The organism is Bacteroides sp. AM44-19 (genome assembly GCF_003603395.1).
In the GTDB taxonomy this organism is placed as follows: Bacteria; Bacteroidota; Bacteroidia; order Bacteroidales; family Bacteroidaceae; genus Bacteroides; species Bacteroides uniformis.
Map to the genome: position 1 here is coordinate 1 of NZ_QTNB01000004.1, position 57,671 is coordinate 57,671.

The window sequence follows — 57,671 nt, forward strand, 5'->3', positions numbered from 1 at the left end:
ATATGCGTAATATCGGGGAGTCCAGAATCTATGTCGTTCCCGAACTTTCCACCAACAACGAACAGTGGATAAATCCCGACTTCAGCACTCCCGAACTGCGAACTCATTATGACAATATCAAGCAAATGGTCAAGGAAAAGACCGGACGTGCCATGCAGGAAAAGGAAAGGGAACGCAAGGGAAAGAATGGAAAAATTATCAAGGTGGCGGGATGTTCACCCATCCGTGAAGGAGTATTGCTCATTAGACCGGATACCACACTGGCTGATGTACACAAATTCGGTGAAGAGTGTCAAAGGCGCTGGGGCATCACTCCACTACAAATTTTCCTGCACAAAGACGAAGGGCATTGGCTGAACGGTCAGCCGGAAGCGGAAGACAAAGAAAGCTTTCAAATTGAAGGCAGATGGTTCAAGCCGAACTATCATGCTCATATCGTATTCGACTGGATGAACCACGAAACTGGAAAGAGCCGAAAGCTCAATGATGAGGATATGGCAACCATGCAGACCTTGGCTTCCAATATACTTCTGATGGAACGTGGGCAGGCAAAAGCTGTCACTGGTAAGGAGCACTTGGAGCGAAACGATTTCATCATAAAAAAACAGAAAGCCGAACTGCAACGTATAGAGGAAACCAAACGACACAAGGAGCAACAGGTAAGCCTTGCCGAACAAGAACTCAAACAAGTAAAAGCAGAGATACGCACGGACAAACTCAAAAGTGCAGCTACCGATGTAGCCACTGCCATAACCAGTGGTGTAGGTTCTCTTTTCGGAAGTGGTAAATTAAAAGATTTGGAACACGCCAACGAAAGTTTACGCTATGAAATTTCCAAGCGTGACAAAAGCATTGATGACTTAAAAGTTCAGATGCAACAAATACAGGAGCAGCATGGCAGACAAATTCGTAATCTTCAAGGAATACATAATCAAGAACTTGAAGCCAAAGACAAGGAAATTTCACGATTGAGTACCATTCTCGAAAAAGCATTCTGCTGGTTCCCATTGCTCAAAGAAATGCTGAGAATGGAAAAATTATGTTATGTCATTGGCTTTACCAAGGGGATGGTTGATTCTCTTTTATACAAAAGGGAAGCAATCAGGTGCAGCGGAAAAATCTATTCCGAAGAACATAAACGAAGATTTGAAATCAAGAACGATATTTTCAAGATAGAGAAGAGTTCGGTTGATGAAAATAAATTAGTGCTAACTATAAACAGGCAGCCGATAGGTGAATGGTTCAAAGATCAATGGGAAAAATTAAGGCATGGTTTGCGACAATCAGCAGAAGAACCAAGAAAAAATAGAGGATTCAAATTATAACCAACAATAAGCAAAAAAGTGTAATTCAATGATGAATTACACTTTAATTCCCTATATTTACAAATCATTTAAAAAGTTAAGGCACATAAATCAACCACAATGGGCAAAAAATAAAAAATATATTAATTAGTCTAAGCATTTCGATGCTATCTTCTTCTTGTTCAACTATATTAGAAATAATAACAGGAAACAGAAAATGTGCATATCCTAATTGTACAGAACGAACAAGCAGTAACTCTGCTTATTGCCCATATCATAAACCTTACTAACTAAAACAACACCTCACCTATGTTTGTATTATCATATCAAAAAAATGACACCTATTTCAAAACCCCCTCAGGTATTTGAGGAAACTGTGTTATTTCTCCATGCAACAAATAGTTTGTGCCATCCTCTTGCATTTTCATGAAGGTAACAATACTTTCTGAACGCAAACTATGAGTTTTTGCCAACTCATCCCAATCAACTCCCAAAAACTTATTGATGGCGGTATAAGTCAATGCAGAAGAACCTATTAAATTGAATTTATGTTCCTTTGCAGGCACATTTTCATCAGTCAGAATATCATTCTCATCCGTCTTATACGTTAATGTTAAATATGGCAATGTTTCATACGATAGATTTGGATCACTATTTTTTTCTACTGAAAATGAATAAGAACCCTTGGTAATAAAATCGCTATATACTTCATGCTTTATATAATTATATGTAAAGAAATAACAATCCTTAGCTTCATTATTTATCAAATACATAATCGTTCCATTAGGCAAAGACGGGTGTTTACTCTCATCTACACTATAAACCAAATAGCTGTCTGTAACCTTTACAGATATTCTTTCCGTTTCATTTGTAACATCATCCTTAACTATCAGATTTATATTTCCCTTTTCAAGTCCTGTAATACGGAGTACAGCAGTAACTCCATCATTTCCTAAAGTAATACATGATACAGAAACAATCTCTTTGTCTTCAGTAGTAACACTCAGAATACCACTACCGTTTGTAATAGGAATATCATTCCATCCCATTAACATTACCTCATAAGATTTTTTATCCAAATGAAAAGGTAAAACTTCTAGCTTTTCTTCGTTGCAACTTGTCATACCAAGCACACTTAGTATAATGACAATAAAAATAATATTATTTACTATCCTCATAAACAAACATCTAATTAACTTATAATCAAATTGTTTTAAAATCAAAAACGTATAATAGAACCCACATAAAAAAAACAATAACCCTGAAGTTTGCTTGTTCAGCAGGGACAACAGGGTCTTACGTTTGCAAATATAGCTATTAATTTCTATTTTTGCAAGAAAAGTCTTGTTTTTAAACTTATACCAAATGAAATATGACGAATGTTTGCAGGTACTATCCCCGGCAAGATTAAATAAATACGCACAAGCAAGTGGTAATGAAAAAGCCAAAACCTTGCGCCTATACCAATATAACATCAAGTTGAGCCAACGTTTTTATGGAGTTATCGGTATGTTTGAGATAATGCTACGCAATGCCATAAACGCTCACTACAAACAATATTTCAATGATGATAATTGGATAATCAACCAAGCAAGACCCAATGGATTACTTGAACAGGAAGCTTCCGAAATAGTACGCATACAGCGCACTTATACCAATATGGGAGTGTACAATAACGATAAGATGGTAGCTTCCTTTACATTTGGCTTCTGGACTTATCTGTTTACAAGACGCAATTACCGCATAGGAGGAAAAACACTTCTTCAAATATTCCCCAACAAAGCGCATGGTTTAAAGCAAACAGACATCTACAAACAACTGACTGCCATCCGTGAATTTCGTAACAGAATAGCACATCATGAACCTATCTGCTTCAACGCTACACGTGCGATAGATACAAAATATGCCAAAGAGCATTATGAGTTAATACGAACCTATATAGAATATATGGGATTTGATTCGGATTCTGTATTGCGAATGGTAGAAAAGCCCGATTCTATACTAAAAGTAATAGATGGCATGAAGTAAATGCCCCATCTTTGGTGGGATACATAAGGATGATTGGGAACAATTTGGGAACATCTCCGATAAAAAGAAAAAGCTAAGTATCGAACTATCAATCACTTAGCTTTTATCTTTGTACCCAGACCCGGGGTCGAACCGGGATGGAAGTGAATCCACTGGTGTTTGAGACCAGCGCGTCTACCGATTCCGCCATCTGGGCATGTTTGACTTCTCAAATGCGGTGCAAAGATACAGCTTTTTTCTAAACCTGCAATACTTTTCCTAAAAAAAGGCGAAAAAAACGATAAAACCTGCTTGAATCATTCCTTGTTTGTAAAATATGCAGTACATTAGCAGAAACTTTTAAAATCAATAGCATGGTAACCAATAAGGATAATTTCTGTGTAATTATGGGCGGAGGAATCGGCAGCCGTTTCTGGCCATTCAGCCGCAAGACACTTCCAAAACAGTTTCTGGATTTCTTCGGTACAGGACGTTCCTTGCTGCAGCAAACCTTCGACCGCTTCAAGCAGGTAATCCCCATGGAAAATATACTTATCGTAACAAATGACTTGTATGCCGACCTTGTAAAAGAACAGCTTCCCGAACTTAAACCCGAACAGATTCTACTGGAGCCGACACGCAGGAATACAGCCCCCTGCATTGCGTGGGCTTCCTATCATATCCGCGCCTTGAATCCGAACGCCAATATAGTGGTAGCTCCTTCGGACCACTTAATCCTGAAGGAAGGCGAATTTCTGGCAGCTATCGAAAAAGGGCTGGACTTCGTTTCCCAATCGGACAATCTGCTGACACTCGGCATCAAGCCCAACCGTCCGGAAACCGGATATGGCTATATACAAATAGCCGAAGCCGCCGGTGATAATTTCTACAAGGTAAAAACCTTCACTGAAAAGCCCGAACTGGAACTGGCAAAAGTATTCGTGGAAAGTGGAGAATTCTATTGGAACTCTGGTCTGTTCATGTGGAACGTAAATACCATCATCAAGGCAAACGAAGCCCTGCTGCCCGAGCTGACTTCCAAACTGGCCCCCGGCAAAGATGTGTATGGAACAGTCCAAGAGAAACAATTCATTGATGAGAACTTCCCTGCTTGCCCCAATGTCTCCATAGACTTCGGCATCATGGAAAAGGCAGACAATGTATATGTGTCATTAGGCGATTTCGGCTGGTCTGATTTAGGAACCTGGGGGTCTTTGTATGATTTGTCTCCCAAAGATGAAGCAGGCAATGTAGCCTTAAAATGTAAATCCCTCATCTATAATAGCAAAGACAATATCGTGGTGCTGCCCGACAACAAACTTGCAGTTATCGACGGTTTGGAAGGTTATCTCATAGCCGAGTCGGACAATGTATTACTGATTTGCAAGAAAGATGAAGAACATACCATCCGCAAATATGTGAATGATGCCCAGATAAAACTGGGAGAGGAATACATTTAAATTAAAAATTAAAGGATAGGTGCCGAAGGCAAAAAAATAGCGGGAGCTGGATGAAGTCCAACTCCCGCTTCCGTTTATTTAGGGGAGGAAAATAAACCGATTAAAGCACTGCACGGATAGCTTCTGCCACAGCCTTGAATTCTTCGTCCGTCAGTTTCAGTTTGGGATTGGAGAAAAGCATATCTTTTTCGTTCTGCATAGGAATCAAATGTATGTGCGCATGAGGCACTTCCAGCCCCAATACCGCTTCTCCTACCTTTCTACACGGAAAGGCCTTGCCGATGGCAAGTGCCACTCTCTTGGCGAAAACATGCATCGCCGCCAAATCCTCATCGTTCAAATCGAAGATATAATCCACTTCCTGCTTGGGAATGACCAATGTATGACCTTTTACCAACGGATTGATGTCAAGGAACGCAAAGAATCTGTCATCCTCCGCCACCTTGTAGCAAGGTATTTCACCTGCGATAATTCTACTGAATATTGTTGCCATAGCTATAAATTATAAAATAAGGCAAGCCCGTATGCGGACCTGCCTTCCTTTAAAAGGATATGTTCACTACTTCCAGGTTAATCATGCCCTGCGGAACTTTAATTTCTGCGATGTCACCTACTTTCTTGCCAAGCAGACCTTGTGCAATCGGAGTATTGACGGAAATCTTTCCTTCCTTCAGATTGGCTTCACTTTCGGAAACGATAGTATAAACCATCTTCATGCCATTCTTCACGTTCTTAAGCTCTACCTTATTGAGAATCTGTACAGAATCGGTTTTCAACTTCGACTCATCAATAATCTTAGCGTCGGCAATGGTCAGCTTCAAGTTGTTAATTTTCATCTCAAGCATACCTTGAGCTTCCTTGGCAGCGTCATACTCTGCATTTTCCGACAAATCACCTTTGTCACGCGCTTCGGCAATGGCAGCCGATATTTTGGGACGTTCCACCGTCTCCAGGTGTTTCAATTCGGCCATCAATTTCTTGTAGCCGTCTTCTGACATATAAGCCATACTTTTTCCTCCTTAAATGTTATGTTAGTTTTTAATGGTACTATAAACAAAAAAGAATTCCAACATGGTCAGCATGCTGGAACCCTCTTTCCGATTTTCCTTTGCAAAGATAACCTTTTATACAATGCGTGTCAAGCATAAAAGGCTGCTTTGTAACATATTTAAACGAAAACTTCTTATTTATAACATGTTACAGCAATGCTTTCACTGCCGCCTCCAGGTCTTTAATGCTCTCTCCACGGGCACTCAACTCATTGTTCTTGTTGACCAGGAACACAGAAGGCACATTCTTCACATTATAAGAAGCCGCTATAGACGAATAAATTCCATTGCCGTCGCGCACACAAATCCAAGGCAGATTGTCGGCAGTTGTTTTCCAATAGTGCTCGTCTGCATCCAGAGAAACCTGATAGATTTCCAATCCCTGGGCGGCATACTTGTCGTACAAGTCGCGCAACATATAATTATGTGTAGCAGAAACGGCACTCTGATAAACAGTGAAGTCCACAATAACAGCCTTGCCCTTCAGTTCGCTCAACTTACGTGTATTGCCCTTCATGTCACGCAGGTTAATGTCGATGATGCCGGTTTCGGAAATTGCCTCTTCGGGGATTTCCACCACCTTCTGCTGCGGAGTACGGGTATTCTTCATTCCCTTTATCACAATATTGTAGAGGTTCTTGGAGCGGTCGGCATCCGGATAATAATTGTTCAGGCTGGTTGCCACGGCTGCAAAACACTTAATGTCTTCCTTATTGTTCAGAGGGTCGAAAATCAAATAATTATTCAACTTCTGGAACAAGGCGAAATAGGCAGCAGCCGTATTGGGAGCGGCAAAAATATAGCTGATTTTCACTTCATCCTTATAGTTCTTCAATAAAGAGGCAAGACTGTCCTCAAAAACATCGGCACCTATCTTATGTGCCTGCACCGACTGCAGCAATGCATTCACATTATCCTGAAGCTTCATCTGCTTCAGCGTCAAGTCCTTTATCTTCGAGCTATTCGGAGAACCTTCCACTGTATAGGCAGTGGCGAAATCGGTATAAGGTGCCTTTACCAAAACCGTTTCCGTCGAATCTACCGAGAAATTAATAACCTTGTCGTCTACCCGCAGACGGTAAAATTCCGGAGACACCGGACGTACCTGCTTGAAGTGGAAAGAGCCATCCCCTTCCAGCTTTACAGAATCCAAAGGAACAATACCTTCCAATGCCGAGGCTTCCAAATAAAGCATCTTGCCGTCGGCACCAGACACTTCACCCTCTACTTTGAATTTCGGTTCGGAATTACATGCACCCAATGCTATTGCAGCAAGTGCCATAAAAAAGATTTTCTTCATATCGTATCTTCAGTTTTGTTTTGCAAACGTGCCTGCAAATATACTTCTTTTCAAGTTCAGTCAAAGCATTTTCCCTCGTTCTTCCATATAGAAAACTGCAAAAAACAACTAAATACAAACTTTTTATCTCATTCCCACCATTTTACATGAATAAATTATGTATCTTTGCACGAATTTTGAAAGAAAATTAGATATAAAACATTTTTTATGATTAACCCAATTGTTAAGACGATCGAGCTTCCTGATGGCAGAACCATCACGCTCGAAACGGGAAAGCTGGCAAAACAGGCAGACGGTTCTGTAATGCTTCGTATGGGCAACACCATGCTTTTAGCTACTGTTTGTGCCGCCAAGGACGCAGTTCCCGGAACAGATTTCATGCCATTACAGGTAGAGTACAAAGAAAAATTCTCCGCATTCGGACGTTTCCCCGGCGGTTTCACAAAGCGCGAAGGACGCGCTTCTGACTACGAAATCCTCACTTGCCGCCTCGTTGACCGTGCTCTCCGCCCCTTATTCCCTGATAATTTCCATGCAGAGGTATACGTAAACATCATTCTTTTCTCAGCAGACGGCGTAGATATGCCCGACGCTCTGGCCGGACTCGCAGCTTCTGCCGCACTTGCAGTTTCAGATATCCCCTTCAACGGACCTATTTCCGAAGTACGCGTAGCACGCATCAACGGACAATTCGTCATCAACCCTACCTTCGAACAACTAGAACAAGCCGATATGGACTTGATGGTGGGCGCCACTTATGAAAACATCATGATGGTGGAAGGCGAAATGGACGAGGTTTCCGAGCAGGACTTGCTGGAAGCGATGAAGGCCGCACACGAAGCCATTAAGATTCAGTGCAAGGCACAGATGGAACTGGCAGAAGAAGTAGGCTCTACCGTGAAACGCGAATATTGCCACGAAGTGAACGACGAAGAACTCCGTAAGGCCGTTCACAACGCTTGCTACGACAAGGCTTATGCCATTGCCGCTTCCGGAAACAAGAACAAGCACGAACGCATGGATGCTTTCGATGCCATCCGCGAAGAATTCAAGGCACAGTTCTCCGAAGAAGAACTGGAAGAAAAGGCAGCCCTCATCGACCGTTACTATCACGATGTGGAAAAAGAGGCGATGCGCCGTTCCATTCTGGACGAAGGCAAGCGCCTTGACGGACGTAAGACGACCGAAATCCGTCCTATCTGGTGTGAGACCAGCTACCTGCCCGGCCCTCACGGTTCCGCTATCTTTACACGTGGCGAAACACAGTCTTTGTCTACTGTGACTTTAGGCACCAAGTTGGACGAGAAGATTATCGACGACGTATTGGAACACGGAAAAGAACGTTTCCTTCTGCACTACAACTTCCCTCCGTTCTCTACGGGCGAAGCCAAGGCACAGCGCGGTGTAGGCCGTCGTGAAATCGGCCACGGCCATCTGGCATGGCGTGCATTGAAGGGTCAGATTCCTGCAAACTATCCGTATGTAGTACGCGTGGTATCCGATATCCTCGAATCAAACGGTTCTTCTTCCATGGCTACCGTATGTGCCGGAACTCTGGCATTGATGGATGCAGGTGTGAAAATCAAGAAACCGGTATCAGGTATCGCCATGGGATTGATTAAGAATGCAGGCGAAGACAAATATGCCGTATTGTCCGATATCCTCGGTGATGAGGACCACTTGGGCGACATGGACTTCAAGGTGACCGGAACAAAAGACGGTATCACCGCCACTCAGATGGACATCAAAGTGGACGGTCTGTCATACGAAATCCTCGAAAAGGCATTGCTGCAGGCTAAAGAAGGCCGCGAATATATCTTGGGCAAAATCACCGAGTGCATTGCCGAGCCTCGCGAAGACCTGAAACCTCACGCTCCGCGTATCGAGACAATGACCATTCCCAAGGAATTCATCGGTGCTGTCATCGGCCCTGGTGGAAAGATTATCCAAGGTATGCAGGAAGAAACCGGTGCTACCATTACTATTGAAGAAGTGGACAACATCGGTAGAATCGAAATCGCCGGTACCAACAAGAAGAGCATCGATGATGCTATGCGTATCATCAAAGGGATTGTAGCTGTCCCCGAAGTAGGCGAAGTCTACAAAGGCAAGGTACGCTCCATTATGCCTTACGGTGCATTCGTTGAATTCCTGCCGGGTAAGGACGGCTTGCTCCATATCTCCGAAATCGACTGGAAACGTCTGGAAACAGTAGAAGAAGCCGGTATCAAGGAAGGTGATGAAATTGACGTAAAACTTCTCGACATCGACCCGAAGACCGGAAAATTTAAGCTGTCACGCAAAGTATTGCTTCCGAGACCGGAAAGACAAGAAAGACCGGAAAAGAAATAAGAAATCTCTTATTCTTTAAGTATATAAAGCCTGGTGGAACCCCATCAGGCTTTCTTTTTGTCAATACTGCCAGAAATGGCTCTGAAAAAACAAGGCATAATGCTTGCATATTCCAAAAAGATTATGTTTTTTTGCTATGTAAAGCCTTATATTCCATAAAGAACCTCAATTAATGTCCGGTTTAAGGAGCCTACATACTATGAATCTTTTCTCACGCTTTTTCCAGGAAAACCAAGAAAAGTTTTTGGCTTTTGCTTATTCTTATCTCAGGGATAAAGCAGAAGCGGAAGACGTTGTGATGGAATCCATGATTGCCTTATGGGAAAACCGAGACCGCTGGGAAGAAAACAGTAACCTGCATGCCCTGCTGCTGACCATCATAAAGAACAAAGCCCTGCACGTACTCGAGCACAAGCAGGTGCGTCTGCGAGCGGAAGAAACCATCAGCAGCCACAACCTGCGCGAACTGGACTTACGCATCTCCACCTTGAAAGCCTGCGAACCGGACCAGATATTCAACACGGAAATACAGCATATCGTAAATAAGACCTTACAGGAAATGCCCGAGCAAAGCCGGAAGATATTCATGTTGAGCCGATACCAGAACCTGGCAAACAAGCAGATTGCCGATAGTCTGGACATATCACTTAAAACCGTAGAGGCACACATCACCAAAGTGCTGCGGATTCTCCGGCTGAGACTGAAAGATTATCTTGTTACCATACTCATAATATTAATATCCTAAAAAATGCTTCTACGGAATAGGGTTACCGCCCACTTTCCGGTTATATATACAAAAGGTAAAAAGAGCACGTTTTAGAAAAGAAATAAATTATTGACAATGAACCAAGAGCTATTATATAAATATTTCAAAGGTATTACTTCCGTTGAAGAAGAAAAGATGATACTCGACTGGATAGACGCCTCGGATGAAAACCGGAACATCTTCCTGAAAGAGCGCATGATATACGACATTTCTTTGTTCTCGGACAAGCAGGGAAACAATGAAAAGAAAACGGTGCGCATCATGCCGATGCTCCGCTGGGCGGCCCGTATAGCCGCCGTCACCATTGTCGCCATTGCCGGTTATTTCATCACCTCCGACTTTTTATATAACAAGGAGGTGCAGTTGCAAACAGTCACTGTGCCTGCCGGACAACGGGCCCAAATTACCCTCGCCGATGGAACACGCGTATGGCTGAACTCCAAGTCCACCATGAAATATGCCGCCAACTTCGGACGCAACGAACGAAATGTGGAATTGGACGGAGAGGCCTACTTTGAAGTAGCCAAAAACAAGAATATCCCATTCTATGTACATACAGAAACGAACAAGGTAAAAGTTGTAGGAACGAGTTTCAACGTCTGTGCCTACAGTGGGAGCCATGAGTTCGGAACCACATTGGTGGAAGGTATCGTCGATATCTATCCGGCCAACAGCAGCCAGATAATCACCAGGTTGCAGAAAGACGAGGTATTTCTCAATGAAAACGGAAAATGTAGAAAGGCCGTCCTTCCTTCCTATGAATATCTACGCTGGAAAGAGGGACTATACTGTTTTGACGACGCTCCATTCAGCGGTATCCTCGGTAGACTGGAGAAATACTATAATGTAAAGATAACCGTTGCCAGTCCTCAACTGCTGAACTACGGCAGCTTTACCGGCAAGTTCAGAGAGCAGGACGGCATCGAACATATACTGCGGACCATCTCGAAAGACCATCCTTTCAAGTTCCGCATCAACGAAGAAAAGGATTCAATTGTTATATATGAGTAAGAAAAAAAGATCGGAAAGTACCCCCATACTTTCCGATCCGAAACAGTCAAAAATCGACCTTAATCAATTTATTAACTTAACACAGTGACAAAGATATGAGAAAAATTTTGTTGATGAGGCTTTTTTATCTAAAAAAATTAGATTTTAAGCAATTATTGCAAACCTATGAAAATCACATTATTCCTTCTCCTGCTTGTTATATTTCAGGTGTACAGCGGGAACTGCTACTCTCAGAATGCCAGGGTCAGCATTCAAAATGCCCGGCTGAGGGTAGGGCAAGTTCTCGAGCAAATTGAATCGCAAACAGAATACTTATTTGTATATAACAAACAGAACGTCGATGTACGCCGTACCGTCGACATCAATGCAAGCAACCAAACTGTTTCCGAAGTACTTGACCAAATGTTCAAAGGGACAGACATCAAGTATGTGATGGAAGGCAAAAACATCGTTTTAACCAAAAACAGCAGGAGTGCTGAGGATAAGACAGACACTCTGCAGGAAATGGCTATTGTAAGAGGAAAGGTGACGGACTCCAAAGGCGAACCGATTATCGGTGCCAACATTCTTGAAAAAGGGACCGCCAATGGTGTTATCACCAATACCGAAGGAGAATTTAGTATGAATATCCCTCCTTATGCCACTATTGTCGTATCCTACATCAGTTATGAGCCGCAAACCATTGCCCTGAACGGTAGAAATAATCTCCACATCCGGATGGAAGAAAAGAACCTCGCCCTGGAGCAAGTAGTGGTAACCGCCATGGGTATCCAGAAGAAAATGTCCTCATTGACCTATTCTACCCAACAGATAAGCAGCAATGAGCTGACCCGTGCCAAAGAGCCGAACATGATTAATACACTGGCAGGAAAGACGGCCGGAGTACAAATCAATAAAACCGCCAATTTAGGAGGTTCTGCCAAAGTCGTCATTCGCGGTGCACGCTCTGCATTTGCCAGCGGCAACAACCAGCCCTTGTACGTAATTGACGGTGTTCCTATGCTGAACAGCTCAACAGAATCCACCTCCACCGTAATCGGCGGTAACTACGATGGATTGAACCGTGATGCCGGTGACGGGATTTCCAACTTGAATCCGGACGACATAGAAAGCATCAACATCCTGAAAGGTTCTTCTGCCGCCGCGCTTTATGGTTCGCAGGCAGCTAATGGCGTCATTCTGATCACCACTAAAAAGGGAAAGGCCGGACTGCAGCGCGTTACATTCTCCTCCAACCTGACCGTAAGTCACGCCATCAGTACCCCCGAATTCCAAAATACATACGGCCGGAACGAAGATGGCGGTACGGCAAGCTGGGGTACAAAAGGCAATGTAACGGACTATGACAACATAGGCGAGTTCTTCAGCAATGGCATCACCACTTTCAATTCGCTGGCTATCACTACCGGAAATGAAAAGGTACAAACTTATTTCTCATACGCCAACACCACGGCTAAAGGAATTGTGGACAATAACAAACTACAGAAGAATAACCTGAACCTACACGAAACGGCCAGCCTCTTCAACAACAAGCTGAAACTGGACGGCATTGCAACACTAATGACCCAAACCGTCAAGAACTCCCCTGCTACCGGCGGCTATTATCTGAATCCGCTGGTCAGCTTGTACAGTTTCCCACGTGGCGTAGACATGAGCACTTACAGAGAAAACTTTGAAACGTGGAATGCCGACCGCAATATGATGACACAAAACTGGATTGAAAAGAATGGAGATGGTACCGTCAGTGAATGGGGACAGAATCCCTACTGGCTGAAAAACCGCGTGCTCAGTGGCTACAAGCGTTATCGCGCTGTGGCATCGGCCAAAGCCAATCTGCACATTACGGACTACTTCAGCCTGCAGGTACGGGGTAATGTGGATTATATCAGTGATAAATTCGACAATAAGATGTATGCCACTACAGCTCCCAACATCGCCGGCAAATACGAGGACAAGGAAAACGGACGTTACATCTGGTCGGACAGCCAGGAAATCCAAGTCTACGGTGACGCAATGGTCTTGTTCAACAAGGAATTTGATGACTTTTCCCTCAATACGGCACTGGGAGCCAGCATCAACATGAGTAAAGTCAATTCACTGACGATAGACTCAAGGCTTGCTTCCCTCTACAAACCGAATGTATTTACCGTCCCCAATGTAGTGATGGACTCCAAAGCAGCCGTAAATCAGAGCATCGACAGCAAACGCACGCTCCAATCAGTATTTGCCACCATGCAGTGGGGCTGGAAAGGACTACTATACTTGGACATTACCGCACGTAACGACTGGTCATCCACATTAGCCCACACAGACAGCAAGAATACCGGATTCTTCTATCCCTCCATAGGAGCTACCTGGATTCTTAACAAAACCTGCTCCCTGCCCAAATGGATAAGTTTTGCAAAAGTGCGCGCTTCATGGGCGGAAGTCGGTAATGACCTCCCGATAGGAATCACCAATCCGGTAGACATCATCATGGTAGGCGGCAGTATCAATGTAAATACCGTAGAACAGCGCGGTGACCTGAAACCGGAAATCAGCAGCTCCATCGAATTCGGTACAGAATGGCGCTTCTTCCATCACCGCTTCGGAATAGACTTCACTTGGTATCAGACCAATACCAAGAACCAGTTGTTGAGAATGGACAATCCTACGGGCTCCACCTATAAATACCGGTATGTCAATGCCGGAAAAATACGTAACCAGGGTTTTGAACTGACGGTAGACGCCACTCCGCTACTATACAGAAACTTTTCGTGGAAGAGTCTCATCAACATGTCCGCCAACAAGAACAAAGTAGTGACCCTGCATCCTGACTATCCGGAATTTTCCTACTACGAAGAAGGTTTCAACGCAGGCTATCAGATGCGCGTCAAAGAAGGAGGCAGCCTGGGGGATATTTATGGAAATGCTTTCTGCCGTAACGAGGATGGCAGCATCATGGTTGATGAAACCAGCAAAAGGCCTTTAGGAAATACCGGAAATAAGGATTTGCTTGGGAATGCCAATCCTGACTTCACGATGGGATGGAGCAACACACTTACCTACAAGAACCTGGAGCTCTATTTCCTGATAGATTTCCGCTTTGGCGGCGAAGTCATGTCACTGACACAGTCTGAGTTGGATGCCAACGGCGTGACCAAAGTCACCGAAGATGCCCGCACCCGGGGATATGTAGAATACCAGGGACAGAAGTTCAACGACCCGAGAGCATTTTACAGCGCAGTAGGCGGCAGAAATGCCATCTCCGAATATTATATGTACGACGCAACCTGCATCAGACTCCGTGAAGTATCACTGAGCTATTCTTTCCCGAAAACGATACTGGAAAACAGTAGATTCATAAAGGGAATCGACGTATCATTGGCAGCGCGCAACTTGTGTTTCTTAAAGAAGGAAGCACCGTTCGACCCCGATGCAGTAATGTCCGTAGGCAACAACAATCAAGGAGTAGACGTGTTTGGCATGCCTACTACCCGGAATATCGGCTTTAACCTAAGATTAACCTTTTAAAATGAATACCTTATGAAAAACAAGTGCATCATATTCCTTTTCTGCCATAGCATATTGCTGCTTGCAGCTTGCACCGGCGGTTTTGAGAACGACAACGAAATCAAGGGAGGTTTCTCGGACGACAAAAAGGAAATAGATTTCCAGAACCTGACTGCTCCATTCGAACCCATACAGTCGGGCATCTACTTCAATATAGGTTCTGTAGGCTTAAATTGGGTATGGCAGATGACACAATCCCTGAACCATGACATGTTCTCCGGCTACTTCATGGACCCTATTCCTAAATTCATGAAATCCAACGCCTGCTACAACCTGAACTCAGGCTGGACCAATGCCGCATGGCAATGTACTTACGGATATGTCTACACGGAGGTGCAGAAGGCAGAAAAGAACTTTTATGGCAATGACAACTTGAAAGGCTACCTCGGCATTACCGAAATTTTGAAAGTGGAACTGATGCACCGCATTGCCGATACATACGGTCCGCTGGTCTACCATCAACTGGGTGAGACACCCCGGGTTTACGGACTGCAAGAAGCCTATACACGCTTCTTTGCAGACCTGGACGAAGGGCAGCAATTGATAAGGGAATACCTGGACGAGGGCGGTGACAACAACAAATTCAAAGAGTATGATATGCTGACCAACGGCAAGACCTTGAAGGAGTGGTTAAAGTTTGCCAACTCACTACGTTTGCGCCTTGCCATGCGCATCTCCAATGTGGATGCAACACTTGCCAAAGACCAAGCAACCAAAGCACTGAATGACAATCAAGGTGTACTGGAAGGTGCAAGGGAAACCATCGCTGTAATGGGCAAGAACTATATCAATCCTTTGTGTGCCGTTGCCGGTTGGGGTGAAGTCTACATGAATGCCTCGATGGAATCCATTGTCAACGGTTATGAGGACCCGCGTGGCAAGAAATGGTATAACACCGCCCTTCTCGAAGGTTATCAAAAACAGTTGTTAGGCATTCCCATCGGGTTACCCATGAAAGACGGTGACGCCAACATTTACAGTTTTTGCTCTTCCCTCAACACAAGTACCATCGGCGAAAAGACCGGAGCCGTATTGATGAGTGCGGCAGAAGTCTGGCTGCTCAGGGCCGAAGCAGCCCTCCGTGGCTATACCAAAGAGAATCCCCGCACATGCTATGAATACGGGGTAAGTACTTCATTTACACAGTGGGACTGTGCTGGTGCCTCCGAATATCTGGAAAGCGACAAAACCCCTGCCGATTATAAAGATGTAGTCTCGGGCGGCAAGGTAGGCAAGGACATGAAAGCCTTGATTACCATATCCCCCAAATGGGAAGAAGATGCAGACATAGAGACGAAACTCGAAAAGATTATTACCCAGAAGTGGCTGGCATGCTGGCCCGAAAGTTATGAGGCATGGGCTGAGCAACGCCGTACCGGATACCCCAAACTTTTCAAGGTCCAAAACAACACCGGAAAAGTGATTGATACGGATATCATGATCCGCCGCCTTCCGTTCTCGACGGACGCCGCCACTGCCGACCCGGCACAATACGCCACCCTCACGGAAAAACTGGGTGGCGCAGATAACGGCGCCACCCGCCTTTGGTGGGATACGGGGAAAAACTCTTTCTAGAACAGACTCCACGCAACCGTAAGCCCTGCCATCACAATGGCTACCATGCTCATCAGCTTGATTAGGATATTCAAGCTCGGACCGGATGTGTCCTTGAACGGGTCTCCTACGGTGTCACCCACGACTGTAGCCTTGTGGACTTCACTGCCTTTGCCGCCAAAGTTGCCTTCTTCCACATACTTTTTGGCATTATCCCATGCACCACCGGCATTTGCCATGAAGATGGCAAGCACGAAACCACTGCTCAATCCGCCAATCAGCAGGCCGAGCACACCGGGAACACCGAAAATAAGTCCCGTCGCAATCGGAGCAATGATAGCTATCAGTGACGGAATCACCATCTCGCGTTGCGCCCCTTTCGTCGAGATTGCCACACAACGCTCATAATCAGGCTCCGTTTCTCCCGTAAGGATTCCCTTGATTTCGCGGAACTGGCGGCGCACTTCGTCTACCATATGGGCCGCTGCACGCCCTACCGCATTCATCGTCAATCCACAGAAAAGAAATGCCATCATCGAGCCCAGAAACATACCGGAAAGAACTTTCGGATTCATCAGCGTCACATCGTAGTGATGCATAAAGTCGAAGAAAGTGGCATCTTGAAGAGCCACGGCATCGCCATGAGGAAGCGACAGTTCGGTAGTCCCGAGGCGGGTCAGCCCGATACGGATTTCCTCGACATAAGAGGCCAGCAAAGCCAATCCCGTCAAAGCGGCGGAACCGATGGCAAAGCCTTTGCCCGTAGCGGCTGTAGTATTGCCCAAGGAGTCAAGCGCATCGGTACGCTTACGCACCTCTTCACCCAGACCGGACATTTCCGCATTGCCACCCGCGTTGTCAGCTATCGGTCCGTAAGCATCTGTAGCAAGCGTGATGCCCAATGTAGAAAGCATACCTACTGCGGCAATGCCAATACCATAGAGCCCCAGACCCACATTAGAGAAGTCGAAGCCCGAAGCAAAGAGATAAGAAGCAATGATACCTATCACCACGGCAATCACCGGAATAGCCGTAGAAAGCATTCCCAAGCCTATACCGGAAATTATGACTGTCGCCGGACCGGTCTTTCCGCTTTCACTCAGCTTTTGGGTAGGACGGTAGGATTGGGAAGTATAGTACTCCGTAGACCGCCCGATGATGATACCTACTATCAAACCCACTATCACGGAGCAGGAAATCCACAGCCAGTTGTCCAACTTCAGCAACCACAGGATAAAGAAAGTGGCGACAACTATCAAAATAGAGCTGAGATTAGTACCGAAAGCCAGTGAGTTCAGCAAGTCCTTCATCTTCGCATTCTCTTTGGTACGCACGGAGAAGATACCGATAATGGAAAGCAATATTCCGACGGCTGCAATCAGCATCGGAGCGATTACGGCCTTGAACTGCATCAGCGTATCACCCGAGTGGATAAAAGCCGCAGCACCGAGGGCAGCCGTAGCAAGGATAGAACCGCAATAACTTTCGTACAAATCAGCCCCCATACCTGCCACGTCGCCTACATTGTCGCCTACATTATCCGCAATCGTGGCAGGATTACGCGGGTCGTCTTCGGGAATACCGGCTTCCACCTTTCCCACAAGGTCGGCACCTACATCGGCAGCTTTTGTATAGATACCGCCACCTACGCGTGCAAACAATGCCTGCGTGGAAGCGCCCATACCGAAAGTCAGCATGGTAGTGGTAATGATGCAGAGTTTATGGGTGGGAGTCATTACATCTTCCGGAATTACAGCATTCAGCAACAGATACCAGAAAGATATATCAAGCAAGCCAAGGCCAACCACTACCAGTCCCATCACCGCACCGCTACGGAAAGCCACGCGTAGTCCGGCATTCAGCGATGTGCGTGCCGCATTGGCAGTGCGAGCCGATGCGTAGGTGGCCGTCTTCATACCCAAAAAGCCGGAAAGTCCGGAAAAGAATCCTCCGGTAAGGAAAGCAATCGGCACCCAGGAGTTCTGCACTCCGAAACCGTATGCCATAATGGAGAAAAGGATAACCAGCCCCAGAAATACCCAGCCCACAATCTTGTATTGTTGGCGAAGGTAAGACATAGCACCTTTGCGCACAGCAGCGGCAATCTTAATCATCTGAGGCGTACCCTCACTCTCTTTCATCATCTGACGATGGAAATACCAGGCAAAACAAAGTGCCATAATAGAAGCGGCTGGAACCAGCCAGAATAGGATTTGGTCCATAGCATTTATTCGTATTAAAAGGTTGAACGAAAGCCTAAAAATATTGATTTGAAACGAAATAAGCAAATGAAAAAGAAAAGAAATCCAAGCAAGCATGTATTTATACTGGCGAATAAAACAACAAGCAGTACCCTTTTTTACCTATTTTTTGTATTTAATGAGAAGAACAGAGCACATATAGATATATATTACAACTTTTATAGTACCTTTGCAACAAGTAAACAAGCTAAAAACAAAGGCATTATGAAACCAATCTATTCTAACCTGACATGCAAGATGCTGGCTTTGACATTATGCAGCATTATGCTGGCATTCCTATCCATAGGATGCGAACATGACGTCTACAATCCCGATAATGGAAAAGACGATGAGAAGACTCCCAACTCTTTTGATTTTTCTACGACATCTTCCATCCAAGTAAACGTAAAGTATGATGTCCCCGAAGGCTATAAAGTACTTTTTGAAATCTATCTTGAAGACCCGTTCACGATTGACAAAGATGGCCAGATTATAAAACGCACAGACCTGGAACCGGTCATCAGACGCATGACAGACGGTAACGGTGCATATAGCGGCAAGGAAATCATCAATTCGGACCATGGGGACGAAGCATATATCTATACTTCTTATATAGGGGTCCCCACCCTCTTCAAAACAGTTATTGCAGGAGATGCCATTACTGCCGACATCAAATGGGATTCCACCGATGATAATCCGCAAACACGGGCGGAGGGATGGCAGGCACCCAAAGGATACCATGTATTAGGAACATGGAGCTCCAAAGGATATCCTCATTATTTAGACACAGACAACAAAATCACAATTCCCGGTGATGTATTGACAATCATCAATACGACCTTGAAGGAAGGAGGCACATGCCCTAAGCAATACCGACAAGCCATAGATTTTGAAATCAATGATCCGGAAGGGCGCAATGCGGAAGTATCCATCCGGATAATTGGAGGAACCAGCGGTGCAGCGAGCGCCTTTGGCTATTATTGCTATAGGGCAGACGCATCTTTAAGTGAAATTAAAAAAGCCCCCAAATGCATTGTTTTTCCAAACACTCTGATGGATAATTATTATAATAAAAAGGCTTCCGGACTACAAGGCGGTGAAAGTGTAAAGCTTCATTACATAGACCCCGACGGAGTGGACCAAGGCACCGTATTTCCCAATGGAGTAAAAATCGGATGGTTCCTATTGAATGACAGCTTCTATGGCGGAAACAATAAGCCTTTCTACTCTACTACAAAGCTGAATGGGGACGGCCGTACACATACAGCCGCATTCCGCATCGATGATTTTGTCGTATTGTCCTTTGAAGATTGGACAGACCAAGACTATAATGATATACAATTCAACGTATGGTCCAACCCCATCGAAGCCATCATCAATCCGGATATTCCTGATATCAAACCTGACGGTGGCAACGAGGATAAGAAATACAGTCTGGAATACAAAGGAATCATCGCTTTCGAAGATAATTGGCCCAGAAAGGGTGACTATGACTTGAATGATGTTATTGTAAAATACCAGTCCGTATTGAACTTCAATGATGCCAATCAGGCCCTTTCTACAGAAGACACCTATGAGTTGCTTTGGTCCGGTGCCACTTTCAAAAATGGTTTCGCTTACCAACTGAATACAGAACGCAGCAATATGTCAACTGAAATATTGGAAGCCCCCACAAGTTTCAACGGACAAGGACTGGATACAGACCTTTCCAAAGCTACCGTCAATGTATTTCTAAGTGCGCTCGATGTAACAGAGAGAAATACAAAAACCGCTACATATAAGATAAAGAACACCTTCAAGACTCCACTATCACACGAAACGCTTGGAATTCCCCCTTATAATCCATTCATCATGGTACATGACGAATTGAAAGAATCACGCATCGAAGTGCATTTGGTCAACTATCCTCCTACTGAAAAGGCAGACATGGCTCTATTCCATACCGAAGAGGATTTGTCCTCTGTACCGACAAGCTATTATGTAGCCAATGGCAACTATCCTTTTGCCATTCATCTAAGTGGAGCCACAAACTTCAATACTCCTGAAACCCAGCCGATAGACAAGAGCTTTGAACATTTTATGGATTGGGTCAATTCCAATGGAACAGATTATAAGGATTGGTACAAATAACCGATAAAAGATACTCCTTATAAAGAAAATGGCAACCATTCACAGGGTTGCCATTTCTTATATCTTCCTATGTTGTAATATAGTAGAGCGAACTTATTCCACCGTTACAGCCGTACCGCATGCCGTAACCATCAACATGCTGCCACTGCCTCCTACCGTTTCATAGTCCAAGTCTACACCAATCACGGCATTGGCACCCATAGCACGGGCATGTTCTTGCATCTCGCGCAAGGCTATATCTTTAGCTTCGCGCAGCACTTCTTCATAAGAGCCACTTCGCCCACCCACCACGTCGCGGATGCTGGCAAAGAAATCGCGGAATACATTGGCACCGATAATCGTTTCACCGGAAACGATGCCATAATAGCGGGTGATACGTCCACCCTCAATAGTCGGGGTTGTTGTTACTAACATAATTCATTTTTTTAGTTGTTGACATATTAGACGCAAGGAATGAAAGAAAGGTTGCAAAGCTTTGCTTTGGTCAGAACATCCGGCTGACACGAACTATACCTGCCACCAGCACATCTATCTCCTCCCGGGTATTGTAAAGCCCGAAAGATGCACGCACTGTTCCTTCGATGCCAAGACGCTGCATCAATGGTTGGGCACAGTGATGTCCCGTGCGTACGGCAATGCCAAGACGGTCGAGCAATGTACCCATATCAAAATGATGGATATCACCTACCAGAAACGATATGACACTACCCTTGTCTTCTGCCTCGCCGAAGATACGCATACCGGGAATCTCTTTCAGCCGTTGCATGGCATACTGGGTCAATTCGTGTTCATAGGCGGCAATCTTGTCCATCCCAACCAGCGAAACGTAGTCCAAAGCTTTGGCAAGTCCGGTAGTACCGATATAATCCGGCGTACCGGCTTCAAACTTGAAGGGCAATTCATTGAAGGTAGTCTTTTCAAAAGATACATGCTGAATCATCTCTCCACCGCCCTGATAGGGAGGTATCCTATCCAGCCACCCCTCTTTACCATAAAGCACCCCTACCCCCGTAGGACCATACACCTTGTGCGCGGAGAAAACGAAGAAATCGGCATCCAGATCCTGCACATCTACCGGCATGTGGGGAATGGACTGGGCACCGTCCACAAGCACCGGAACACCCTGCTCATGGGCAAAAGCAATCATCTCCTTGACGGGATTGACCGTACCCAGCACATTGGAAACATGCGCCACACTGACAATCCTGGTACGTTCGGAGAACAACTGCCTATATTCGTCCAATAAGAGTTCGCCCTTGTCATTCATCGGAATCACCTTGATGGTAATTCCACGCTTGGCGGCAAGCAGCTGCCAGGGAACAATGTTGCTATGGTGTTCCATCACAGAAAGAATCACCTCATCCCCCTCCTGCATAAATTCCTCACCAAAGCTGGAGACAAGCAGGTTGATACTCTCCGTCGTACCACGGGTGAAGACAATCTCATTCGTGCTGCGAGCATTGATGAAACGTCTCACCGTCTCACGCGAGGCCTCGTGCAGCTCTGTAGCCTGCTGCGACAGGAAGTGCACTCCGCGATGCACATTGGCATTCACCGAATAATATTCGTCCGTAATGGCATTTACTACCTGGCGAGGTTTCTGCGTAGTCGCGCCGTTGTCCAGATAGACCAACGGCTTGCCATATACCTCACGGGAAAGGATAGGGAAATCAGCTCGAAGCCTCTCCCCCAGCCCCTCTCCCATAGGGAGGGGAGCCAAGATACTACTCTTATTTATATCGTTGTTCATAATGAATCGAAATTATAAGCTATCACTTGCAGATGGCGCACCCCTGGCATTTGTTCAGTTCCCCCCGGAAACGCTTCTCTACCAGCAGATGCAGACGGTCTTTCAAAGCATCCAAACGGATGGTGTCGATAACTTCGTTGACAAAAGCGAACATCAGCAGCAGGCGCGCCTCGCGCACCGGGATACCACGCTGCCGCATATAGAAGAGAGCGCTTTCATCGAGCTGCCCCACCGTAGCGCCGTGACTGCACTTCACGTCATCTGCATAAATCTCCAGCTGAGGCTGGGTGTACATATGTGCATCTCGGGTGGCACAAAGATTGCGGTTGGTCTGTTGCGAACTGGTGTGCTGTGCGTCAGGGCGCACTAAAACCAGACCGGCAAAGGCACCTACAGCCTGCTCGTCAAGGACATACTTATAAAGCTCATTGCTGGTACAGTTGGGCACGGCATGGTCGATTGTCGTATGATTGTCCACATGCTGATTCTTGTCTGCAATGGCCATACCGCACAGATTCAGCTCCGCATGTTCACCGGCAAGCGTCACACGGGTTGTATTCCGTGTAGTTCCGTTGTGCAAGGTCATACCATTCAGCAATACATTGCTATTGGCTTCCTGCCTTACATACATATTGCTGATACGTACCGTACTGGTGTGTGTCTCTTCGAGTTCATAAAAATCGAAAATGGCATTCTCACCGGCAAAGATTTCTATCACCTGCGTTGCCAGGAAGTTCACGCCGTCCATCGCATGGTCACACACCAACAAGCGGGCTTGTGCGCCCTCCTCCAGAATAATCATCACACGGCGGTTCACCATAAAATTGACGTCACCACGCAGGATATTCACCAGCTGAACAGGTTTCTCTACCACCACGTTCTTAGGAACATAAAACAGAACACCGTCTTGTGCAAAAGCGGTGTTGAACGCCGTCACCCCATCCTTTGCCGTATCAGCCAACTTGCCATAATATTTCTTCACCAAATCGGGATGTTTCTCGGCCACCTCCTTCAGGCTGCCGAAGATAACCCCTTCAGGCAGATGGGACTTGGGCAAAGCCCTGCCATAAAAAGCATCGTTCACCACAAAATAAAGAGCAGTGCTCATATTGGGAACATCGCACTTGAACACTTCATAAGGATTCACCGGAATTTCCAACCGGTTCAAGTTCAAGCCATAATCCGGCTCAAAGAACTTGCTGATATCCGTATATTTGTATTTCTCCTCCTTACGGGTGGGAAAGCCCAAGCGCTCAAAGTCAGCAAAAGCAGCGGCACGCGGCGCATTCAGCACCTCGGCACTATGCCGGCATATCATCGCCTCCGTTTGGGAGAAAAGGTCTATGTATTGTTGCTCTACACTCATGTTTTCAGATTATGAGTTTATAATTCACCTGCTTCTTTCCTTATCCAATCGAAGCCACGTGTTTCAATCTCCTTCGCCAATTCCGGTCCACCGGTCTTTACGATACGTCCACCCAGCAGTACATGTACCGTATCGGGTTTGATATAGTCCAACAACCGCTGGTAGTGGGTAATGACCATAGCACTGGTTTCCGCAGTCTTGAGTTTGTTGAAACCGTCGGCCACAATACGCAAAGCATCCACATCCAATCCGGAATCCGTCTCGTCCAAAATAGCAAAAGTCGGTTCCAACATCGCCATCTGGAATATCTCGTTACGCTTCTTTTCACCGCCGCTGAAACCTTCGTTCACGCTGCGGTTGGCAAGCTTGTTATCCAGTTCCACAATGGCGCGCTTCTCGCGCATCAGCTTCAGGAACTCGCTGGCCGACAAAGCAGGCAAATGGCGGTACTTGCGTTGCTCATTCACAGCTGCACGCATGAAGTTCACCATCGAAACACCCGGAATCTCTACCGGAGTCTGGAAAGAAAGGAAAATTCCTTCATGCGCACGGTCTTCAGGGCTCATGGCAAGCAAGTCCTTGCCATTAAAGGTAATTGAGCCGCGCGTCACTTCGTAAGCAGGATGGCCTACCAACACATTACTCAACGTACTTTTACCGGCACCGTTCTGTCCCATCAGTGCATGTACTTCTCCATCACGTATGGTCAAGTTGATGCCTTTCAATATTTCTTTGCCATTGATGCTGGCATGCAGGTCTTTTATCTCTAACATCTTTATATTTACTATTTGACTATTTACAATTTACTATTTATAAATCACCCCACGCTTCCTTCCAGCGAAATGGCAAGCAATTTCTGCGCTTCTACGGCAAACTCCATCGGAAGTTTATTCAAAACCTCTTTGGCATAACCGTTCACAATCAGCCCCACGGCATCTTCCGTAGAAATACCGCGCTGATTGCAGTAGAATATCTGGTCCTCACTGATTTTGCTGGTAGTGGCCTCATGCTCCACGATGGCCGTTTCATTGTGAATATCCATGTAGGGGAAAGTATGCGCGCCGCATTTGTCACCAAGTAGCAAGGAGTCGCACTGGCTGTAATTACGAGCATTGTCCGCTTTCTGTGCCACGCGCACCAAGCCGCGGTAAGAATTTTCGCTCTTTCCGGCAGAAATGCCTTTGCTCACAATGGTGCTCCGGGTATTCTTGCCCAGATGAATCATCTTTGTTCCCGTGTCTGCCTGCTGATGGTTATTGGTTACTGCCACACTATAGAACTCCGCTGTCGAATTGTCGCCGGAAAGGATGCAAGACGGATACTTCCAGGTAATGGCCGAACCTGTTTCCACTTGTGTCCAAGACAGTTTACTGTCCACCCCTTTACAATGGCCACGCTTCGTCACAAAGTTATAGACACCACCCCGGCCCTCGGCATCACCGGGATACCAGTTCTGCACGGTGCTGTATTTCACTTCTGCACGGTCGTGCACCACAATTTCCACAATGGCCGCGTGCAACTGGTTCTCGTCACGCATCGGAGCCGTACACCCTTCCAGATAAGAAACGTACGAATCATCATCCGCCACAATCAAGGTTCTTTCGAACTGCCCCGTATTGCGGGCATTGATGCGGAAATAGGTGGACAACTCCATCGGACAACGTACCCCCTTCGGGATATAGACAAAAGAACCGTCGGAGAACACCGCCGAGTTCAGTGCCGCAAAGAAGTTGTCACGATAAGGCACCACCGAACCGAGATATTTCTGTACCAAGTCGGGATGCTCGCGTACAGCCTCGCTGAACGAGCAGAAGATGATTCCTTTCTCCATCAGCGTCTCCTTGAAGGTAGTCTTTACAGACACCGAGTCCATAACGGCATCCACAGCCATACCGCTTAACGCCATCTGTTCTTCCAGCGGAATGCCCAGCTTATTGAAAGTCTTTATCAACTCAGGGTCCACCTCATCCATGCTTTTCGGTCCTTCCTTCTTCTTCGTAGGGTCGGCATAGTAGGATATGGCCTGATAATCTATTTCGGGAATGCGGAGATGTGCCCATGTAGGCATCTCCAATGTCAGCCAGTGGCGATATGCCTTCAGGCGGAACTCCAGCAACCATTCCGGTTCTCCCTTCTTCTCAGAGATAAGCCGCACTACATCTTCATTCAGCCCGCGCTCAATGATGTCTGTATGCACGTCGGTCGTGAAACCGTACTTATACTTCTCCTGAGTGAGTTCCTTTACATATTTATTGGGTTCTTCTTGTTGCATCACTTCTATAATTACAAATTATGAATTACAAAATCACGGTTCACGGTATCAGTCAAAGTCTCCGTTTACAATCTGCTCCGTAACCGCCTTTGCCGCGGGAAAGAATATCCCGGCAAACTCTTCCATAGGATAATATAACACTGATTCTTTCTTTTTTGTTTTGCTAATCAGCGTATTGTCTCCGTCTATAAATTCGATGACACCAATCAGCAGGCTCGTCAGCAGGAGGTACTTCAAAGCTCCTAGACCAGCCCCCAACCAATGATTGAGCCAGCCCAGCGAGACGGCCTCCATTGCCCGGGTCAGCAGAGAAGCCACCAGGGAGAAGAGCAAGGGAACAGCCAGCCAGATGAGGACAAATGCCAGTACTTGCGCCACTGTCATAGAGTCTGTCAACGTGGGGCACAGCTTCACTGCCAATGAGGCATACAAAGCCTTTGCCGCCAGCAGACCGACAATCAGCCCCAGCAGAGAGGCCAATTGCTTCACAAAACCTTTCATGAAGCCGATGATTGCGCCCAAGCCGAAAGCAGCCAATATGATGATATCTATAATTGCCATAAAATTAATGTACCAATGTGACAATATGCTAATGTGCCAATATGCTAATGGGTCAATGAGCAAATAACTAATATGCAAAATGTGCCAATTGCCCTGCGGCATTTTCTGTACGCGCAGCCAATTGGCACATTAGCATATTTGCACATTATTCAATTATAATGTTTGCTTCACTTCTATTTCTTCGTAAGATTCGATAATATCGCCCACCTTGATGTCGTTGCAGTTTGTCAGGCTGATACCGCACTCGAAATTGGTACCTACCTCCTTCACGTCGTCCTTGAAGCGCTTCAGGGCATTGATGGCACCCGTAAAGATTACGATACCGTCGCGTATCAAGCGGGCCTTGTCGCTGCGTTTCACCTTTCCGGTCTTGACCATGGCACCTGCCACCAGTCCCACCTTCGTGATGTTGAACACTTCGCGCACCTCGATGGTTGCCGTTATCTGCTCCTTCAATGTCGGTGCCAGCATACCTTCCATGGCAGCCTTCACCTCTTCGATGGCATCGTAGATGACGGAGTACTTGCGGATATCCACACCCTCCTGCTCTGCCATCTTGGCGGCAGCACCCGAAGGACGTACCTGGAAACCGACGATAATCGCATCCGAAGCGGCAGCCAGCGAGACATCCGATTCGGAAATCTGACCGACACCCTTGTGGATTACGTTTACCTGCACCTGCTCCGTAGACAGCTTGATTAAAGAGTCGCTCAACGCTTCCACAGAACCGTCCACGTCACCCTTCACAATCACGTTCAGCTCATGGAAGTCACCCAGCGCCAGACGGCGGCCCACTTCGTCGAGCGTCAGCATCTTCTGCGTACGCAAACCTTGTTCACGCTGCAACTGTTCGCGTTTGTTGGCGATCTCGCGTGCTTCCTGCTCCGTTTCGATTACGTGGAACGTGTCGCCAGCAGCAGGTGCACCGTTCAAGCCCAATATCAGGGCAGGTGTAGAAGGACCAGCCTCCTGCATGCGTTGGTTACGCTCATTGAACATAGCCTTCACCTTACCGTAGCTGGTACCCGCCAGCACGATGTCGCCCATTTTCAAGGTACCGTTGGAAACGAGTACCGTAGCCACATAGCCACGACCCTTATCCAATGAGGACTCGATAATGGAACCGGTAGCACGGCGGTTCGGGTTTGCTTTCAGCTCTAGCATTTCTGCTTCGAGCAGCACTTTCTCCATCAACTCGGGTACACCGATACCCTTTTTGGCAGAGATATCTTGCGACTGATACTTACCGCCCCACTCTTCCACCAAGAAGTTCATGGCAGCCAGCTCTTCCTTAATCTTGTCGGGATTGGCAGTCGGTTTATCAATCTTATTGATTGCAAATACAATAGGAACACCCGCAGCCATGGCATGGTTGATGGCTTCCTTTGTCTGCGGCATCACGTTGTCGTCAGCAGCCACAATGATGATGGCAATATCCGTAGCTTTGGCACCACGGGCACGCATGGCGGTAAACGCCTCGTGGCCCGGAGTATCGAGGAATGTAATCTTACGTCCGTCGTCCAGCGACACGTGGTAGGCACCGATGTGCTGTGTGATACCACCCGCTTCACCGGCAATCACATTCGCCTTACGGATATAGTCGAGCAATGAAGTCTTACCGTGGTCTACGTGACCCATCACCGTTACAATCGGAGCGCGAGGTTCCAAATCTTCCTCATCATCCTCTTCCTCTACGATGGCCTGCGCCACTTCTGCACTTACATATTCTGTCTTGAAGCCGAATTCCTCAGCCACCAGGTTGATGGTCTCGGCATCCAGACGCTGGTTGATGGATACCATCATGCCAATGCTCATACAAGTGGCGATGACCTGAGTAACAGAAACATCCATCATGCTTGCCAACTCGTTGGCCGTCACGAATTCCGTAATCTTCAGTACCTTGCTTTCTGCCATTTCCATGTCTTCCAATTCCTGCATACGGCTGGAAGCCATGTCACGTTTTTCCTTACGATACTTGGCACCTTTGTTCTTTCCTTTGGAAGTGAGGCGTGCCAAAGTTTCCTTTACCTGCTTTGCTACATCTTCCTCGCTAACCTCCTGCTTGATGACCGGCTTCTTGAAGCGGTCCTTATTGCGGTTGCGGTTATTATTGGCATTGTTTCCACCAGGCTGGTTTCCACCTTGCGGGCGGGCCCCCTGACCTTGCTGGGCACCTGCGTGTCCACGGTCGTTGCCACCACGCTGGAAGTTGGAAGCATTGTTGATGTCCACTTTCTCCTTATTGATACGGACACGTTTCTTCTTGCCGTTGGCATCGCCGGCAGCGGTATCCTTCAACTTGCTGTCATCACGGCGGATTTCCTTGATGATAGCTTCCTTCATCTGCTTCTTCTGATCCTGGCGAATCTTTTCCTTCTCTTCACGCTCCTTGCGTTTCTCCTCTTTCGATTTCTTCTTCGGGCGTGTGGATTGGTTCAGAGCCGCCAAGTCTATCTGTCCGATGACATTAATCTTCGAAACAAACTCAGGCTGATGTATCTTGAAGATTTCTTCTCCTTCTTCTTTCCCCTCTTTTTCAACCGGTGCTTCTTCAGCCACCGGTACGGGAGCAGGCGCTTCTATCATTTCTTCCTTTTTAGATTCTTGTTGAGCCTCTACAACCGGAGCAGGCTCTTCCTTGACAACGGGTTGTGGCTGCGGTTCCGAAACGGGCTGCGGCTCGGACTCAGATGCCGGCTGTACCTCCGGTTGCGGCTGTGGTTCCGGTTGGGGAGCAGGAGCAGGTTCCGGTTTCGGCGTTTCTACAACTGCCGGTTCCTCCACCTTCTTCTCCTCTACCGCTTTTTCCGCTTCTTTCTCTTTTTCCTGAGCAGGAGCAGGTCTACGGTTCAGTTTGTCCAAATCAATCTTGCCTACCGGCTTGAACTTCGGACGTGCGTCTTCCGGAACAACCGTCTTAATCTCTTCGGGCTTCGCTTTCTCCTGCGTTTCCCTATAGCCGTCAATAGACACGGACGCCTTGTTGCGGTCCTTGCTCTGACGTTCCTGGCTGAAACGCTCCGACTTTATCTTAAGGTCCTTATCTGTACTAAACTCCTTTTTGAGCAGTTCGAACTGTTCATCCGTAATTTTTGTGTTCGGATTTGCCTCAACGGTAAATCCCTTCTTTTGCAGGAACTCGACAGCCGTCGTAATCCCTACATTTAAATCTCTTGTTACTTTGTTTAACCTTATCGTCATACTAATTTAATGAATTAATGTGCCAATATGCTAATGTGCTAATTGGCTGAGAAAAAAGGAGTGTGCACTTCATCCGATATGCTATCTGCATTGGCACATTAGCATATTACCCACATTACCACATTACTGCTCCTCCTCTTCAAACTCCTGTTTCAAAATGCGCAATACCTCGTCCACCGTCTCTTCTTCGAGGTCCGTCTTCTCAATCAACATCTCACGGGGAGCGTTCAACACAGCCTTAGCCGTATCGATACCGATAGCCTTGATGGCATCGATAACCCAACCGTCTATTTCATCACGGAATTCGTCCAAGTAGATGTCTTCATCCTCTATGGCCTCATCCAACTCACGGAACACGTCGATGGTGTACTCAGTCAACATACTGGCAAGCTTGATATTCAAACCGCCTTTACCGATAGCCAGCGACACCTCTTCGGGTTTCAAGAACACTTCAGCCTTGCGTTCTTCCTCGTTCAAGCGGATGGAAGAAATTTTGGCAGGGCTCAAGGCACGCTGTATAAACAACTGGATATTGGACGTATAGTTGATAACGTCGATATTCTCGTTGCGAAGCTCGCGGACAATACCATGAATACGGCTACCCTTCACACCCACGCAGGCACCTACCGGGTCGATACGGTCATCGTAGCTCTCAACGGCAATCTTGGCACGCTCGCCGGGGATGCGGGCAATCTTCTTGATGGTAATCAGTCCGTCATTGATTTCGGGTACTTCCATTTCGAACAGACGTTGCAGGAAGACGGGCGACGTACGGCTCAGGATAATCTTCGGATTATTATTCTTGTTGTCCACACGTGCCACTACGGCGCGGGCGGTCTCGCCCTTGCGGTAGAAGTCACTCGGTATCTGTTCGGTCTTGGGCAGCAACAGTTCGTTGCCTTCATCATCGAGCAGCAGCATCTCTTTCTTCCAAATCTGGTAGACTTCCGCATTGATGATGGTACCCACCTTATCAATGTATTTGTTGTAAATACTATCTTTCTCCAGTTCCAATATCTTGGAGGCCAACGTCTGGCGCAAGTTCAAGATGGCACGGCGACCAAAGTTCGCGAAGATAACTTCATCCGTCACTTCCTCGCCCACCTCATAAGAAGCATCAATCTTTTGTGCTTCGGACAATGCAATCTGCAGGTTCGGGTTTTCCAAATCCTCGTCTGCCACTACCTCACGGTTACGCCATATTTCGAAATCACCCTTGTCCGGGTTTACAATTACGTCGTAATTCTCATCGGTACCGAACATTTTCGCAATCACACTACGGAACGACTCCTCGAGTACGCTTACCATCGTGGTTCTGTCGATATTCTTCAGTTCCTTAAATTCCGAAAATGTATCTATCAAGCTGACAGTTTCTACTTTTTTGGCCATAGTCTTATTTAAAACTGATTAAGTATTTAGTGTATTTTATCTCTTCATACGTAAAGGTCAAGTCCTCGTCCACCAGCTTGGGACGCTTGGCACCTTCCTCTTTCACTTTCTTCTGAATGGTCACGACGAAATGCTGTTCGTCGGCTTCCTTCAACACGCCGCTGAGCTTGCGGCCGTCCTTTGTCAGCACTTCCACTTCCTTGCCGATGTGGTTAATGTACTGCTGCAGTACCTTGAAGGGCTGTCCGATGCCGGCCGAACCGACTTCCAACTCATAATCCTCATCCTCACGGTTCAACTTGGACTCGATGTAGCGGCTCAGCTCTACGCAGTCCTCAATCCAAACACCTTCTTTGTGGTCTATTTCCACCAAAATCTTGTCATCCGGGCTGATTGTCACCTCCACGAGGAAGTAGTCCTTTCCTGCCAGCCACTCGTCAACAATCTGACAAACAGTTTTCTTTTCTATCATAGATTAACCATTAGGAACAAAAAAGAGGAGCTTAATCGCCCCTCCACCTTTCATCCATTTTCGGTTGCAAAGATATAAATAATCTGTTCGACTACAAAATATTAGAGAAAAAAAGATTGATTTAACGGTTCAAACGGGAATTATATTACAGACAAGCCCTTTCAACACTTCAAGATAAGGGGTAAAACATATAATCTTATGAGACAGAAGCTTATACTTTATGAAATGAATTATCACGTTCCATACTACATGAGATGCACATGTCAAGCACAACGAGATGCACATCTCAAACAACATGAGATGTACATCTCATGCATACAATCTCTATTGTTTCAAGAAAAGAAGTAAGGAGGTACAAGCGGAAAGAAGATACTGTTGAAAGACAACGCGGAAAAATAAAAGGCCGATAGCTTGTTTCATGCTATCGGCCCTTTTACTATGGTTCTAAAGGTCTAAAAGACCTTGTCGTATCACTTATTCGGAGTCTCCCACTTCTTGGTATCCGTACAAACCACGTTCACTGTCTGGTCACCCGTCTGGATGCGGAAGTCACCTTTCTCCAGAATCCACTTGCCGTCATAGCCTACAAAAGCAAGGTCGGAGCCTTTCAGTTTCAGTGTCACGGTCTTTGTCTCGCCCGGTTTCAGTTCCACCTTTTCGAAAGCGCGAAGACGGCGGGTATCGGGAGTAAGGGAGGCAACGAGGTCGCTGCTGAAGAGCAGCACGCTTTCCTTACCAATGCGGTTGCCGGTATTCTTCACATCAACGGTGAAAGTAAGCACATCATCAGCGGTAAAGTCCGACTTATCCACCTTGAGGTTGCTGTATGCAAAAGTGGTATAGCTCAATCCATAACCGAACGCCCACTGTACGGACACTTGCGCATCGTAGTTATAAGCACCTTCCATCTGCTTGCCGATGTGTTCGCACGGTTTGTAGTCGTACGTAATCAGAGAGTTGATTTCCTTCGGATAAGTGAAAGGCATCTTTCCGCTGAAGTTGGCGTCACCGGCAATGAGGTTTGCCAACGCATCACCGCCGTAGTTGCCCGGAAGCATAGTATTGACAACAGCCTTAGCCAAAGGCTCGATGTCAGCAATCAGGCGAGGACGACCTTCGTTCAACACCAGAATGATGGGCTTCCCGGTCTTGGCAAGAGCCTTCACCAAATCGAGCTGGTTCTGGGAGAGGAAGAGGTTCGTCAGGTTACCCGGAGTCTCGCAGTAAGAGTTCTCACCGATGCAGGCAACGATGTAGTCGGCACCGGCAGCGGCAGCTACAGCTTTCTCTATCTCCGGAGTGTTTTCTTCCCACCAGTTGCCACCTTGCTTATAAGTGACACCGGCTTCGTAAATGATATTGTCCGCACCGAATTTATTGGTGAAGGCTTCAAGAATCGTATTGTATTGGCTTGCATGCTCGTCGGCCTTGTCGCCCTGCCATGAATAGGACCAGCCACCGTTGAGGCAACGCATGGAATTGGCATTCGGACCGGTAACCAGCAGTTTCTTGCCTTTTGCCAACGGCAATATACCGTCTGTATTCTTCAGGAGTACCAAAGACTCTTCGGCAGCCTGCAATGCAGCAGCGGCATGTTCCGCACTACCGAACAACGGGAAGTCTTTCAAGTCATAATAGGGCTTTTCAAATAGGTTGAGACGGTACTTCAAACGCAGCACACGACGTACAGCATCGTCTATACGGCTCATGGAAACTTCACCTTCTTCCACCAGCTCCTTCAAGAGTGTACAGAACTTCCAGTCGTACGGGTCCATAGACATGTCGATACCGGCATTGATGGCGAGCTTGATGGCTTCCTTCTTGTCCTTGGCAATGTGGTCGCGGCTATAAAGGTTGTTGATGTCCGCCCAGTCGGTCACGATCATACCGTCCCAGTTGAGGTCTTCTTTCAGCCACTTGGTCAGCAGCTCATAGTTGGCATGGAAAGGCAGGCCGTTGTTCATGGCGGAGTTCACCATCACGGAGAGGGCACCTGCCTTCACCATTTCCAGATAAGGAGCAAAATGCTTCTCACGCATATCCTGCTCGGTGATGGAAGACGGCGTACGGTCCTTACCGGAAACGGGGACACCATAACCCATATAATGCTTCATACAAGCGGCAACGTTGTTCCCGCCAATCAGGTTGGGGTTCTCTCCCTGGAAACCGATAACGGCTTCACGTCCCATTTCGGCATTGACGTAGGCGTCTTCACCATAGTTTTCCCACATACGCGGCCAGCGCGGGTCACGCCCGAGGTCGGTCACCGGGGCATACGTCCAGGGAATGCTTCCCGCCTTTGTTTCATAAGCGGAGATGCGTGCACCTTCACGTGTCAGTTCACGGTTGAAGGTAGCTCCCATATTGACGCCTTGCGGGAAGAAAGTACCACCCAGCGTATAGGTAGTTCCGTGTATCTGGTCTACACCGTACACACAAGGAATACCCATCACCTCCATGGATTTCTCCTGAATGCGTTTGATGATTTCCTGCCACTTCTCCACGCTCTGTGCCACACCGTTGGGCACGTTCAAGATGGAGCCTACTTTGTATTTTCCGATGACAGAGTCGAGCATCGCCTCATCCAACTGGAAGCCCTTGGCATTCTCAATGCCTTGGATACGCATATAGAGCTTCATCATCACATCCTGCGAAGGCATCTCCTTGCCCAGCTTGAATTCCTTTTCAAGCTTGTATCTCTTGATGATTTTTTGCAGGTCCTTCACCGTGATGTTCTTCGGGTCGAGGCCGGCAAAGGGATTGGCGCGTTTCTGCAGGAGGTCGATAGTGAGTTCGCACATCTGACCGACTTTCTCGTCAAGCGTCATCTTCTTCAGCAAAGTCTCAATCTGCTGTTCTATTTTCTCGTCTCTTGGAATGGCAGGCGCAACAGTGGTCTGCGCCGTAGCAGTAAGCACTAACCCTGATAGGGCTAAAGATAAGATTAACTTTTTATTCATGGTTGTGATATTGGTTTATAATAGTTGCACTATCTGTTTATACGAGGCACAAAGATAAGAACATCCTGCCATACCAAAGGGTACAACAGGATGTTTTTTAGGGTATGATTTGTTATCTTTTCAGACAATCCTACTCTCATCTCTTCAAGAGGCTCATCGGTTCCTGAAGTTTCAAGATGTTGTTCGTCTTCTGCGTTGCGGCAGCTACTTCAGCCTCCAGCGTAGCCTTGATGTCGCGTGAGGAAGCCCCGACGAGGAACTTGTAGTTTCCGGGAGTTACCACCCATGCCGATGCAGCCTCATCGTAGGAAGCCAGGTCATCAGCATTCACTTTCAGCGTCACCACAACCGCTTCGCCCGGTTTCAGCTCCTTGGTCTTGGCAAAAGCCTTCAGTTCCTTTTCGGGCTTGTTGGCAGCAACATCGGGAGCGGATACATAAAGCTGAACCACTTCCTTGCCTGCTACCTTACCGGTGTTCTTCACTTCTACAGACACGGTATAGACACCGTTGTCTGCCTTGACAGCAGCCTTGTCGTAAGCAAAAGTGGTATAGGAAAGACCGTAACCGAAAGGATAGGAAACCTGCTTGCCAAAGGTGTCGAAGTAACGGTAACCCACGTAAATGTCCTCTTCGTAATTGGTATAGTCCACGTTCTTCACGTCGTTCTTCTTCCCGCCTTTGTTCATGAGGTCGGTGCTCACACGCATGTCTATCGGGAAGTTGTCGGAAGAAGCGGCATCTTCAAACTTCACCGGGAAAGTCATTGTCAGCTTGCCCGAAGGAGAAGCCTTGCCACTCAGCACGTCAGCCACACTGTTTCCTCCCTCCTGGCCTGCCTGCCATGCACAAAGAATGGCATCGGGAGCAGATTTCCAAGAAGCGGTTTCAATCACACCACCGATATTGAGCACTACCACTACCTTCTTTCCGGCAGCGTGGAAAGCATCGGACACAGCTTTCAACATGTTCTGTTCCTCTTTGGTGAGGTTGAAGTCGGCTACCATACGGTCGAGAAACTCACCGGAGGTACGTCCCAGCGTCACCAGTGCCACATCGGCCTTGGCAACCTGCTCGCGGATAACTTGTGCGGACACAGCCATCTCAGCAGGACGCTCGTCGGGCATAAACCACTCTTTCTTATCTTTGGCCAGACGTTCTTTCTCTGCTTTCAGGTAAGCTTCATAGCTATTCTTCAGCGCTTCATCCACCACATAGCCGGCATTCTTCAAGCCGTCCAATAGCGAAACGGTATAAGCGCGGTTCACGTTGCCCGAGCCTGTACCTCCGGCAATGAAGTCATAGGAAGTGCAACCGAAGAGTGCCACGTTCTTCACGTCGGCAGCCAGCGGCAGAGCACCGTTATCGTTCTTCAGCAATACCATGCCTTCCGTTGCCGACTGGCGGGTTACGGCAGCATGCGCCTTCAAATCAGGCTTGTTGGAGTATTTATATCCCTTGAAGTGGGGAGTCTGGAGAATCATCTCCAGAATACGCTTCACATTCTGATTGAGGATGGCTTCGTCCAACGCTCCGTCCTGCACACCCTTCACGATGGCTTCGTACTGCTTGGGCAGACCGGGCTGCAACATGTCGTTGCCTGCCACCATCTGTGCCACGGCATCCTTGCCGCCAAACCAGTCGGTCATCACCATGCCCTTGAAGCCCCATTCGTCGCGCAACATCGTTGTCTGCAACTCCTTGTTTTCCGAAGTGTAGACACCGTTCAGGTAGTTGTATGAGGACATCACGGTCCAAGGAGCGGATTCCTTCACGGCAATCTCGAACCCTTTCAAGTAGATTTCGCGCAAAGCGCGTGGAGATACATGCGCATCCGTAGCCATACGGTTGGTTTCCTGGTTGTTCACAGCAAAGTGCTTGATACTGGTACCCACACCGTTGCTCTGCACACCACGTACGTAGGCGGCGGCAATCTTACCCGACACCAACGGGTCTTCGGAATAATACTCGAAGTTACGTCCGCAAAGCGGGTTACGGTGAATGTTCAGCGCCGGAGCCAACAGCACGTCCGCACCGTATTCCAGCACTTCGTTACCGATGGATTGACCTACACTTTCCACCAGTTCCTGGTCCCAGGTAGAGGCGAGCAAAGTTCCGATAGGGAAATGAGTACAATAGTACGTAGCCGAATCCCCCTCACGCTTGGGGTCGATACGCAGTCCGGCGGGACCATCGGCCAGCACCACGGCGGGAATGCCGAGACGCTCGATCGGGTAGGTGGTTCCTGCCGCGCCCGGCACCAGCTTTTTCGTCGCACCGATTACGGCACTGTCACCCGAGAAACCTGCCATACCAGTACCTACTACCAGATGAGCCTTTTCTTCCAAGGTCATGGCGCCAATCACCTCATCCAGAGAGGACTTTCCAAGCTGCGGCACACCCGGTCCGCAAGCTGACAAAACAGCCATTGCTGCTGCCATGGATATGATATTCTTCTTCATAATCTTATTTAAATATCTTCGGTGCGAATTCTGTCAGGTAAATACGCCAGTTCTTCCAGATATGACCTTCTCCGGTTTCATAATATTCATATTTGTAACCCTTCTCGTCCAACATCTTGCGGTAGTCGTTATTGGCCTGGAACAAGAAGTCTTTATTACCGATAGCGATGTAATAGAGTGACGGTTTCTTGGCAAACTGGGTTTTCAGTTTGGCTTCAAGGTTGTCATAAATCGGAGACTTCACATCTTTGTTGGGCATGATGGCAGCCGAGAACAGCCCTACATAGTCGAACATGTCCGGATATTGCTTGGAGATGTGCATGGAGTGGAAACCTCCCATAGAGAGACCAGCAATGGCACGCCCCTTCTTGTTGGCCTGTGTACGGTAAGTCTTATCAATGAATTTCACCACGTCGGGGAAAGCTGTTTCGAAAGAGCCTTCCATCGTCTTGGGCAGATTCATGTTGGGAGCGGCAAAGCCCAGTGAAGATTCACCCGGAGCTGCTTCCAATGCGGCGTTGCCGTTGGTCATCACTACAATCATCGGCTTGGCCTTGCCTTGGGCGATGAGGTTATCCAGAATCTGTGCCGTACGTCCCAGTTCGCTCCATGCGTTCTCGTCGCCACCCATGCCGTGCAGCAGGTAGAAGACGGGGTAGCGCTTGCCGCTTGTCTCATATCCGGCAGGCGTATAGACAGTCAGGCGGCGGTCCATACCCAGCGTGGGGCTGTTGTACCATACCTTAGATACCGTTCCGTGGGGAACCTTATTCACCTTGTAGAGGTCGATGCGCTCGTCACCGCCGATGATGAACACGTTCGTCACGCTTGCCACGTCGCGAATCATATAGACGTTGGCAGGGTCGTTAATCTTCAGTCCGTCTACCAGGAAAGTGTAGCTGTAGAGTTCTGGTTTCAGCGGTTCGGGAGTAGTGAATTCCCACACACCGTCCTTGTTCTCTTTCAAATCTGCCACACCCGGACCATCAAACTCACCAAAAGGAGTCTTGATTTTCTGCGTAGGCAGGAAGTCGCCGGTTACTTGCACCTTTACGGCTTTCGGCGCCTTCAAGCGGAAAGTTACTGTATTGTTGTCGTGTATCTCAGGTGATACCACGGGGGCACCGCCCCAGAGAGCTTGTTGCGCGAAAGTCATCGCACACATCAGCAACAGAGCTGATAAAATAGAAATTCTTTTCATGATACGTATGTTATTTTGTTATTAAATTAGTTATACCAAATCCTCTTATTTGAACAACTTCGGCGCGAACTCCGTCAGATAGATTCGCCAGTTCCTCCAGATATGTCCCTCGCCCGTTTCAAGATACTCGTACTTATAACCATTGTCGTCAAGCAACTTGCGAAAGTCGGCCACACCTTTATAAACAAAGTCCGTCTTGCCGCATGCGATGAAGTAAAGAGCCGGTTTCTTGGCAAACTGAGTCTTCAGCTTACCTTCGAAGTCGGTATAGACCGGACAAGTCGATTTATCGTTTCCGGTACTTGCACCGGAGAAAAGACCTACATAGTCGAACATGTCCGGGTAATACTTGGAAATATTGCAAGAGTGGAAACTACCCATAGAAAGCCCGGCAATAGCACGGTTCTTCTTATTGGCAAGAGTGCGGAAATTCTTCTCCACGAACTTCACAATTTCGGGAAACGAGAGTTCAAAAGCACCTTCCGCCACCTTCGCTCTTTCGTCGGGACGCATGGAGGGGGCAACAAAACCCTTGGGAGATTCACCTGCAGCAGCATCTTGCCAAGCATTGCCGTTAGTCATCACCACAATCATAGGTTTAGCCTTGCCTTGTGCAATGAGATTATCCAATATCTGCGAAGTACGGCCAAGAGCAATCCAAGCTTCCTCATCACCACCTGCACCATGAAGCAGATAAAATACCGGATAACGCTTGCCGCTGGTTTCATAACCAGCCGGAGTGTAAATCGTCAGACGGCGGTCCATTCCCAGCGAAGGACTATTGTACCACATGCGACTTACCGTTCCATGGGGTACCTTATTCACTTTATACAAATCGGCACGGTCACCACCGATGATAAATACATTGGTCACGGTAGCCACATCCCGAATCATGTAAACATTGCTCGGGTCCATCATTCTCAATCCATCCACAATAAAGGAGTATCCATAAAGTTCCGGCTTCAATGGTTCGGGAGTAGTAAATTCCCAAACGCCATCCTTCCCCTCTGTCAAATCGGCAATGCCCGGTGCATCATAATCGCCACGAGGAGTCTTAATAGTTTGTGGAGGCAGAAAATCACCAGTAATCTGCACCCTTACAGCCTTAGGAGCTTTCAAGCGAAAAGTAACCGTGTTGTCATCATGAATATCAGGAGAGACAACCGCCGCACCTCCCCAAAGAGCTTGCTGTGCAAAAAGGGTGACACAGCAGACCAGCAGCATCGCTGCCGAACTTAATAATCTTTTCATAATTTCTTATATTAAATGAATTAGCTTTTTGTTATTTAGCAAAGCTGCGACTTACAAAAGGCAGGCACATATAAAGTGCCGAATGCCAATATTCGCTGGTATGTCCGCCATCCCGCACACGGAACTGGCAAGGGATACCGGCATTACGCATCGCTTGGAAAAACTCTATATTACGGTCCAGCAGAAAGTCATCATCTCCGCAATCCACAAACCACTGTACTGTACGAAGCTGTGCCTTACGCGCATCATCTGCCTCAACCACATACCTGATGCAACTATGTTCCTGCACAGAACGCGTCAGCACAGCCATCTTGTTTGTGGGGTCGGGATCTTTTCCCACCTCCTCACCACTGACGGGGATGTTCATCAAAGCACTCATGGCATAGGCAGCACAATACATATCCGGATAGCGTTGTGCATAGCTCGTCGTTCCACCTCCGCCCATAGAAAGTCCGGCAATGGCACGATGCCGCTTATCACCTTTCACCCGGTAAGTCTTCTCTATATAAGGAAGGAACTCCTTATAGAAGAAATCTTCGTAAGCCCAGCCCGGCATGTTGAAGTAGCCGTTCCAGCAAGTAGCCGGATTGCCTCCTGCATTGGGGCTGACGATAATCATCTCGCAAGCCTCGCCCGATGCCACCAACTGGTCCATCACGTCCTTCACACGTTGGTCTGTAAACCAACTGGTATTCACCCCCGACATGCCGTGCAACAAATAGAGGATAGGATATTTCCTATCCGTTTCATTGCTATAGCTTTGCGGCAGATAGATGGTGTAGGCACGGTGTGCTTTCAATACCTGGCTGTAGATGCTGTCGGTCACTACCTTGCTTTGCGGTCCCCATGCAGGATTTTGTGCATTTGCCATCCACAGCAAGCAGACGGCTAAGAGAGAGAGTATCAATCTTTTCATGGTATCGATTTAAAAATGTACTACAAAATAAGCGTTTTCCATTCTAAAACTAATTGATATATATCAGTTTTTTCACGCATATCCCCCTCATCTCTTCACCATCGGATACACAGCCACAGGCACTTGCGCCCGCATGGCATCATGCACTTTCTGCTTGCGTGCCTTTGTCACCCTCTGTACCGCTGTGCAACGCACATCGGCCGAAGATGCGGCAACCATCCACTGATATTCACCCTTAGCCAACTCCCAAGAGCTGTTTTTCTCATTAAAGGAAGCCATGTCCATCACGTTCCAAGTCAGAATCAGTGTCTGGCTCTCGCCCGGCTGGAGCAAGGCAGTTTTGCCGAAGGCCTTCAACTCCTTGGCAGGCTTGTCAAGTCCCCCATTCGGAGCTTTCACATAGAGTTGTACAGCTTCACGCCCTGCCACCTTGCCGATGTTCTTCACGCTCACTTTCAACTCACAGCGGTCGGCATCCATTTTGGCGTTCTCTACCGCATAGTCAAAAGCAGTATAGCTCAAACCATGACCGAACGGATAGGAAACCTCTTTACCGAAAGTGTCGAAATAGCGATAACCCACATAGATTCCCTCTTCATAGTTGGTGAAATCCACATTTTTCTCCGGTTCCTTCGGTTTCTCCTCTTTCTTTTCGGACTTGAAGTTCATGCCGGTACCCATAGCAAACGACGGCATCTTGAACTCGTAATCAAAAGGGAAGTTAGCATCCGACGGCGCATCGCCATATTTCACGGCAAACGTCATGGGTAACTTGCCCGAAGGATTCACCTCTCCGGTCAGGATATCCGTGATACAATTGCCCACCTCTTGTCCCGGCTGGAAGGCACAAACCACTGCATCTGCCAGTCCCTTCCAAGAAGCAGTTTCCACCGGGCTGCAGATGTTGAGAACCACCACCAGTTTCTTGCCTGCAGCATGATAAGCGGCAGACACCTGCTTAATCAGAGCCAATTCGTTCTCCTTCAGAAGGAAATCTTCCACACGGCGGTCACAGCCCTCGCCACTGACACGCCCCAGCGTAAGCACGGCAATGTCGTTGGCTTTCACTTGTGCAGCCAGTTCCTCGGCAGTGGGCAGGAACTCCTCGGCACGGGGCAGCGGAGTAAAGGCGAAAGGTGGTTTTCCGTGAGGAAAAAGCCGTTTCTGCTCGTCGGCCATATGCTTCTTGTAGCGGTTCAGCAATTCTTTGTCCACGGTGTAGCCCGCATTGCGCAAACCTTCTACCATAGAAACCGTGTAATAACCGATGCCCGTACTGCCAAAGCCCATGCCGGCAGGAACCATGTCATAGGAAGTAGTTCCATAAAGGGCCACTTTTTTGATGCCGGCAGCCATGGGTAGCGCCTGCTTGTTATCCAGCAGCACGATACCTTCCGCACCTATCTCACGGTCTACTTGCGCATGAGCCTCCAAGTCGGTTTTATTGGGATACTCGTAGCCGGCAAAGGTATGGCTCTTGACCACAAACTCCAGCACACGCTTCACGCTGCGGTCGAGGAGTGCCAAATCCAGTGTACCACTCTCTACGGCTTTCAAAATAGCTTTATACTGGCGGTCCTGCCCCGGTTGAAGCATATCGTTTCCTGCTACGATGGAGGTCACGGCATCTTTTCCGGCATTCCAGTCGGACATCACCAGTCCCTTGAATCCCCATTCGTCGCGGAGGATGTCTTCTGTCAGTTCACGGTCCTCGCAGGTATATTTGCCGTTCACCTTATTGTAGGCGGTCATCACGCTCCAGGGCTGAGACTCTTTGACAGCAATCTCAAAGCACTTCAAATACAGCTCGCGCAAGGGGCGTTGTGTCAGGCGAGAGTCGTTGTTATTGCGGTTGGTCTCCTGGTTGTTTACGGCAAAGTGTTTCAGGCAGGTACCTGTCCCCCGGCTCTGGATTCCGTTGATATAAGCAGCAGCCATTTTGCCGGTCAGCACCGGATCTTCCGAATAATATTCATGGTTACGTCCGCAGAGCACATTTCGCATCAGGTTGACACCCGGTGCCAGCAACACATCCAAACCATAATCCTTCACCTCCGTACCCAAAGTACGTCCCACCTTGTGGGCTGCATCCGGATTGAAAGTTGCTGCCACCGTGGTGCTGGAAGGAAATTCCGTAGCATGATAAGTACGGCTGTCGAATTCCCGCTTGGCAGCCATCGCCAACCGGTGCGGTCCGTCGGCAAGATAGGCGGAAGGGATACCCAGTCGGGGAATGTCGTAAGTACGTCCCGCTGTTCCGGGAAACTTGGTATCACTTCCCATCGACATCCCACAACCGATGACGAGGTGTACCTTCTCTTCGAAGGTCATGGCACTGACTACTTCGTCGATATTATCGGCACGCAGTCTGACTGACTGATTCGAACCGGTCGTCTGTGCAGTCAAGGCAGATGCCAGACAGAGTGAAAATAAAGTAATTGACAATCTTCTCATATATATTATATTTAAAAAGCCACAAAAGAAGCCCCCGTACAATTAGATGATTTCCACGGGGGACTTCTTCTACAAACAATTAATCAGTTAGAAAAATCTAATTTTGTCTATCTGCATCAGATGACGAAGTTAGATTTTGATTCTTTATGCGCTTTACCAACCTGCATTTTGTTCCATATTCGGATTCAAGCGGATTTCCTTTGCCGGAATAGGCAACAAATAATGTCTTTCCTTGAAACCATAACGCGTTTTATCCTTGTTATACTGAATGTATTCTACCGCTACATTATCCGGCTCATCTTTTCCTGCCTTATTTGACAAGATAGGTGTTCTTTCACCCTGATCCTTAAGCAAAGCCTCCGCATCTTTCCAACGGATAATATCCTGATAACGGGTATATTCAGAACAGAGTTCCAGTCTCTTTTCCAATTTAATGGCATCCAAGGTAGCCGTCTTTGCATCCAATCTTGCACGCTGACGCACCTCATTCAAGCAAGCATCAGCTTCGGATTGATTGCCATCCTTCAGGTTTGCTTCAGCTGCCAGTAACAAGACTTCAGCATAACGCATCCAACGATAGTTATTATATGAACACCAGAACCCAGCAGGAGATTCTACATTCGAGAAGCGACGCTTCCACATGAAATAACCTTCATTAATCAAACTCTGCCCTTTGGCAACCTTGACACCCAATTGAGAAATTTGGTCATAGGTTTTCATTGTCTGATTCAACCGATAACCATCTACACCCTCTTCCTGAACAAATGCATCATACAACTTTTTCTGAGGAACCATAAATCCCCATCCGGTACCATTAAACTGATTGTTAGAGCCAGACATATCCAACTTATCAGTGCGCCAATGATTCATCACCTCAAAGAAACTGAACTCATCCATGGAATTACTTGCATCAAAAATACGGTTACTTTCGAGCATACTTTCACAATTATACTCAGCCTTGTAGGTCAAGATATCCTCATAATTTCCATCATAAAGTTTATACTTACCGCTAGCTCTAACTTCATTCAAGACAACAGCAGCTTCATGGAATTTTTCTTGCCATAAATAAGCTTTACCCAATATAGCTTGTGCCAACTGCTTGGTAACACGCCATGTCGTTTTATCATCTACACTCTTCTTTTCCTCCAAGAGTCCTGAGTTGATAGCTTCAGTCAGGTCCTGCTCTATCAACGCCCAAATATCAGCCTTAGGCGAACGAGCCAACTGATATTCGGATTTATCAAGCTCATGGTCTACCAATGGTACATCACCCCACATAGAAACTAAATCAAAATAAGCAAAAGCACGGAAAAACTTGGCTTCAGCACAAGCCTTCTTCTTCAAATCAGTATCAGGCTCAACACGTCCCAGAATCACATTCGCCTTATAAATAAGCTGATAGTAGCTTTCCCATACGCCTCCGATAAAACTTTGGTCTGAGCCAAATGAATATTCATTACAGCCTTCCAGCTCTGCATTGTCATTACGACCACCACCACCTGCCCAAACATCGTCCGAAAGGGCATTCTTCATCATCGTATAGTTATAGTATGTACCCTTGAGTTGTATATAAAGCGCATCAGCTGCTGCTTGAGCTTGTTCGTCAGTTTTATAATAAGTGGAAAAGTCCAATACACCTTTTTGAGGTATATCCAATTTGTCTTCACACGAAGTGCCAGCCAATATAAGGAGCGCTCCGAGCATTAAAGAATATCTTAATTTCATATGTTTTTCATTTTAATAAGTTCATAAAAATCAGAATGTCACACTCAAACCAAGAACAACCTTCTTTGAATTAGGATAACTACCTTTATCCACACCTAATGAATTTCCGACACCGGTAACTTCAGGGTCAAAACCAGGATAGTCTGTAAAAGTAAAGAAGTCCTCAAGTGAGCCATATATACGTAGATTTTCAATTGCTACCTTCTTAATCAGTTGCTTCGGGAAAGAATAACCTAACTGAATCTGTTTAATTTTAAAATAAGAACCGTCAAATACACAACCGGAAGAAGTCAGATACTTGGTATAATCTGTAGCGCCTGATGCAGGAGTCTTCCCATTGCGATTGCTTTCTGTCCAACGGTTTTTTGTAAAATAAGTCAGCTGATTCAAATTGTAATCCACACGGTTCAAGCCACAGAACACATCGTTACCTTGAGAACCCGTACCAAACAAGATAAAATCAAATCCCTTCCAAGCTGCATTCAAGGTAATACCATAAGTATAGTCGGCAATTCCCTTACCAATTTCTGTCTTATCATTATCCGTAATACCTTCTACACCATCAATATCTCTAAAGATTGGCTCACCGGTTTTTGAATCCACACCCATGAAATCATAACCATAAAAATACCACGCGGGCTTACCTACCTCAAAACGGGTAATGGCTCCATAAGTCACATAAGTAGCCCCATCAATACTTGATAAAGACTCATGCATCTTGGTCACTTTATTCTTCAATGTAGCAACGTTGGCACGGACACCATAAGCAAAGTCACCAATACGATCTTGCCATCCCAGTTCCAATTCAAACCCCTTGTTCGTAATATTACCGGCATTAACTGGCGAGAAACTGTTACCTACTACAGTTGAAGCCTTAATGCCCGAAACAATCAGGTCTTTTGTCTTTTTATGGAAATAATCGGCTGTAACAGTCAAACGGCTATTCAAGAAACGGGCATCAATACCTATATTGGTTTGTTCAGAAGTTTCCCATTTAAGTCCGTCATTACCGGTAGCAGAGGGAGCATAACCATTGATGTAAGAGAAATTATTATTATCACCTACAGCCAAATGCCCGGTAGCACCAATTGATACATTCCATTTATAACCGCCCAATGATGCAGTAGAACCATTCTGTCCCCAACTGGCACGGAGCTTTAATTGTGACAGCCAGTCTTCAGTTCCTTTCATAAAATTTTCCTCCGAAAGAACCCAACCCAAAGAAACTGCCGGGAAATAGCCCCAACGTTTGTTCTTTGGCAACACAGAGAGGTCAGCAGCATCGGCACGCAGTGAGAACTGAGCCATGTACTTTCCGGCATAGTCATAATTCAAACGTCCGAAGTAAGATAATTTACGAGTATAGGTAGGCTCACCACCACTTACATCCTTTACAGCATCAGATGTAGCATAGGCAAAGTAGAAGAAATTAGGATCATTCTGCAAGAAACCCAAATGCGAAACTCTGTTAATCACATTTCCCCACATATCTGTAGTATCTTCATTATATCCCTTCTTACTTCCGCTAACGCCATAAGAACGGCTCTGACTATAAGAAGTTCCCAACATCAATGTTGCGTTGTGTTTGCCAAAAGAACGGGTGTAGTTCAAAAAGTTCTCCCACTGATAATAGGTTGGGCTATAATCCGAAGCCGAAACCTCCACCCAATCACGTTTAGCCTTGTCAGTATAGTAATAAGATTGCCCCACGCCATAAGAGGAAGTTGAAGCCAAACGATAAGAAAGACGAGAAGTAACGGTAAGCCCCTTGATAGGCATAAAATTCAAATAAGTAGAACCATTGATATTAAAGCCTCTGTTCTTGGTATAAGAGTTGTCACGCATGGCAAAAGGATTGATAGCTTCGGCATTGCCAGTGAAAGCTGATACACCATAAAGGTTGCCGTTTCCATCGCCCAACATATTCTTATGATCCTTATAGATGGTAGCCATATTCAACGGCAAGTCATCAATAGGATAAAGAGGCTTGGTCAGAGGGTCTAATTGTAATACAGAAAGCATCATGCTACCATACTCATTGCCCTCGGCTACGGACTGAGTTTTGTAGTGCTCAATCTGATTATTGGTACCTACCTCCAGCCAAGGTTTGATTTTCCAGCTGGCATTTACCATTCCCGTGAGTCGTTCATAAGTATCGGCATTGCCGACAATCATACCGTCGTTATCAAGGTGGGACAATGACAGATAGAAAGAACCTCTGTCGCTACCACCTTGGAAAGTCACATTATGACGTACCATCGAACTGTTTTCAAAAGCCTCATCGACCCAATCCGTATCGGTTTTTCCATCCCAATAGGTATCAAAAGCACTCTGGGTAAGCTTCTTGTTTTCCAAGAAGAATTCCTTATACTGCGCAGCATTCATTACTTCGGGTACTTTACCCAAACTCTGTGAAGTATATTGAAAATCGTATGTGATTTTACCGTTTCCTTTTCCTTTCTTTGTAGTAATCAATACTACACCGTTACCGGCAGCAGCGCCATAGATAGCTGCAGAAGCACCATCCTTCAAAACTTCCATAGACTCAATGTCATTAGGGTCAATACCACCAATATCGCTGGCAATACGTCCATCCACTACATACAGCGGATCGCAAGAGCCGTTAGAACTTATTCCACGGATACGCACCTGTGGAGAAGCACCCGGTTTAGCAGATGCACTGAGCACTTGCACACCAGCAGTTTTACCCTGCAATGCCTGCTCAGCACGGGTAATGGTACGTGCTTCCATATCTTCTGATTTTACCGAAGATACGGCACCGGTCAGTGAACTTTTCTTCTGCACGCCATAACCTACCACCACCACTTCATCCAGCGTTTTAGTGTCTTCTTTCAATATCACATTCATTACTCCTGCCACTGCTTTCTTTTCTTGTGTCAGGTAGCCGATGTAGGAATAGACAATCGTCGCTCCTTCTTTCACAGACAAAGAGTAGTTGCCGTCCATATCCGTAATGACACCGTTGGTAGTGCCTTTCTCAAAGATACTCACGCCAATCATCGGTTCATTCAGGTCGTCAGTAACCCTACCGTTCACCTTTATAGTCTGGGCTTGTGCCAGACTGAAAGGAAGACAGATCAATAGGAAGAGTGCCATAGCTGCAAGTCTCTTCCGAGCTGTTTGCTTCAGATTTTGTTTCATTTGATTAAATTAGATTTATGTTAATAATAAAAGGTTTCTTAAGAAAGTGTCAGAACCCACGTGTAGGAAATGCCATCACTACCTCCAGCAGTTCCTTGTCATGGTTATACTTCACTTGGCAATCGTTATTGAAAATCATCGTTGCTCCCTTTTCTGCGGTATAAGGTTCCCACTCGGGTAACCCTTCGGCATTGGGATTGCCCGTACGGGCAAAGTTCAACCACGCGCTGCTCATCTTTTCGCCCAAAGCTTGTGCTTCAGCGCCACCCCCGGTCATGGAAGCGTGGCGCACTACATTGTTGAAGGCAAAGGGAATGTCCATGCAGTGCGTGCTGCGAAACATGCCGTCAAGTACGGGCGATTCCCACGCGAACATGTACATATAGACCGGAGCACCCTGCTGCGCAGCTTTCAGTTTAGCCTGCTCCACAGCACCGGGACGGAACACGAAGTCCACATCCACCAAATCTTTAGGCTGATAGCCGGGGTAGGCTTTCTCGAAAGCGGTAAGGAACTCGTCCGTACGTTCGCCGTATTTCTTTTGCAGGAATTCCACCGCTTTTTCTTTGGTAATGGTACGAAAAGCGGGGACATAAGTACTCATGGTAAATTCGTGCAGAGTAGTGCCAATCATTACCGGAATGCCCTTGCTTTGTGCTGGAGCTTGAGGGTCGAAAGGCTGTACGGGCAGTACATCGCCGTCCACCGTAGGCGCCCAGCCAAAAATGAAGGAAGACACCCCCTCCTTCTCTGCCTCTGCACGCACTTTGGCTATCGCCTTGTCACCGGCGGCAAGCACCTTGTCATACGGCATCTTGCAGAGTTCGTCTATCTGCGAAGCCTTCAGACCAAGTTCTTCCATCACGGCACTGCCAATGCGACGAGAATACTTTTGCTCCATCGTGCGAAGCATAGATCCGCTTTGTACAATGGCTTTATGGAACAAGCCTCTCGCCGATGGCGTGGCAAGTAGCGTAGAGACCTTGCCTCCTCCACCGGATTGACCGAAAATGGTAACATTCCGAGCATCTCCACCGAAGGATTCTATATTCTTATTCACCCATTGCAGTGCCGCCACCAGATCAAGCAGTCCGGCATTGCCCGATTTTGCATATTTATCGCCATAGGCGGAAAGGTCGAGAAAACCCAGGACGTTGAGACGATGATTCAGCGTCACAACCACTGCATCCCCTTTCTTTGCCAGATTTGTTCCGTCATACGAGGGAAGCTCCTGACCACTGCCGGCGGAATAACCTCCACCATGCAGCCACACCATGACGGGGCGTTTCTTCCCGTCTTTCAGTCCCGGAGTCCAGATATTCACTCGCAAACAGTTCTCATCGGGATAACCGTCATCCCAGTTGAAGGCAAACGCCTGCTCGTCGCTGTACCATCCCATACGCTTGCCTTGCGGACAAGTAGGGCCGTAGGCACGACTGCTACGGACACCTTCCCATTTGTCAACTGCTACAGGCGGCATAAAACGTTCGGCTTTGGCATACGGGATACCTTTATATATATAGATACCGTTCTCCACATATCCGGCTACTTTGCCCGATTCGGTTTCGGCAACAGCAACCGTAGAGGAAGCCGTTATCTCCCCCTTCTGCCCACAAGCAGATGCTTTCTCTATTTTAGCTGTCCCTCCGCACGAGGAAAGTAGGATGGCGGAGAATGCTAACACTGACAAGAATTGCTTTTTCATATTATGTATTAGTTTTATGTTTTTATGATTGCAATATTAGCACATTCTCCCCAGAAGGATTTTCTACGTTATCCAAACGGCTTTCCCCGATGTTCAAAACAGCTTTCTCCAATGTTCAAATGTTTGCAGATTTGTTCAAAACATGCTCTCCGGCAGTCTCTCTCTCAATTTTTATGAGTATTTTCGCATCGTAATGCAGAGATTCGTTGAACAAAACAAATGGATGACATGCCAATGCTTTTAGTCTACACTATATATTATGAAATACATTAAATACTTACTTCTATTGTGTTTAATCACCGCATGCAACCCGTCGGACACAAAGCCCGCACCGGAAGGCAGCATCGAAAGCCCCGTCATCACCAATGACCTCTCCAATCAGAAGGTCACCGCCTTTGCCGAAGATGCACAAGGACACATTTGGATAGGAACTTCACGAGGGGTAAACAAATATAATGTACACGAATATCATCAGTATTACTGTACGGATGACTCGCTGGATATACCTGATAATCAAATCAACGACCTCTTCCGTGATTCACAAGGCCGGTTGTGGGTAGTCACCGTAAATGGAACCAGCCTATACACAGACAAAGATAATTTCCAAAATATCCCACTGGACTTCCCCAATAAAAACGGCATCCAAATACTCGAGAACAAAGACGGAAAGATTTTTCTGAACATGATGCACAACCTTGCCGTATATAATCCACAAACACACAAATTTGACGTACCCATCAAGATATTTGACCCAAACTATACCTTCAACAACCGCTGCTTCATAGACCAGAGCAACAAACTGTGGGCAGTGACCCCACTGTCTCTGCGCCGCTACAACTCCTCCACACTAGCGCTGGAAGACTCCATTCCAATGCAAGGCATTTTTCCCACCCACTTCTTCATGCACACCAACGGAATCCTATGGCTGGCGGGAAACCGCCAGATAACATTGTTCGACACACATACGCACAAATTCAAGGAAACACCCCAAGCCCTTCGGAGCCATCCGTTGCTGCTGCATGCCAACGTCAACTACATCCACCCTTACGGCAGCAACAGCCTGCTGCTGAATACCGACCAACAAGGAATGTTTCTCTACAACTACGTGGAAGGATACGTGATACATCAGAGCGAAAACGGTTTTCCCTTCGAAGTGCCTCACTTCAAGATAAGCACCATGTTTACCGACTCACAGAAAAACCTGTGGATAGGCTCTGTAGACCAAGGCTATGTCGTGCGTTACAACTATAAAGAACGTTTCAACACCAATAATCATCTCAGCTCATACCTGAACCGAAAGTCAGTGCTGTCCGTGGCAGTGGACAAGGAGCGAAATCTCTGGATGGCCACCATGATAGACGGGCTGTACGTTTACAACATGGACAGCCACGAAGTGAAAGAAGTGGACTCGGCTAGACTTCCGGGAAAAAGCGCTACCGACAAACCGGACATCACACGCGTATTCGTAGATGACGAGGGCTACATCTGGCTGGCGGCCCTCTATGCGAGCAAGGTGATGAAATGCAGCTATAAAAACGGCATACTGAAGACAGAGTCTATTCATGACATCTTCCTACCACTGTCGTTTGCACAAGATCGTTGTGGAACAATTTGGGTGGGTACATACAGCCCTAAACTTTATGCCAAAAAGCGTAAAGAAAAAGAATTTGTCCAAACAAAAGTATTTTCCTGGACGGGAACCTTCATACCCGGACTCCTTCCACGCAACAACGGAAAGATGTGGACCACTGCCTTCATGAACCCAGTCATGCAAATCAATCCCGACAATTGGGAAAGCGCTGAAGTACCATTCGAGAACACCGACTGGCAAGCTTGTATCCAACGTTCAGTATTCATCCCTACCGACATCTTCGAAGACAGTCGTGGAGATGTATGGATTGGGACCGTCAGCAACGGACTACTGCACTATTCTGCCGCCACCGGAAAAATCGAGACCATAGAGGGTACACCCTGCCGGGACATCTCTTGCATTGAGGAAGATGCACAAGGCAATATATGGGCAGGCACACAATACGGGCTGGGCAAATATGACCGCACCGTAGGGAAATTTACCAACTACTATGCCGCCGACGGCATAGGCGGCAATCAGTTTTACGACCGTTCTTCCTGCCGCTTGCCCGACGGAACACTGGTTTTTGGCGGTACGCACGGACTGACTTTCTTCAACCCTATGGACGTAAGTACCAAACGGGAAATTCCACTGCTCTTCGAAGATTTGAAGATACACAACCGGTTGGCACGCCCACAAGACAGCGAAAGTATAGACAAGCACCTCTCCTACCGACCGGACATCTGCCTGGACCACAATCAGAATGGTTTCAGCATCTCCTTTGCCGCACTGGACTACTGCGAATACGAACGCGTACATTATTATTACAAGATGGACGGTTTCGACAAATATTGGATTGATGCCCGCAACAACCGCGAGGCCTACTATGCCAATCTGCCTGCCGGTACCTACACCTTCAAAGTTAAAATAACCAATAACGACAAGAGCATTGTAGAAAGGGAGAATTCCATACGCGTCATCGTAAAGCCCGCCCCTTGGCAAACGTGGTGGGCATGGTGCACCTATCTGCTCATTGCCGCCGCCATCATCGGTATCTTCATCCGTGCCTGGCTACGCATTAAGCAGGAAAAAGAAACCGCCCGACGCGCCAAACTGGAGAAGGACCAGGAACAACGGGTGAACCGTATGAACATGAGTTTCTTTGCCAACATCTCGCACGAGTTCCGCACCCCACTCACCATGATTTCGGGTCCGGTGACACAACTTTGCGAAAGCCCCAAGATAGAGGGAGAGAACAAGCAGCTACTCTACATTGTACAACGCAGTGTGGGGCGCATGCTCCGTCTGGTGAACCAGCTGATGGACTTCAACAAGCTGGAGAATGACACCCTAAAACTGCGGGTGAAACGGACCGACATCATCTCGCAACTGCAACGTTTTGTAGACATTTTCCGCATCAACGCCAACGAAAAAGGCATCGCACTGAACACTTATGGCCTGGAGGATACTTTCCTCATGTGGCTGGACGTGGACAAGCTGGACAAGATTGTAGGAAACCTGCTTTCAAACGCCTTGAAGTTCACTCCGAACGGCGGAAAAGTGGAACTGTGCTTCGACGTCATTACCCGCGAAGAGGCTGCACGCCTCTTTACGCTGACGGACAAAGACATCGACACACAGTACGTCAAAGTTGCCGTGGCAGACAGTGGCCACGGAATCCCCGAGGAACAGTTGGAGAAAGTATTCGAACGCTATTACCAACTGGACAATCAATCCAAAGGTACCTATAACTGGGGAACCGGTATCGGCTTGTACTACGCCCGCAGCCTGGCGCTGCTGCATCACGGCTACCTGAAAGCCGGTAACCGTACCGAAGGAAGCGGAGCCGTCTTCACCCTGCTGCTGCCGGTGAATGACCTCTCCTATACCCCCGAAGAATGTACCCTCCCCGAAGAAGAACAGAACAAGGCGTTTCCGATACAAACGGAAGAACAGTATCAACTGGAAAACACAGAGAGCATCCGGCAACAAAAGCAAACCCTGCTGGTGGTAGACGATGATACGGAAGTGGCCCACTACCTGAAGGCCCTGCTTTCTCCCGTCTACAACGTTGTCTGCCGCTTCGATGCCGACAGCGCCTTCAAAGCCATGAGCGAAGAAGCTCCCGACCTCGTACTGAGCGATGTAGTGATGCCCGGAAGAAACGGTTACGACCTCTGCCGACAGATAAAGGAAGACTTGCAACTATGCCACATCCCCGTGATACTGGTAACAGCCAAAGCTACTGTAGAGAACCAGGTGGAAGGTCTGAATACCGGTGCAGATGCCTACGTAACGAAACCTTTCGAGCCCAACTACCTGCTGGCGCTTATCAAATCCCAGCTGAAGAACCGTGAGAAAGTGCGCAGTCTCCTGAGCCGTTCCACCCAAACGGATGAGATTGAGGAGAACGTGCTCTCCCCGCAAGACAACACCTTCATGACCGAACTTTACCACCTGATGGAAAACGAACTCTCCAATCCGGAACTGGACGTGGCGCGCATGACCGAGCTGCTGAAAATCTCCCGCACCAAATTCTATTACAAGGTAAAGGGGCTGACGGGTGAGAACCCCAGCGTATTCTTCAAGACCTACAAGCTGAACCGTGCCGCCAAATTGATAAAGGAAGGGAAATATACCATCTCAGAGATAGCGGACATGACGGGATTCAGTACACTGTCCCATTTCTCGACCAGCTTCAAGAAACAATTCGGGGCGACGCCGAGCGAATACAGCAAGTAAAAAACCAGTCGGTTCAAATTTATTCATTACATTTGTACCATTCTTAAAAAAACTTTTTATCCATGGCACACCGACTGAATACCAACAAGCAGTTTATGATAGGCAACGGCATCCTTGCTTTCGCCGTGATTTTTGTAGTTGTCATCTTTGTCTACATGAGCATGAGGCTGCAACAACGGAAAGAAGGAGAACGCAACTTCATCGAGACATACACCATCACACTGACGAAAGGATTTGCCGGAGATTCCACTTCCATATTCATCAACGACAGCCTGCTGGTGAACCGCACCATTGCAGAAGAACCTTTCACCATCGAAGTGAAACGCTTTGCCGAGCAAAACGCACTCATGATTGTAAACAATGCAACTGAAAAGCTTTCCTTATTTGAGCTAAGCGAAAAAGGGGGCGAATACCGGTTCGAGAAGGAAGGGGAAGAGGTGAAGCAGCTGGCAAAAAATTAGGGATAAAAAGTTGTGAAGCATTTTGCTCTCATATTTCGGAGTCAACAAGCTTTTTCCTGGCTTACCAACAGCCACTACAAAGACATCACATAACTTTTGCAGTGCTACTGCAAAGACATTACACAACTCCTGCAGTGACACTGCAGTGACAGTGCAAGAGGTATGCAGTAGTTTTGCAGTATCACTGTCTGTAAAACAAGGAACTACTTACCGTCCATACTAATCTCTAACCATTTATTTTCGTTTGATATTTCCGAAGCTCCGCTCTCAATGCTTGTGCCTTTCCATCAGTCATCCGGTCGAGCAAATCCCAGAAACGCTCCCCGTGATTCATCTCGCGGGTATGTGCCAGTTCGTGCAGTAGCACGTAGTCTATCAGATGCTTGGGAAGAAGTACCAGATAATAGGAAAGGTTGATATTGCCTTGTGCCGAACAGCTTCCCCAACGCCCGCTGCTGGAATTTATCTTCACACTCTTGTAAGGAAGGTTGTGCTGCATGGAAAGCATATACAGACGGGGCGGAAGAACAATTTTCGCATTTCGCCGTAAAGCTTCCTCAATTACATTGCGCAGCCAAGCCTGCAGCTTCTCATCCGAGAAATCGGCATCAGGAGGACAGATTATCTGCATTTCCTCCAATTCCGAACGGGACAAGAACCGTTCCCGTTGTCCGCTGACCAATGTCAGTTTAAAGAACTCCGTATCAATGCGGTAATCCAAATCAATCAGCTTTCTGACCTGCTTCTGTATGGCAGCCTTCAGACGCGGACGAAGCTGCTCGATGGCATTCTCTATCTCGGCAAGGGAAGTCCGGGGAGGCACAGTCACGTAAATTCCGTCCTCCTTTGTACGGAAAGTGAGGCGCCGTGCCCGGGCATTGACCCGGACAAACAAAGGACCAAGCTCTTTATCTTCTATAATGCGGTTTACTGTCATAAATCAAAGCCTCTCCCATAGGAAAGGGGCGGGAAGAGGCTTTGCAAATGAACAAAGAATCGTCCAAAAACGCAAGCAAATACCTGACAAAAGCGGACGGAGTGTCCGATAATGAACACTACACAAAAGCGACTATCCTTTAATAATCAACATTTTACACTTATGGCACAATAATTGATTAAAGTATGATGACCGAGCGTCCTTTGAAAAAAGCATTTTTATATGCAACTTTTTCAAGGCAGATCACGTCTAACTAATAAATACTGAATCACAAAAAACAAAAGAATATGAAAGCTCTAACAACATTTATCGCAATCGCCTTATTGGCATTCAGTACAACCGCTTGTTCACAACAACACACATACCGTTCCGGAGGCTTCGGCAGCAAGACGGTCAAGGCAAGCAAGAATTATGTAACCAAAGACATAAAAGTGGACAACTTCACCAAGCTGAGTGTAGCCGGCAGCCCCGACGTGACCTACACGCAGAAGTCCGGCAAACCGACAGTGGAAGTATACACCTCGGACAACATTGTAGACTTACTGGATATCCGTGTCAAGGACAATACCCTCTACATCGGCTTCAAGAAGAACGTCAGCGTATCCTATAATAAACTGGAAGTACGTGTGTCCGCAGAAAAGCTGAACGGCATTGCCGTGGCAGGTTCGGGAGACGTGGAACTGAAAAACGGACTGAAGACGGATGACATCAAAATCTCTGTGGCTGGTTCGGGTGACATCAGTGGAAACAACATCTCCTGCACAGACCTCGATATTTCCATCGCAGGCTCGGGAGACATCAATAGCAGCAACATCACTTGCAATGACCTCCAAGTATCCGTTGCAGGTTCAGGTGACATGAAGCTGAATAACGTAACCGCCAACTTCACCAGAGCATCCGTTGCCGGTTCGGGTACCGCCATCCTGAGCGGCAGTACCCAAGAAGCTGAATACAGCGTGGCAGGTTCGGGTGATTTGCTTGCTTCCGATTTCGTTGCCAAGAAAGCATCTGCCAGTGTTGCCGGTTCAGGCGACATCAAGTGCCATGCCACAGATTTCCTGAAAGTACGCACCAGCGGAAGCGGCAGTGTAGGCTACAAGGGTAATCCGGAACTGGACTATCCCAAGAAAGGACTGTATAAACTCTAACATAGAAAACATAGATTCTCAGATTGATGACTATAAACCTAAACTAAATTCTCTCTCAAATAATTACCTGCAAAAAGAACGAAGGACTCCCGCGAGGAAGCCCTTCGTTCTTTTATCACCCCACACCTCCGAAGCACGGGAACAGTTGTCATTTATCTATATTCAGAATGCCCGATTCATTGTCGCTGTTATTGATGCGTCTGCCGGATGATTTGTAACGCTTACCAAACTCGAAGTTATAACTCAGCTTGATAACCGCCATCTGTCCTATTTCTTTCGCATGACTCCACGAGGTATAGGGCGCCACTTTGCTCACCCGTTCCTTGCCCGTCTTGTAGTTGTTGGTGAACGGGAACATCATCCCTGCTCCTAATTGCAGCCGCTTGTGGGTATAAGTGGCTAAAACAGCAGCCTGGTTTTCACCCTTATAAATCGTTTCGCCCATCAGCTCGTTCGCCCTTTTACTGAATTGTCCCAACAGAGAGAACTGCTTATAATTGAACACGGCACCCAGGTTGTAATAGAAATCATTATACGTATGGGTATAGGTATTGCCGTTAGACCAGTAACGTGTAAATCCACCATCTATACTCAGCGTCAGGAAATTCTTCAGACTACCAATGTTCAGTCCGCGGAATGTGAAAGAAGGGCCAAAGCGCAGAAACTGTGCAGAACGCTGGTTCTCGTTCATCGAAACCAACTTGTCTCCCTCGGCAAACACACTCTCCATGATGATATTCTTGTGATAGCCATGTGTCACATTCAGCATGAAGACGAACTTCTTCTTCATATAGGAATAGTTCAACGTATTGTTGAAAACGCTGTAAGTCTCCAATGCCGGGTTACCGCGTACTATCTGGATGGTATCTATCGCCTGCTCCACATTGGTCAATGCACTGAGCGAAGGAATCTTGGGTTCGACATTGAACCGATAGTTGATGTTGCCGTTCTTGTGCGGAGAGAAGTTCAGACGGACAGTGGGAGTAAAGGTATAGTAGGTATGTTCCTCCCCTCCTTCCTTGAAATAAGAGCGGGTCAGTCCGGCACTCACACCATAGCTCACTTTCCTGATATTACCCTGCACCTCGGCAAACGCCGCTGTCTTTGCCTGGTTCATTTCCGATACGACGGGTGAAGAGCCTGCATACTCGTTCCTGGCATACATCTGGTAGTGGCGCAATCCGGCGCTGAATACGAGGAACTTGAAACGCTTGTCGTAGATGGCTTCACCGATAATGGAAC

37 protein-coding genes and 1 tRNA gene (1 of these 38 running past the window's edge) are annotated in these 57,671 nt (G+C 47.1%); 12 read left to right on the forward strand and 26 right to left on the reverse strand.

Going from position 1 to position 57,671, the window contains the following annotated elements; all coding sequences use genetic code 11:
• On the forward strand, positions 1 to 1,325 hold a 1,325-nt coding region (locus DW947_RS08155; protein WP_119958479.1), incomplete at its 5' end, for a mobilization protein.
• A 320-nt stretch (positions 1,326 to 1,645) separates the two neighbouring features.
• Here the strand turns inward: DW947_RS08155 and DW947_RS21810 are convergent.
• Positions 1,646 to 2,482, reverse strand: a complete 837-nt coding sequence (locus tag DW947_RS21810; protein ID WP_233519591.1) for a hypothetical protein — start codon at positions 2,480 to 2,482, stop codon at positions 1,646 to 1,648.
• A gap of 187 nt (positions 2,483 to 2,669) precedes the next feature.
• Between DW947_RS21810 and DW947_RS08165 the strand changes: the two genes are divergently transcribed.
• A complete protein-coding gene (locus DW947_RS08165) occupies positions 2,670 to 3,332 on the forward strand; it encodes an Abi family protein (protein WP_117682179.1) in 663 nt (220 codons plus the stop codon).
• A gap of 112 nt (positions 3,333 to 3,444) precedes the next feature.
• On the opposite strand, the gene DW947_RS08170 is transcribed toward DW947_RS08165, so the two are convergent.
• A tRNA-Leu gene (locus tag DW947_RS08170) sits at positions 3,445 to 3,528 on the reverse strand.
• A 157-nt stretch (positions 3,529 to 3,685) separates the two neighbouring features.
• Between DW947_RS08170 and DW947_RS08175 the strand changes: the two genes are divergently transcribed.
• The gene (locus DW947_RS08175; RefSeq protein WP_005824399.1) at positions 3,686 to 4,771 is read left to right on the forward strand and encodes a mannose-1-phosphate guanylyltransferase; all 1,086 of its coding nucleotides are present in this window, start codon (positions 3,686 to 3,688) and stop codon (positions 4,769 to 4,771) included.
• A gap of 100 nt (positions 4,772 to 4,871) precedes the next feature.
• Here the strand turns inward: DW947_RS08175 and DW947_RS08180 are convergent, their stop codons facing one another.
• The 3 genes from DW947_RS08180 to DW947_RS08190 form a co-directional block, all read right to left on the reverse strand.
• On the reverse strand, positions 4,872 to 5,264 hold the full coding sequence (locus DW947_RS08180; RefSeq protein WP_005824396.1) for an HIT family protein: 393 nt from the start codon (positions 5,262 to 5,264) through the stop codon (positions 4,872 to 4,874).
• A gap of 49 nt (positions 5,265 to 5,313) precedes the next feature.
• The gene (greA, locus tag DW947_RS08185) at positions 5,314 to 5,778 is read right to left on the reverse strand and encodes a transcription elongation factor GreA (protein ID WP_005824394.1); all 465 of its coding nucleotides are present in this window, start codon (positions 5,776 to 5,778) and stop codon (positions 5,314 to 5,316) included.
• A 190-nt stretch (positions 5,779 to 5,968) separates the two neighbouring features.
• Entirely contained in the window at positions 5,969 to 7,120 is a 1,152-nt protein-coding gene (locus DW947_RS08190) for a thioredoxin-like domain-containing protein (RefSeq protein WP_005824390.1), read from the reverse strand.
• Between the two features lie 207 nt (positions 7,121 to 7,327).
• Here DW947_RS08190 and pnp point away from each other — a divergent pair, with 207 nt between their 5' ends.
• From pnp to DW947_RS08215, 5 genes are all read left to right on the forward strand, one after another.
• Positions 7,328 to 9,472: a polyribonucleotide nucleotidyltransferase gene (gene pnp / locus DW947_RS08195; RefSeq protein ID WP_008661979.1), complete on the forward strand. Its 2,145-nt coding sequence runs from the start codon at positions 7,328 to 7,330 to the stop codon at positions 9,470 to 9,472.
• 172 nt (positions 9,473 to 9,644) lie between these two features.
• The gene (locus DW947_RS08200; RefSeq protein ID WP_005833682.1) at positions 9,645 to 10,217 is read left to right on the forward strand and encodes an RNA polymerase sigma-70 factor; all 573 of its coding nucleotides are present in this window, start codon (positions 9,645 to 9,647) and stop codon (positions 10,215 to 10,217) included.
• A 96-nt stretch (positions 10,218 to 10,313) separates the two neighbouring features.
• Positions 10,314 to 11,249, forward strand: a complete 936-nt coding sequence (locus DW947_RS08205; protein ID WP_005833683.1) for a FecR family protein — start codon at positions 10,314 to 10,316, stop codon at positions 11,247 to 11,249.
• A 165-nt stretch (positions 11,250 to 11,414) separates the two neighbouring features.
• On the forward strand, positions 11,415 to 14,762 hold the full coding sequence (locus tag DW947_RS08210; RefSeq protein ID WP_117963022.1) for a SusC/RagA family TonB-linked outer membrane protein: 3,348 nt from the start codon (positions 11,415 to 11,417) through the stop codon (positions 14,760 to 14,762).
• 12 nt (positions 14,763 to 14,774) lie between these two features.
• On the forward strand, positions 14,775 to 16,376 hold the full coding sequence (locus DW947_RS08215) for a SusD/RagB family nutrient-binding outer membrane lipoprotein (RefSeq protein WP_117703781.1): 1,602 nt from the start codon (positions 14,775 to 14,777) through the stop codon (positions 16,374 to 16,376).
• Here the strand turns inward: DW947_RS08215 and DW947_RS08220 are convergent.
• Complete coding sequence (locus DW947_RS08220; protein ID WP_009037367.1) at positions 16,373 to 18,577, reverse strand: sodium-translocating pyrophosphatase; 2,205 nt, start codon at positions 18,575 to 18,577, stop codon at positions 16,373 to 16,375. The genes DW947_RS08215 and DW947_RS08220 overlap by 4 nt on opposite strands.
• A gap of 66 nt (positions 18,578 to 18,643) precedes the next feature.
• On the opposite strand from DW947_RS08220, the gene DW947_RS08225 reads away from it, so the two are divergent.
• Entirely contained in the window at positions 18,644 to 20,725 is a 2,082-nt protein-coding gene (locus DW947_RS08225) for an LruC domain-containing protein (RefSeq protein ID WP_034529148.1), read from the forward strand.
• Between the two features lie 93 nt (positions 20,726 to 20,818).
• On the opposite strand, the gene DW947_RS08230 is transcribed toward DW947_RS08225, so the two are convergent.
• From DW947_RS08230 to DW947_RS08315, 18 genes are all read right to left on the reverse strand, one after another.
• Positions 20,819 to 21,139 carry a heavy metal-binding domain-containing protein gene (locus tag DW947_RS08230; RefSeq protein WP_005824368.1) on the reverse strand — a complete coding sequence of 107 codons (321 nt, stop codon included), beginning with the start codon at positions 21,137 to 21,139 and terminating at the stop codon, positions 20,819 to 20,821.
• Positions 21,140 to 21,209: 70 nt separating this feature from the next.
• A complete protein-coding gene (locus tag DW947_RS08235; RefSeq protein WP_008661986.1) occupies positions 21,210 to 22,430 on the reverse strand; it encodes a cysteine desulfurase in 1,221 nt (406 codons plus the stop codon).
• Between the two features lie 67 nt (positions 22,431 to 22,497).
• On the reverse strand, positions 22,498 to 23,841 hold the full coding sequence (sufD, locus tag DW947_RS08240; RefSeq protein ID WP_117963020.1) for a Fe-S cluster assembly protein SufD: 1,344 nt from the start codon (positions 23,839 to 23,841) through the stop codon (positions 22,498 to 22,500).
• 17 nt (positions 23,842 to 23,858) lie between these two features.
• Positions 23,859 to 24,614, reverse strand: a complete 756-nt coding sequence (gene sufC / locus DW947_RS08245; RefSeq protein WP_117866459.1) for a Fe-S cluster assembly ATPase SufC — start codon at positions 24,612 to 24,614, stop codon at positions 23,859 to 23,861.
• 44 nt (positions 24,615 to 24,658) lie between these two features.
• Positions 24,659 to 26,113: a Fe-S cluster assembly protein SufB gene (gene sufB / locus DW947_RS08250; protein WP_005824359.1), complete on the reverse strand. Its 1,455-nt coding sequence runs from the start codon at positions 26,111 to 26,113 to the stop codon at positions 24,659 to 24,661.
• Positions 26,114 to 26,161: 48 nt separating this feature from the next.
• Positions 26,162 to 26,674 carry a CvpA family protein gene (locus DW947_RS08255; protein ID WP_005833689.1) on the reverse strand — a complete coding sequence of 171 codons (513 nt, stop codon included), beginning with the start codon at positions 26,672 to 26,674 and terminating at the stop codon, positions 26,162 to 26,164.
• Between the two features lie 153 nt (positions 26,675 to 26,827).
• Positions 26,828 to 29,875, reverse strand: coding sequence for a translation initiation factor IF-2 (gene infB, locus DW947_RS08260; protein ID WP_005824356.1), 3,048 nt, complete (start codon positions 29,873 to 29,875; stop codon positions 26,828 to 26,830).
• A 123-nt stretch (positions 29,876 to 29,998) separates the two neighbouring features.
• Positions 29,999 to 31,264 (reverse strand): transcription termination factor NusA, encoded by a 1,266-nt coding sequence (nusA, locus tag DW947_RS08265; RefSeq protein WP_005824354.1) that lies wholly within the window; start codon positions 31,262 to 31,264, stop codon positions 29,999 to 30,001.
• A gap of 4 nt (positions 31,265 to 31,268) precedes the next feature.
• Complete coding sequence (rimP, locus tag DW947_RS08270; RefSeq protein ID WP_087332882.1) at positions 31,269 to 31,736, reverse strand: ribosome assembly cofactor RimP; 468 nt, start codon at positions 31,734 to 31,736, stop codon at positions 31,269 to 31,271.
• 470 nt (positions 31,737 to 32,206) lie between these two features.
• Positions 32,207 to 34,696 carry a glycoside hydrolase family 3 N-terminal domain-containing protein gene (locus DW947_RS08275; protein WP_117703783.1) on the reverse strand — a complete coding sequence of 830 codons (2,490 nt, stop codon included), beginning with the start codon at positions 34,694 to 34,696 and terminating at the stop codon, positions 32,207 to 32,209.
• A 136-nt stretch (positions 34,697 to 34,832) separates the two neighbouring features.
• Complete coding sequence (locus DW947_RS08280; protein WP_117703784.1) at positions 34,833 to 37,157, reverse strand: glycoside hydrolase family 3 C-terminal domain-containing protein; 2,325 nt, start codon at positions 37,155 to 37,157, stop codon at positions 34,833 to 34,835.
• A 4-nt stretch (positions 37,158 to 37,161) separates the two neighbouring features.
• Positions 37,162 to 38,358 carry an esterase gene (locus tag DW947_RS08285; RefSeq protein ID WP_016272040.1) on the reverse strand — a complete coding sequence of 399 codons (1,197 nt, stop codon included), beginning with the start codon at positions 38,356 to 38,358 and terminating at the stop codon, positions 37,162 to 37,164.
• A gap of 45 nt (positions 38,359 to 38,403) precedes the next feature.
• Positions 38,404 to 39,609 (reverse strand): esterase, encoded by a 1,206-nt coding sequence (locus DW947_RS08290; protein ID WP_005825853.1) that lies wholly within the window; start codon positions 39,607 to 39,609, stop codon positions 38,404 to 38,406.
• A gap of 31 nt (positions 39,610 to 39,640) precedes the next feature.
• Complete coding sequence (locus DW947_RS08295) at positions 39,641 to 40,525, reverse strand: alpha/beta hydrolase (RefSeq protein WP_035447705.1); 885 nt, start codon at positions 40,523 to 40,525, stop codon at positions 39,641 to 39,643.
• A gap of 87 nt (positions 40,526 to 40,612) precedes the next feature.
• Positions 40,613 to 42,979, reverse strand: a complete 2,367-nt coding sequence (locus DW947_RS08300; RefSeq protein WP_117963018.1) for a glycoside hydrolase family 3 C-terminal domain-containing protein — start codon at positions 42,977 to 42,979, stop codon at positions 40,613 to 40,615.
• A gap of 153 nt (positions 42,980 to 43,132) precedes the next feature.
• Positions 43,133 to 44,683, reverse strand: coding sequence for a RagB/SusD family nutrient uptake outer membrane protein (locus DW947_RS08305; RefSeq protein ID WP_225982636.1), 1,551 nt, complete (start codon positions 44,681 to 44,683; stop codon positions 43,133 to 43,135).
• Positions 44,684 to 44,734: 51 nt separating this feature from the next.
• Entirely contained in the window at positions 44,735 to 47,866 is a 3,132-nt protein-coding gene (locus DW947_RS08310) for a SusC/RagA family TonB-linked outer membrane protein (RefSeq protein WP_005825858.1), read from the reverse strand.
• A gap of 49 nt (positions 47,867 to 47,915) precedes the next feature.
• Positions 47,916 to 49,571: a carboxylesterase/lipase family protein gene (locus tag DW947_RS08315; RefSeq protein ID WP_022401837.1), complete on the reverse strand. Its 1,656-nt coding sequence runs from the start codon at positions 49,569 to 49,571 to the stop codon at positions 47,916 to 47,918.
• A 259-nt stretch (positions 49,572 to 49,830) separates the two neighbouring features.
• On the opposite strand from DW947_RS08315, the gene DW947_RS08320 reads away from it, so the two are divergent.
• On the forward strand, positions 49,831 to 53,883 hold the full coding sequence (locus tag DW947_RS08320; protein WP_117963016.1) for a hybrid sensor histidine kinase/response regulator transcription factor: 4,053 nt from the start codon (positions 49,831 to 49,833) through the stop codon (positions 53,881 to 53,883).
• A gap of 62 nt (positions 53,884 to 53,945) precedes the next feature.
• Positions 53,946 to 54,344 carry a hypothetical protein gene (locus tag DW947_RS08325; protein WP_005825862.1) on the forward strand — a complete coding sequence of 133 codons (399 nt, stop codon included), beginning with the start codon at positions 53,946 to 53,948 and terminating at the stop codon, positions 54,342 to 54,344.
• 226 nt (positions 54,345 to 54,570) lie between these two features.
• On the opposite strand, the gene DW947_RS08335 is transcribed toward DW947_RS08325, so the two are convergent.
• Positions 54,571 to 55,281: a SprT family zinc-dependent metalloprotease gene (locus DW947_RS08335; RefSeq protein ID WP_117963013.1), complete on the reverse strand. Its 711-nt coding sequence runs from the start codon at positions 55,279 to 55,281 to the stop codon at positions 54,571 to 54,573.
• Between the two features lie 287 nt (positions 55,282 to 55,568).
• Here DW947_RS08335 and DW947_RS08340 point away from each other — a divergent pair, with 287 nt between their 5' ends.
• Positions 55,569 to 56,429: a head GIN domain-containing protein gene (locus tag DW947_RS08340; protein WP_009037381.1), complete on the forward strand. Its 861-nt coding sequence runs from the start codon at positions 55,569 to 55,571 to the stop codon at positions 56,427 to 56,429.
• 148 nt (positions 56,430 to 56,577) lie between these two features.
• Here DW947_RS08340 and DW947_RS08345 read toward each other — a convergent pair whose 3' ends face one another.
• On the reverse strand, positions 56,578 to 57,671 hold the 3' portion of the coding sequence (locus DW947_RS08345; protein WP_009037382.1) for a carboxypeptidase-like regulatory domain-containing protein. The gene runs 1,243 nt beyond the window's last position; 1,094 of the gene's 2,337 nt are visible here — the last part of the coding sequence; its start codon lies beyond the right edge, outside the window — the gene reads right to left on this strand; the stop codon is at positions 56,578 to 56,580.

Coding starts and splice junctions, on each gene's coding strand:
- DW947_RS08285 (WP_016272040.1), bottom strand. CDS start 38,358: ATGAAAAGAATTTCTATTTTATCAGCTCTGTTGCTGATGTGTGCGATG.
- DW947_RS08290 (WP_005825853.1), bottom strand. CDS start 39,609: ATGAAAAGATTATTAAGTTCGGCAGCGATGCTGCTGGTCTGCTGTGTC.
- DW947_RS08295 (WP_035447705.1), bottom strand. CDS start 40,525: ATGAAAAGATTGATACTCTCTCTCTTAGCCGTCTGCTTGCTGTGGATG.
- DW947_RS08230 (WP_005824368.1), bottom strand. CDS start 21,139: ATGTTAGTAACAACAACCCCGACTATTGAGGGTGGACGTATCACCCGC.
- DW947_RS08335 (WP_117963013.1), bottom strand. CDS start 55,281: ATGACAGTAAACCGCATTATAGAAGATAAAGAGCTTGGTCCTTTGTTT.
- DW947_RS08165 (WP_117682179.1), top strand. CDS start 2,670: ATGAAATATGACGAATGTTTGCAGGTACTATCCCCGGCAAGATTAAAT.
- greA (WP_005824394.1), bottom strand. CDS start 5,778: ATGGCTTATATGTCAGAAGACGGCTACAAGAAATTGATGGCCGAATTG.
- sufB (WP_005824359.1), bottom strand. CDS start 26,113: ATGCAACAAGAAGAACCCAATAAATATGTAAAGGAACTCACTCAGGAG.
- DW947_RS08175 (WP_005824399.1), top strand. CDS start 3,686: ATGGTAACCAATAAGGATAATTTCTGTGTAATTATGGGCGGAGGAATC.
- DW947_RS08300 (WP_117963018.1), bottom strand. CDS start 42,979: ATGAGAAGATTGTCAATTACTTTATTTTCACTCTGTCTGGCATCTGCC.
- rimP (WP_087332882.1), bottom strand. CDS start 31,736: ATGATAGAAAAGAAAACTGTTTGTCAGATTGTTGACGAGTGGCTGGCA.
- sufC (WP_117866459.1), bottom strand. CDS start 24,614: ATGTTAGAGATAAAAGACCTGCATGCCAGCATCAATGGCAAAGAAATA.
- DW947_RS08320 (WP_117963016.1), top strand. CDS start 49,831: ATGAAATACATTAAATACTTACTTCTATTGTGTTTAATCACCGCATGC.
- DW947_RS08315 (WP_022401837.1), bottom strand. CDS start 49,571: ATGAAAAAGCAATTCTTGTCAGTGTTAGCATTCTCCGCCATCCTACTT.
- nusA (WP_005824354.1), bottom strand. CDS start 31,264: ATGGCCAAAAAAGTAGAAACTGTCAGCTTGATAGATACATTTTCGGAA.
- DW947_RS21810 (WP_233519591.1), bottom strand. CDS start 2,482: ATGAGGATAGTAAATAATATTATTTTTATTGTCATTATACTAAGTGTG.
- DW947_RS08275 (WP_117703783.1), bottom strand. CDS start 34,696: ATGAATAAAAAGTTAATCTTATCTTTAGCCCTATCAGGGTTAGTGCTT.
- DW947_RS08190 (WP_005824390.1), bottom strand. CDS start 7,120: ATGAAGAAAATCTTTTTTATGGCACTTGCTGCAATAGCATTGGGTGCA.
- DW947_RS08340 (WP_009037381.1), top strand. CDS start 55,569: ATGAAAGCTCTAACAACATTTATCGCAATCGCCTTATTGGCATTCAGT.
- infB (WP_005824356.1), bottom strand. CDS start 29,875: ATGACGATAAGGTTAAACAAAGTAACAAGAGATTTAAATGTAGGGATT.
- DW947_RS08235 (WP_008661986.1), bottom strand. CDS start 22,430: ATGGGAGAGGGGCTGGGGGAGAGGCTTCGAGCTGATTTCCCTATCCTT.
- DW947_RS08215 (WP_117703781.1), top strand. CDS start 14,775: ATGAAAAACAAGTGCATCATATTCCTTTTCTGCCATAGCATATTGCTG.
- DW947_RS08225 (WP_034529148.1), top strand. CDS start 18,644: ATGAAAAAGAAAAGAAATCCAAGCAAGCATGTATTTATACTGGCGAAT.
- DW947_RS08280 (WP_117703784.1), bottom strand. CDS start 37,157: ATGAAGAAGAATATCATATCCATGGCAGCAGCAATGGCTGTTTTGTCA.
- DW947_RS08305 (WP_225982636.1), bottom strand. CDS start 44,683: ATGCTCGGAGCGCTCCTTATATTGGCTGGCACTTCGTGTGAAGACAAA.
- DW947_RS08310 (WP_005825858.1), bottom strand. CDS start 47,866: ATGAAACAAAATCTGAAGCAAACAGCTCGGAAGAGACTTGCAGCTATG.
- DW947_RS08200 (WP_005833682.1), top strand. CDS start 9,645: ATGTCCGGTTTAAGGAGCCTACATACTATGAATCTTTTCTCACGCTTT.
- DW947_RS08325 (WP_005825862.1), top strand. CDS start 53,946: ATGGCACACCGACTGAATACCAACAAGCAGTTTATGATAGGCAACGGC.
- DW947_RS08220 (WP_009037367.1), bottom strand. CDS start 18,577: ATGGACCAAATCCTATTCTGGCTGGTTCCAGCCGCTTCTATTATGGCA.
- DW947_RS08205 (WP_005833683.1), top strand. CDS start 10,314: ATGAACCAAGAGCTATTATATAAATATTTCAAAGGTATTACTTCCGTT.
- DW947_RS08180 (WP_005824396.1), bottom strand. CDS start 5,264: ATGGCAACAATATTCAGTAGAATTATCGCAGGTGAAATACCTTGCTAC.
- DW947_RS08210 (WP_117963022.1), top strand. CDS start 11,415: ATGAAAATCACATTATTCCTTCTCCTGCTTGTTATATTTCAGGTGTAC.
- DW947_RS08255 (WP_005833689.1), bottom strand. CDS start 26,674: ATGGCAATTATAGATATCATCATATTGGCTGCTTTCGGCTTGGGCGCA.
- pnp (WP_008661979.1), top strand. CDS start 7,328: ATGATTAACCCAATTGTTAAGACGATCGAGCTTCCTGATGGCAGAACC.
- sufD (WP_117963020.1), bottom strand. CDS start 23,841: ATGAGTGTAGAGCAACAATACATAGACCTTTTCTCCCAAACGGAGGCG.